The organism is Ottowia oryzae, assembly GCF_003008535.1.
Lineage (GTDB): Bacteria > Pseudomonadota > Gammaproteobacteria > Burkholderiales > Burkholderiaceae_C > Ottowia > Ottowia oryzae.
This window is the reverse complement of sequence record NZ_CP027666.1, coordinates 57,672-113,679: the sequence shown is the minus strand read 5'-3', so window position 1 is coordinate 113,679 and position 56,008 is coordinate 57,672. Positions and strand designations below refer to the sequence as shown.

52 protein-coding genes, 1 pseudogene, 1 riboswitch and 1 other annotated feature (1 of these 55 running past the window's edge) are annotated in these 56,008 nt (G+C 66.4%); of the genes and pseudogenes, 32 read left to right on the top strand and 21 right to left on the bottom strand.

Going from position 1 to position 56,008, the window contains the following annotated elements; translation table 11 throughout:
* From C6570_RS00510 to C6570_RS00480, 8 genes are all read right to left on the bottom strand, one after another.
* Positions 1-5,540 carry the 5' portion of a DNA repair ATPase gene (locus tag C6570_RS00510; protein WP_106701080.1) on the bottom strand. 97 nt of this gene lie to the left of the window's left edge, so the window shows 5,540 of its 5,637 coding nt (coding positions 1-5,540); its start codon is at positions 5,538-5,540; the stop codon falls past the left edge of the window.
* Between the two features lie 55 nt (positions 5,541-5,595).
* The gene (locus tag C6570_RS00505; protein ID WP_106701078.1) at positions 5,596-5,937 is read right to left on the bottom strand and encodes a hypothetical protein; all 342 of its coding nucleotides are present in this window, start codon (positions 5,935-5,937) and stop codon (positions 5,596-5,598) included.
* A gap of 8 nt (positions 5,938-5,945) precedes the next feature.
* Entirely contained in the window at positions 5,946-6,086 is a 141-nt protein-coding gene (locus tag C6570_RS18060) for a hypothetical protein (RefSeq protein ID WP_164675460.1), read from the bottom strand.
* Positions 6,087-6,185: 99 nt separating this feature from the next.
* On the bottom strand, positions 6,186-8,318 hold the full coding sequence (locus C6570_RS00500) for a hypothetical protein (RefSeq protein ID WP_106701076.1): 2,133 nt from the start codon (positions 8,316-8,318) through the stop codon (positions 6,186-6,188).
* Between the two features lie 93 nt (positions 8,319-8,411).
* Complete coding sequence (locus C6570_RS00495) at positions 8,412-9,041, bottom strand: ubiquinone biosynthesis protein (RefSeq protein WP_106701074.1); 630 nt, start codon at positions 9,039-9,041, stop codon at positions 8,412-8,414.
* A 48-nt stretch (positions 9,042-9,089) separates the two neighbouring features.
* On the bottom strand, positions 9,090-9,455 hold the full coding sequence (locus C6570_RS00490; protein WP_106701072.1) for a hypothetical protein: 366 nt from the start codon (positions 9,453-9,455) through the stop codon (positions 9,090-9,092).
* 29 nt (positions 9,456-9,484) lie between these two features.
* Positions 9,485-10,231 carry a PspA/IM30 family protein gene (locus tag C6570_RS00485; RefSeq protein ID WP_106701070.1) on the bottom strand — a complete coding sequence of 249 codons (747 nt, stop codon included), beginning with the start codon at positions 10,229-10,231 and terminating at the stop codon, positions 9,485-9,487.
* A gap of 31 nt (positions 10,232-10,262) precedes the next feature.
* Positions 10,263-10,679 (bottom strand): YjfI family protein, encoded by a 417-nt coding sequence (locus tag C6570_RS00480; protein WP_106701068.1) that lies wholly within the window; start codon positions 10,677-10,679, stop codon positions 10,263-10,265.
* A 190-nt stretch (positions 10,680-10,869) separates the two neighbouring features.
* Positions 10,870-10,958: riboswitch (S-adenosyl-L-homocysteine riboswitch) on the top strand.
* Between the two features lie 84 nt (positions 10,959-11,042).
* On the opposite strand from C6570_RS00480, the gene ahcY reads away from it, so the two are divergent.
* The 7 genes from ahcY to C6570_RS00445 all read left to right on the top strand — a co-directional run bounded on the left by ahcY (position 11,043) and on the right by C6570_RS00445 (position 18,345).
* Positions 11,043-12,479 carry an adenosylhomocysteinase gene (gene ahcY, locus C6570_RS00475; protein WP_106701066.1) on the top strand — a complete coding sequence of 479 codons (1,437 nt, stop codon included), beginning with the start codon at positions 11,043-11,045 and terminating at the stop codon, positions 12,477-12,479.
* Positions 12,480-12,698: 219 nt separating this feature from the next.
* Positions 12,699-13,715 (top strand): TlyA family RNA methyltransferase, encoded by a 1,017-nt coding sequence (locus C6570_RS00470; RefSeq protein ID WP_106701064.1) that lies wholly within the window; start codon positions 12,699-12,701, stop codon positions 13,713-13,715.
* A 31-nt stretch (positions 13,716-13,746) separates the two neighbouring features.
* A complete protein-coding gene (gene metF / locus C6570_RS00465; protein WP_106701062.1) occupies positions 13,747-14,577 on the top strand; it encodes a methylenetetrahydrofolate reductase [NAD(P)H] in 831 nt (276 codons plus the stop codon).
* A 609-nt stretch (positions 14,578-15,186) separates the two neighbouring features.
* Positions 15,187-15,717, top strand: coding sequence for a septal ring lytic transglycosylase RlpA family protein (locus tag C6570_RS00460; protein ID WP_245896244.1), 531 nt, complete (start codon positions 15,187-15,189; stop codon positions 15,715-15,717).
* Between the two features lie 262 nt (positions 15,718-15,979).
* Positions 15,980-16,882, top strand: a complete 903-nt coding sequence (locus tag C6570_RS00455; RefSeq protein ID WP_106701058.1) for a glutamate ABC transporter substrate-binding protein — start codon at positions 15,980-15,982, stop codon at positions 16,880-16,882.
* A 3-nt stretch (positions 16,883-16,885) separates the two neighbouring features.
* Complete coding sequence (locus C6570_RS00450; RefSeq protein WP_106701055.1) at positions 16,886-17,548, top strand: amino acid ABC transporter permease; 663 nt, start codon at positions 16,886-16,888, stop codon at positions 17,546-17,548.
* Positions 17,545-18,345 (top strand): amino acid ABC transporter permease, encoded by an 801-nt coding sequence (locus C6570_RS00445; protein WP_106701053.1) that lies wholly within the window; start codon positions 17,545-17,547, stop codon positions 18,343-18,345. Before C6570_RS00450 ends, C6570_RS00445 begins: the two co-directional genes overlap by 4 nt.
* A gap of 548 nt (positions 18,346-18,893) precedes the next feature.
* On the opposite strand, the gene C6570_RS00440 is transcribed toward C6570_RS00445, so the two are convergent.
* Positions 18,894-19,331, bottom strand: a complete 438-nt coding sequence (locus C6570_RS00440) for a hypothetical protein (protein WP_211297622.1) — start codon at positions 19,329-19,331, stop codon at positions 18,894-18,896.
* A 51-nt stretch (positions 19,332-19,382) separates the two neighbouring features.
* On the opposite strand from C6570_RS00440, the gene C6570_RS00435 reads away from it, so the two are divergent.
* Positions 19,383-20,617, top strand: a protein-coding gene (locus C6570_RS00435) for an IS3 family transposase (RefSeq protein WP_106701051.1) whose coding sequence is annotated in 2 segments (ribosomal slippage) — positions 19,383-19,671 and positions 19,671-20,617 — 1,236 coding nt in all. Because the reading frame shifts where the segments join, the coding sequence is not laid out codon by codon here.
* Positions 19,661-19,777 (top strand) — a sequence feature (AL1L pseudoknot). Its footprint overlaps the gene before it by 117 nt.
* A 52-nt stretch (positions 20,618-20,669) precedes the next feature.
* Here the strand turns inward: C6570_RS00435 and paaE are convergent.
* The 6 genes from paaE to C6570_RS00405 form a co-directional block, all read right to left on the bottom strand.
* Positions 20,670-21,776, bottom strand: a complete 1,107-nt coding sequence (gene paaE, locus C6570_RS00430) for a 1,2-phenylacetyl-CoA epoxidase subunit PaaE (RefSeq protein ID WP_106701049.1) — start codon at positions 21,774-21,776, stop codon at positions 20,670-20,672.
* Between the two features lie 257 nt (positions 21,777-22,033).
* Complete coding sequence (gene paaD / locus C6570_RS00425; protein WP_106701047.1) at positions 22,034-22,645, bottom strand: 1,2-phenylacetyl-CoA epoxidase subunit PaaD; 612 nt, start codon at positions 22,643-22,645, stop codon at positions 22,034-22,036.
* Positions 22,646-22,687: 42 nt separating this feature from the next.
* The gene (gene paaC, locus C6570_RS00420) at positions 22,688-23,575 is read right to left on the bottom strand and encodes a 1,2-phenylacetyl-CoA epoxidase subunit PaaC (RefSeq protein ID WP_106701045.1); all 888 of its coding nucleotides are present in this window, start codon (positions 23,573-23,575) and stop codon (positions 22,688-22,690) included.
* Positions 23,575-23,826 carry a 1,2-phenylacetyl-CoA epoxidase subunit PaaB gene (paaB, locus tag C6570_RS00415; protein WP_245896243.1) on the bottom strand — a complete coding sequence of 84 codons (252 nt, stop codon included), beginning with the start codon at positions 23,824-23,826 and terminating at the stop codon, positions 23,575-23,577. The genes paaC and paaB overlap by 1 nt, the downstream gene beginning before the upstream one ends.
* Positions 23,827-24,077: 251 nt before the next feature.
* Positions 24,078-25,106, bottom strand: a complete 1,029-nt coding sequence (gene paaA, locus C6570_RS00410; RefSeq protein WP_106701041.1) for a 1,2-phenylacetyl-CoA epoxidase subunit PaaA — start codon at positions 25,104-25,106, stop codon at positions 24,078-24,080.
* Between the two features lie 250 nt (positions 25,107-25,356).
* Positions 25,357-26,310 (bottom strand): 23S rRNA (adenine(2030)-N(6))-methyltransferase RlmJ, encoded by a 954-nt coding sequence (locus C6570_RS00405; protein ID WP_106701039.1) that lies wholly within the window; start codon positions 26,308-26,310, stop codon positions 25,357-25,359.
* A gap of 339 nt (positions 26,311-26,649) precedes the next feature.
* Between C6570_RS00405 and rplM the strand changes: the two genes are divergently transcribed.
* From rplM to erpA, 4 genes are all read left to right on the top strand, one after another.
* The gene (rplM, locus tag C6570_RS00400; RefSeq protein WP_106701037.1) at positions 26,650-27,078 is read left to right on the top strand and encodes a 50S ribosomal protein L13; all 429 of its coding nucleotides are present in this window, start codon (positions 26,650-26,652) and stop codon (positions 27,076-27,078) included.
* 12 nt (positions 27,079-27,090) lie between these two features.
* Positions 27,091-27,483, top strand: a complete 393-nt coding sequence (gene rpsI / locus C6570_RS00395; RefSeq protein ID WP_106701035.1) for a 30S ribosomal protein S9 — start codon at positions 27,091-27,093, stop codon at positions 27,481-27,483.
* Positions 27,484-27,604: 121 nt separating this feature from the next.
* Positions 27,605-28,111, top strand: coding sequence for a bactofilin family protein (locus tag C6570_RS00390; RefSeq protein WP_342747940.1), 507 nt, complete (start codon positions 27,605-27,607; stop codon positions 28,109-28,111).
* A gap of 57 nt (positions 28,112-28,168) precedes the next feature.
* Positions 28,169-28,546 (top strand): iron-sulfur cluster insertion protein ErpA, encoded by a 378-nt coding sequence (gene erpA, locus C6570_RS00385; RefSeq protein WP_106701031.1) that lies wholly within the window; start codon positions 28,169-28,171, stop codon positions 28,544-28,546.
* 111 nt (positions 28,547-28,657) lie between these two features.
* Here erpA and C6570_RS00380 read toward each other — a convergent pair whose 3' ends face one another.
* Complete coding sequence (locus C6570_RS00380; protein WP_106701029.1) at positions 28,658-30,061, bottom strand: M23 family metallopeptidase; 1,404 nt, start codon at positions 30,059-30,061, stop codon at positions 28,658-28,660.
* Positions 30,062-30,195: 134 nt separating this feature from the next.
* On the opposite strand from C6570_RS00380, the gene tyrS reads away from it, so the two are divergent.
* The 3 genes from tyrS to C6570_RS00365 all read left to right on the top strand — a co-directional run bounded on the left by tyrS (position 30,196) and on the right by C6570_RS00365 (position 34,032).
* Positions 30,196-31,437, top strand: a complete 1,242-nt coding sequence (gene tyrS, locus C6570_RS00375) for a tyrosine--tRNA ligase (RefSeq protein WP_106701026.1) — start codon at positions 30,196-30,198, stop codon at positions 31,435-31,437.
* Positions 31,438-31,716: 279 nt separating this feature from the next.
* A complete protein-coding gene (locus tag C6570_RS00370) occupies positions 31,717-32,628 on the top strand; it encodes an MBL fold metallo-hydrolase (protein ID WP_245896242.1) in 912 nt (303 codons plus the stop codon).
* A gap of 360 nt (positions 32,629-32,988) precedes the next feature.
* Positions 32,989-34,032 carry a cation diffusion facilitator family transporter gene (locus tag C6570_RS00365; protein WP_211297621.1) on the top strand — a complete coding sequence of 348 codons (1,044 nt, stop codon included), beginning with the start codon at positions 32,989-32,991 and terminating at the stop codon, positions 34,030-34,032.
* A gap of 18 nt (positions 34,033-34,050) precedes the next feature.
* Here C6570_RS00365 and C6570_RS00360 read toward each other — a convergent pair whose 3' ends face one another.
* Positions 34,051-34,599, bottom strand: a complete 549-nt coding sequence (locus C6570_RS00360; RefSeq protein ID WP_106701023.1) for a hypothetical protein — start codon at positions 34,597-34,599, stop codon at positions 34,051-34,053.
* Positions 34,600-34,640: 41 nt separating this feature from the next.
* Between C6570_RS00360 and dtd the strand changes: the two genes are divergently transcribed.
* Both dtd and dbpA read left to right on the top strand, forming a co-directional pair.
* Positions 34,641-35,093 (top strand): D-aminoacyl-tRNA deacylase, encoded by a 453-nt coding sequence (gene dtd / locus C6570_RS00355; protein WP_106701021.1) that lies wholly within the window; start codon positions 34,641-34,643, stop codon positions 35,091-35,093.
* Between the two features lie 152 nt (positions 35,094-35,245).
* Positions 35,246-36,646, top strand: a complete 1,401-nt coding sequence (gene dbpA, locus C6570_RS00350; RefSeq protein ID WP_106704426.1) for an ATP-dependent RNA helicase DbpA — start codon at positions 35,246-35,248, stop codon at positions 36,644-36,646.
* Positions 36,647-36,718: 72 nt separating this feature from the next.
* Here the strand turns inward: dbpA and ybeY are convergent, their stop codons facing one another.
* The 3 genes from ybeY to C6570_RS00335 form a co-directional block, all read right to left on the bottom strand.
* Entirely contained in the window at positions 36,719-37,183 is a 465-nt protein-coding gene (gene ybeY, locus C6570_RS00345; RefSeq protein ID WP_106701018.1) for an rRNA maturation RNase YbeY, read from the bottom strand.
* A gap of 123 nt (positions 37,184-37,306) precedes the next feature.
* A complete protein-coding gene (locus C6570_RS00340; protein ID WP_106701016.1) occupies positions 37,307-38,236 on the bottom strand; it encodes a hypothetical protein in 930 nt (309 codons plus the stop codon).
* A 37-nt stretch (positions 38,237-38,273) separates the two neighbouring features.
* Positions 38,274-39,233, bottom strand: a complete 960-nt coding sequence (locus C6570_RS00335; RefSeq protein WP_106704425.1) for a PhoH family protein — start codon at positions 39,231-39,233, stop codon at positions 38,274-38,276.
* A gap of 196 nt (positions 39,234-39,429) precedes the next feature.
* On the opposite strand from C6570_RS00335, the gene C6570_RS00330 reads away from it, so the two are divergent.
* From C6570_RS00330 to C6570_RS17850, 6 genes are all read left to right on the top strand, one after another.
* Positions 39,430-40,083 (top strand): LuxR C-terminal-related transcriptional regulator, encoded by a 654-nt coding sequence (locus C6570_RS00330; protein ID WP_106701013.1) that lies wholly within the window; start codon positions 39,430-39,432, stop codon positions 40,081-40,083.
* A gap of 213 nt (positions 40,084-40,296) precedes the next feature.
* Positions 40,297-40,869, top strand: a complete 573-nt coding sequence (gene ruvA / locus C6570_RS00325; RefSeq protein ID WP_106701011.1) for a Holliday junction branch migration protein RuvA — start codon at positions 40,297-40,299, stop codon at positions 40,867-40,869.
* Between the two features lie 118 nt (positions 40,870-40,987).
* Entirely contained in the window at positions 40,988-41,314 is a 327-nt protein-coding gene (locus C6570_RS00320; RefSeq protein WP_164675459.1) for an I78 family peptidase inhibitor, read from the top strand.
* Between the two features lie 110 nt (positions 41,315-41,424).
* Positions 41,425-42,936 carry a trypsin-like serine peptidase gene (locus C6570_RS00310; protein ID WP_164675458.1) on the top strand — a complete coding sequence of 504 codons (1,512 nt, stop codon included), beginning with the start codon at positions 41,425-41,427 and terminating at the stop codon, positions 42,934-42,936.
* 122 nt (positions 42,937-43,058) lie between these two features.
* Entirely contained in the window at positions 43,059-44,135 is a 1,077-nt protein-coding gene (gene ruvB / locus C6570_RS00305) for a Holliday junction branch migration DNA helicase RuvB (protein ID WP_106701003.1), read from the top strand.
* A 38-nt stretch (positions 44,136-44,173) separates the two neighbouring features.
* Entirely contained in the window at positions 44,174-44,734 is a 561-nt protein-coding gene (locus C6570_RS17850) for a hypothetical protein (RefSeq protein WP_123812166.1), read from the top strand.
* A 99-nt stretch (positions 44,735-44,833) separates the two neighbouring features.
* Here the strand turns inward: C6570_RS17850 and C6570_RS00300 are convergent, their stop codons facing one another.
* Complete coding sequence (locus tag C6570_RS00300) at positions 44,834-45,517, bottom strand: toprim domain-containing protein (protein WP_164675457.1); 684 nt, start codon at positions 45,515-45,517, stop codon at positions 44,834-44,836.
* A 216-nt stretch (positions 45,518-45,733) separates the two neighbouring features.
* Between C6570_RS00300 and aqpZ the strand changes: the two are divergent.
* The 9 genes and pseudogenes from aqpZ (at position 45,734) to hslU (ending at position 55,660) form a co-directional block, all read left to right on the top strand.
* Positions 45,734-46,425: pseudogene (gene aqpZ, locus C6570_RS00295) on the top strand (aquaporin Z).
* A 248-nt stretch (positions 46,426-46,673) separates the two neighbouring features.
* Positions 46,674-47,579 (top strand): diaminopimelate epimerase, encoded by a 906-nt coding sequence (gene dapF / locus C6570_RS00290; protein ID WP_106700999.1) that lies wholly within the window; start codon positions 46,674-46,676, stop codon positions 47,577-47,579.
* Positions 47,576-48,256, top strand: a complete 681-nt coding sequence (locus tag C6570_RS00285) for a DUF484 family protein (protein WP_106700997.1) — start codon at positions 47,576-47,578, stop codon at positions 48,254-48,256. Before dapF ends, C6570_RS00285 begins: the two co-directional genes overlap by 4 nt.
* A 142-nt stretch (positions 48,257-48,398) precedes the next feature.
* Complete coding sequence (locus C6570_RS00280) at positions 48,399-49,439, top strand: tyrosine recombinase XerC (protein WP_106700995.1); 1,041 nt, start codon at positions 48,399-48,401, stop codon at positions 49,437-49,439.
* Positions 49,440-49,676: 237 nt separating this feature from the next.
* Positions 49,677-50,756 (top strand): CobW family GTP-binding protein, encoded by a 1,080-nt coding sequence (locus C6570_RS00275; protein ID WP_106700993.1) that lies wholly within the window; start codon positions 49,677-49,679, stop codon positions 50,754-50,756.
* Positions 50,757-51,055: 299 nt separating this feature from the next.
* A complete protein-coding gene (gene dksA, locus C6570_RS00270) occupies positions 51,056-51,706 on the top strand; it encodes an RNA polymerase-binding protein DksA (protein WP_245896241.1) in 651 nt (216 codons plus the stop codon).
* Positions 51,707-51,752: 46 nt separating this feature from the next.
* Positions 51,753-53,597, top strand: coding sequence for an STAS domain-containing protein (locus C6570_RS00265; protein WP_106700989.1), 1,845 nt, complete (start codon positions 51,753-51,755; stop codon positions 53,595-53,597).
* Positions 53,598-53,691: 94 nt separating this feature from the next.
* A complete protein-coding gene (hslV, locus tag C6570_RS00260) occupies positions 53,692-54,237 on the top strand; it encodes an ATP-dependent protease subunit HslV (RefSeq protein WP_106700987.1) in 546 nt (181 codons plus the stop codon).
* 88 nt (positions 54,238-54,325) lie between these two features.
* Positions 54,326-55,660 carry an ATP-dependent protease ATPase subunit HslU gene (gene hslU, locus C6570_RS00255; RefSeq protein ID WP_106700984.1) on the top strand — a complete coding sequence of 445 codons (1,335 nt, stop codon included), beginning with the start codon at positions 54,326-54,328 and terminating at the stop codon, positions 55,658-55,660.
* The last annotated feature ends 348 nt before the right edge of the window (positions 55,661-56,008 follow it).

The window sequence follows — 56,008 nt, the reverse complement described above, 5'->3', positions numbered from 1 at the left end:
CCCAGGCGCTTTTCCACCGCGCGCACCAGGGGCATGATGAGTTGCCGGTAGGTGACTGACAACGACAGCAGCGCGTCGACCATGCGCTGCTCTTGCGCGGAATCGCTGTGTGTGTCCAGCGCCAGGGTGCTTTCGCGCAGCGCTTGCAAGGCGGCGGTGCTGGCGTCCAGGCTGGCGCGCATTTGCTGCTGCGACTGGGTGGTGCCGTGGCGCAGTTGGTCGGCCACCTCGCCCAGCGCCTGCAACGGGGCTTGCAACTGCGTCAGGGCATCCTGCTGCGCAGCCAACTGCGTGCTGCGGGCGGCATCGGCGGCGGCGATCTGGGTGGCCAGGCCCGCCAGCGGCTGGTGAAGGCCCTCCTGGAGCTGACGGGCGAGCTCGGTCACCAATGGCGCGGCGCTTTCGGCCAGAGGCTGGCGCGGCGCCAGCGCTTCCACGCCACGCGCAATGTCCAGCAAACCATTGGTCACGCGAATGCTGGGGTCGTCCGCGGCGCCGCCCAGCTTGCGCTGGCGCTGAAAGTCGGCGCGGATCTGGGCCCAGCGGTCGGCTTCTTCGGCGGTGGGGCGGCCCAGCAGCTCGGCCAGTTGCAGCAGGTTCTCTTCAGCGCCGGTGGTTAGCGTCTGCGCCTCGCCGCGGTAGTGGTCGCGCAGCAGCGCGTCCAGCTCGTCGTCGCGCATCAGCGCCGTGACCTGCGGGGCCAGCCGGCTCATGTTGCGGTAGCTGCCCTGGAGGCGAAACGGGGGCTTGTCGCGGTAACGGTCGTCCTGGGCGGCGGATTCGATGTACGCCAGGTTCACCTTGAGCAGCACGTCGCGCACCTTGAACAGGCGCTGCAGCAAGGCCTTCAGCTCGTCCAGCTCCACGGCGCTGTAGGGGTGGCTGAAGCTGCCGGTGTCGATGGCCTCGCCCTGGGCCAGGCGCACCAGCAGCTGCACGTCTTTCGGCTCGCGCGCGGCCAGCGGCTGGGTCACGGGGTTGGCGGTCAGGCTGTTTTCGATGTACGACAGGGCGAACACCGCCTCGCGGCCAGACAGCACATCGCCCAGGTTGTAGATGTCGGCGCGGTTGGCCAGCATGTCCGGAATGCGGAACACATCGCCCGACTCGGTGTAGGGGTTGCCGGACATCACCAGCGCAAAGCGCTTGCCGCGCATGTCCCAGGTGCGCGGCTGGCCCTGCCACACGCCTTCGATGCGGCGTGTGCCGTCGGCCAGCGCGATGAATTTCTGCAGGAACTCGGGGTGTGTGTGCTGGATGTCGTCCAGGTACAGCATCACGTTGCTGCCCATGGCCAGGCCCAGGTTGAGCTTTTCCAGCTCTTGCCGGGCCGCGCTGTTGGGCGCGGTGCTGGGGTCGATGCTGGTCACGCCGTGGCCCAGTGCCGGGCAGTTGATGCGCACAAACACCAGGCCCAACCGGTTGGCGATGTACTCCATCAGCGTGGTCTTGCCGTAGCCGGGGGGCGAGATCAGCAGCAGCAGGCCCATGCGGTCGGTGCGCGCGCCATCCCCCGCATTGCCCGCCGCGCCCAGTTGCTTGGCCAGGTTGTTGCCCACCAGGGGCAGGTACACCTCGTCGATCAAGCGGTTGCGCACGAAGGTGGCCAGCGGCTTGGCCTGGAACTGCTCCAGATGCAGGCGCGCTTTCTCGTGCATCAGCAGTTCATGCCGCACAGCCTGCAGGCGCCGGAATCCCGGCGCCGCGTAGCCCTCGTGGTGCCGCACGCGACGGCGGAAGTCGTTCAGGTTGAAGCGCAACTGCCCGTCATGGATGCGCGGGTGCTCGCTGCGCAGGCCGGTTACCACCGTGTCCAGCGATGCGTTGACGCGGCTGCGCGCGGTGTCAAAAGCGAGGGCGGTGGCGGCATCGTCGATCCACGCGAGCGCGCCGTCGCCACTTTCTGGGGTGAGCGCAAACGCATGCAGCCAGCCGCGCGCCAGGCGCCAGCGCTCCAGCGGCGTGGCCGCTTGCAGGTCGCGTTGCCAGGCGCTGGCCAGGCCGCCCCGGTCCAGGTGGCGCTGCAGCGCCTGCACCAGGTCTTGCCCCGTGCCGCTGATCGTCCAGGGCACGGTGGCGTCAGCAGTTTCAACCGCTGCCAGCTCGCGCACCAGATAGGCGGCGGCTTCTTGTGCCAGCGTGTTCAGCAGGGCGTCGCGTTGGGGGCGGGGCACGTCGGCGTTATCGGGTTTCAGGTCGATGCCCAAGCCACTCGCCAAATCGGGCAGCCATTCCTGCGCCAGCACAGGATCGGCCTGCAAGAAGTGGCGCAGTGCGGCGGCGGCCTCAGCCTCCAGCGTGTCGCGCGGGGCGGTTTGGACGAACACCTGCGCGATTTGCTGAGCGCTGCGTGCGCGCCGCGCCAACGACTGGCGGCTCTCATCGCGCAGACCTTCCCACCAGAACAGCTGTGCCAGCGCGCGTTCGGCCGGGCCGTACAGCAGCAGCCCGCATGCCGCTTGCATGGGCGCCAGCACGCGCACGATGGCCAGCGCGTCGTCATCGTGAATGCCGCGCTGGTAGCCCTCTTGATAGCGGCTGGCGGCAAAGCGACGCAGCGATTCCAGCAGGGCCGCAGGCGGCGGCGCGTCGGGCGCGGCGCTGCCTTGCGCGTGCTCGGTCAGCTGCACCAGCAGCTCGTTCCAGCCCGGCTCGGCCTCGCCGCGCTGCAGGGCTTGCAGCCATTCGGCGGCCAGGTATTCGGCGCGGGCCAGTTGCGGCGTTTCAGACACCAGCGCCTGAGGCCAGAAGGGGCGCAGCGCTTCGAGCTGCGTGTCTTGGGCGGGCGCCAGGTAGTCGGTGCCGGTGATCTGCCAGGCCAGGCCGTCGCCGTGGCCGACCAGCGTCAGGTCCAGCGGCTGCTTGTTGACGGTGAAGGTGTGGCTGCCCAGCTTCAGACCGCCTTCGGTGCCGGCCGACAATTCACGCTGGTCGCGCACCGCGCGCACCGCCTGGTCGCGGGCGGTCTTCAGGCGCGTGTCGATGTCGTCGGCCGCCACGGCGGCGCCCAGGCGGCGCAGCTCTTGCACCTGTTCGCGCAGCTTGGCCAGCATCGGGTCGGACGCGAAATAGCTGTGCACCTGCGCCAGGTCGGTCAGTGCGGCCACGCGCCGGCCAACGCCATCCAGAATGCGGCCCGCCGCATCGGCCAGGGCCTTGGCGCGGCGTTGCTGGCCTTCCACCAGACTCTGGCGGCGTGCCGAGAGGGCTTCGTACACCGTTTCGCGCTGGGTAGCGATGTCGGTGAGGAACTCCTCCTGCTCGGCAAAGCGGCCTTCGATGTCTTCCAGCTGCGCCAGCAGGCGCGTCAGCGCTTCGTCGCACTTCTCGGGCGTGTCGGACAGCTCCAGCGCGTTTTCCACCGCTTGCGCAAACAGCTTGAACTGCGCGCCAAACTCGGCGCGCTGCTCGGCCGCGCCCAGGTTGCGGCGCCGCGCGCGGGCATCGGCGCGCAGGCGGTTGATGTCGGCGTACAGCAGCGCGATGCGGTCCAGGATGGCGGTGCGCTGCACCGCGTCGCCGCCCGGCAGATTGCCGAGCTGCTCGCTGAGCAGGTCCAGGCCGGCGGCCTCGGCATCGAGCGCTTGCAGCTGCTCGCCGATCAGCGTGGCCGTGGCCGCCTGCGGCAGCGCGGCGGCCACGTCGGTCAGCGCTTTTTGCTGGCCGTCAAAGGCCTGGTCCTGCGCCAGAAACTGCATGGCGCGCTCGCCCACGCGCTGCTGTTCGGCCGCCAGCTGGGCGGCCATTTCGTCGATGCGGGGCAGATCCACGTAGCGCAGGTCGCGCAGCAGGTGCAGCTCGCCCTGGCGCTGGCGCAGGCGGTTCAGCGCACGCACGAAGTCTTGCGGCGTGCGCCACATCTGGCTGGCGATCTCGGTCATCAGCTCGCGCTGCTGGCCTTCGGCTTTTTGCAGGGCGCGGGCGGTGTCCTGGCGGATGCTCTCGACCTTCTCGAATTCGCCCAGTGTGGCCTGCGCCGCTTGCTCGATGCCTTGCAGGTCAGCGTCGGCGTGGCTGGCCTCGGCCGCGTCCAGCCAGAAGTAGGCGTCGCGGGCGCGCTGGCATTGGCGGATCAAGTCTTCGTAGGCGGTGCGCGTGGGCACCTGTTCGCGCACGGCACGCGCGATGCCCAGCAGGTCAGAGATACCGCGCACCAGATCGGCATTGCCAACGCGCGCGAAAAAGCCCGTGCCCGTGGGCTGGCGGCTGGCGTATTCCTCGGTCGCAAACGGCGTGCGCCACAGCTGCATGGGGTGCACGCGCGTGGCTTCACCGCGCGCCGCCTGAAAGACCAGCATGCGCCCGTCGGGGAAAGCGCTGTACCCGTCGGCCAGGATAGGCGGCGCGAGGGCTTTGTCGATCAGGTTGTAGGTGAAGATGGCGTAGCTGCCCGCGTCCAGCGTGGCCGGGCTGCCTTGCGGGGGCGGCATGGTGCCGTAGAAGATGTAGGCCACGTCCTCGCCGTTGGGCGAGCGTTTCATGCGCGTGAAGCGCAGTTGGCCGGTCAGCTCGGGCGGCAAGTCAAAGCGCTTGTGCTCGCCCGACTGCAGGTAGTAGCCGCCCGGAAAGATGATGCCGTGGTCTTCCGGCAGCTGCATGCACGAAGCACCGATGGCGTCGATGCGCACCACCTGCTGCGTGCGCTGGTTGTAGACCAGGTAGCGCGTTTGCTGCTCGCGGTACGGGCGAACCTGCAGCAGGATCATTAGGCCCAGCTTGGCGTACGCGATTTCCGCGTCGCCCAGGGCCTGGTTGGCGTCGTCGACCGGCTCGTCGTACAGCCCCAAGCCGGTATCGGTGTTGTTCTCGACCTTGACGGTCAGCGTGCCGCCGATGGTTTCGACAAACAGCGTGTCCAGCACGTTGATGTGCGGGTGCGCGCCGCCCACGTGGTTCTCGCGCGTCAGCGGCGTCCAGCTGAAGTCGTGGCTGGGCGGCGGCGCCAGGTCGCGTTCGCCGCGGTTGTCCACGTACTTCAGCGAACCGTCGTTGCCGCGCGCCCAGCGGAACACGCGGATGTCGCTGGCCGTCTGCCCGATCTGGAACGAGGCCAGCAAAAAGTCTTGCGTGGGCCGCAGCAGCTGCAGCGTGGCCTGCTTGTAATAGGTGTACAGCTCGTTGAAGTCGGCGACAAAGCGCGGGTCGTCCAGAAAGCTGCCGGCGATGGGTACCGGCACCAGCTCGTCGCCTTCCGGGGCGCCCTGCGCGCCGGCCTCTGGCGCCGCCAGCTCATAGATGGCGAACACGTCTTCCACCCGCGTCTCGCGCCGCAGGCCCATGAAGACGTTGTAGCCAAACAGCAGACGGTTGCCGCCGATATAGGCCAGATCGCGCGCCACGCAGTTGTGTTCGGTGCGCGCGCGCAGGCGCATCAGCAGCTCTTGATCGCGCTGGCCGAATTGTTCAATGCGCGCGGCGTTCAGCGTTTGCGCCTTCGTCAGCAGCGCATCGCCCTGCGCCTCCAGGCGCTTTTTCAGCAGGTCGTAGCTGCTGCTTTCGGCCACGCTGGCGTCGATGGCGGAGTCGGGCGTGGTGGTCATGGCGTTGGCTTTTAAAAAGTGGCGCCAGCGCTTGTGTATCAAGCGCTGGCAGCTATCAAATTTGATTTTTTGAAGTCTGCTTGGGGCGCAGGCCGTAGAAGAAGACCCATGCTGCAAGGAAGTACACCACCGGGTAGGCGACCACGTAGCCCAGCAGCGCTAGGTACGCCGCCGCACGGTCTTGTGCCGCCACCAGCGCGTGCACCAAGGCCAAGCCCAGCGCCACGGTGTAGCCCAGCAGCACCGCGTACGCGGCGATGGTGGCCGCGTGCAGCACCACGTGCCGCCTGCCTGGCAGCCGCAGCGTGCCGCGCGAGAGCTGGCGAGGGATATCCACCAGGCGATGGATGGCCAGGCCGAAGACCAAGGGCACCAGGAGGATGGGCAGGATGAACATGGCCGGCGCTAGCGCGTCAATGCGCCCTCGGGGGCGCGCAGCAGCGCCGGCAGCTCCTCAGCCCGCGGTTGCGTCGCCAGCCAGTGGCGAAAGGGCCGCGCTTCGTCCGCGCGCGCCGCCGTGGCGTTGCGATGCAATGGTTTGCTCATGCCACCTCGTGCTATTAAAAAAGAAGCTGCTGGCGCTTGATTGCTGTGGTCTGGCGGTACATAAATGCCAAAACCGTTGCCATCAGGCGCGTTCGGCCATCACTTGGGCGTGGTCAGGCTTTGCGTCAGTTGTTGCAGCGCCTGCTTTTGGTCTGCCGTGCCGCTTTGCATCACGCGCGCGATCAGCGCCGACACCGTCAGGCTTTGCAGCTCACCCGACGATTGCCCCGCCGCACCCAGGATCTGCTTGACGTCTTCCACCACGTCGCGCTGGCCCGCCAGCTGCTCCTTGAAGGCCACCTGCAGCGTGTCGCTCTTGTTGACGGCCGCGTCGATGCCCTTGCCCACGGACAGCGCGCGCACGAAGCTGTCGAAATAGTCGCCCTGGCCACCCACGATGTCGATGCGTGCGTTTTTCAGCGCCACGCCCAGCACCTCGGCCTGTTCCTTGGCGATCAGCTGCTGTGCCTCGATCTGCTTGAGTGTTTCGAGGTGCGCGCGCTCCAGGCGCATGCGGTATTCCTCGTGCTCGCGCGTTTCCTGGCTCATGGCCTTCATGGCTTCGAACTTCTCTTTCAGCCCGCGCGCTTCGGCGTTGAACTTCACGTCGATGTTGTGCGCCTCGGCGTCGCCCATCTTGGCCAGTGCCTCCGCGTCCACCGAGCGCACCAGCGCTTCGGCCTGGCCGACTTTTTCCTTGCCGGCCGCTTCGGCTTCCATGCGGGCGCGCAAGCCCACCGCCTCGGCCTGGGCCTGCACTTCGATGACCTGCGCTTCGGCGCGGCCCACTTTTTCCTTGCCGGTGGCTTCGGCCTCCAGCGTGGCCAGCTTGGCGCTGGCGCTGGCCACCTGCACCTTGGCCTCGGCCAGGCCGGGGGCTGCCGTCAGCGCTTCGATGCCCTCGGCGTCGCGTTTCTTCGCTTCGGCCTCGCGCTCGGCCACCTTCAGGCGCGCGTCGGCCAGCATCAGGTCTTCGGCGGCTTTGTGGCGCGCCTTGCGTTCTTGCGCTTCGGCGGCCTTCACTTCCAGGATGACTTTTTCCTCGGCCGCCGCTTCGGCGCCGATCACCAGTGCCTTGCGCGTGCGATCAGCTTCGGCCACTTCGCGCACTTCCTTGATGGCCTCTTCCTGCTCGGCCACCGTGCGTTCGACTACGATGCGCTCGCGGATCACGTCGGCAATGGCTTTCTTCTGCACTTCGACCGACTTGTCCTTCTCGATGCGCTGCAGCGTCACTTCCTTCTCGCGCGCCACCACTTCCAGCTCTTGCGCGCGCGTCACGCGTTCTTGCTCGACCACCACGGCGCGCTTGCGGTTGTTCTCGGCCACTTCCTTTTCGCGCAGCACGTTTTCGTTTTGCACGGCAATCTGCTGTTCGGCCTGCAGGCGCGCCAGCTCGGAGCGGCTGCGCTCCTCGGCCTGGATCTTGGCAGTCTCGGCTTCTTCGCGTGCCTTCACGGTGGCGACTTCACGCGCCTGGCGCGCCATGGCGTCGGCCTGCTGGCGCTCCAGCTCCAGCAGTGCCTCTCGCGTCTCCACGTCCTTCTTCTTGATCTGCATTTCTTCGTTGCGGCGCAGCTCATTGGTGGTGACGTGCTCCACCGCCGTCAGTTGCGTGATCTTCTTGATGCCCTGCGCGTCGAGGATGTTGTTGGAATCCAGGCGCGCCAGCGGTGTCTGCTCGAGGTAGTCAATGGCCGAGCTTTCAAGCACGTAGCCGGACAGGTCGTTGCCGATCTGGCTCATGATCTTGTCGCGGAACACGTCGCGCGCGTCGTACAGGTCCACGAAATCCATGGCCTTGCCCACGGTCTTCAGTGCTTCGGAGAACTTGGCCGAAAACAGGTCTTCCAGCGTGGACTGGTTGGAGGCGCGGTCGCAGCCGATGGATTGCGCCACGTGCAGCACGTCCTCTGAAGTCTGGTTCACGCGAACGAAGAACTTCACCTTGATGTCGGCGCGGATGTTGTCGGCGCAGATCAAGCCCTGGTCGCCCGAGCGGTCGATCTCGATCGTCTTGATCGAGATGTCCATCAACTCGGCCTTGTTGATGATGGGCAGCACCAGGCCGCCGGTGAAGGTCACCTTGGGCTCGCCCTTGAAGGGGTTGATGATCAGCGCGTGGCCTTGCTCGACCTTGTGATAGAAGCGCGAGAACAGGGCAAAGATGCCGAACAGCACGACGACCGAAACGCCGGCAACGACCAGGAAAGTGATGACCGAAGGAGACATGAAGCGACTCGCTAGAGAGGGTTGAACCAGGGGTGTGGGCCGCTGCCCGCGCGCACGGCGCGCGTCAACGGCGCAGCGGATACAGAGTCGTCTTCATGTTTCTCCCTCCAGTGCTTGGACCAGGTAGCGCCGCTGGGCGGCGTCGTATTCGGTGATGACGGCGCGGCTGCCGCGCGTCAAGGTATTGGGTGTGGCGGCCCACACGCGGATCAAAATGCCCGCGCCGCGCTGGGCCACCTCGGCATGGCCTTCGCGCTCGTCCACGCTGCCGGTGGTGATGACGCAAACTTGCCCCACCAGCTCGTTGTTGCTGCGCCCGTACTGCGTCACAAACAAGCCGCGCAGCGGCCGCACCAGGCGCGCCGTGACGATGATCGACAGCGCAAAGCACACGGCGAGCAGCACAAGCCCCACCACAATCTTGAGCAGCAGCGTGGGCACCCACGGCATGAGCCAGATCGACGCCAGCGTGCACATCGTCCAGCCCGTGAGCACCAGCAGCGTGACCACGATGGAGAACGGCACGCCGGTCAGGCCAAAGGCCACGACGTAGCTGGCGATGGTGCTCAGGTCGCTGGGGTCGGCCAGATCCAGGTCAATGTCGCTTTCGCCGAAATCCACCATGCCGATCACGGCGGCCACCCAGTACACCAGCACCACCGCCAGCAAGATGCTGTAGACGATGGCGGGAAAGCCCAAGATGACGGCGATGAATTCCTGCATGGCGGCTGGCTGGGTCGGGGGTTGCGAAGGTGAATGGCGGTGGTTGGGTCAGCTTTTGCGTTTCTTGGGCGCCGGGCGGGGCGGCACGAAGGCAATCAACTCTTGCGTGGCCGCCTCTTTGATGCCCAGGCGGTCGTCGGGCGACAGGCCGTAGCGTTCGGCCAGCATCGCGTAGTCCGAGGCGTCCAGCGTCACGGTCAGCCTGGGGCGCTTAGGGCGCGCCGCCACTGGCAGGCCCAGCACGCTGCGGATTTGTTGCGACGTGGACACGTTGTCGTGAAACGCCGCCACGCGAATGGCCTCCAGCACCGCTTCTTCGACATCGAAGGCCACCTGCACCGCTTCCAGCGCGCGGTCGGAGCGCTGCCAGCGCTGGGGCTTGCTGCGCGGCGGGGCCGGTGGGACGGGGCTCATGCTGGGGCGCGCTGCGGCGGCTCGGGTGTTCAGGCGGACGGCGTGTCGCCGTTGCCCGTGACGGGCGATGCGGCTGAGGCGGGCGCAGCCTGGCGGGCGCGCAGCCGCGCCATCACCGCTTGCGCGCGGCTCTTGTCGTTGTCGCCAATGCCCGCCGCAGCCAGCTCGTTGTCCAGCGCCTTGTGGCCGAACTCTTTCTCCAGCGCTTCAGCGGCGGCCATGCGGTCGGCCAGGTCCTCGTGCCGCTTCTTGATGCGCTCCAGTGACTCGCGGGCGCTGGTCAGCTTAGAGCCAGTGCTGCCGATGTTGTCCGAGATGGATTGCGTGGCGCGGTAAACGCTTTCGGTGGTCTTGGCGATGCCGATCTCGCGCTCATGTTCGCGCACGCGCCCTTCGGCCGCCTTGATCAAGTCCTTCAGGCGCGACACCTGCACCGCAAAACCGGCGTGCGACGCCGTTTGCGCTTGCAGCTCCGCCTCTAGCCCGGCCACGCGTTCGGCCACCTTCAAGGCCAGGCCGTCCTCGGTTTTCTCCAGCGCCTGCAGCGCCAGATCTTCCTGGCGGCGGATGTCGCCCTGGATGCGCTCGATCTCGCGTGCGGACTGCATCTCTTTGGCCATCACCGAGGTCAGTTCGGTCTTGGCTTCGGCGATGCTGGCCTTGGCGTCGACGATTTCCTGCTCATAGATGCGGGTGGCGTTGCTGTCCACCACGCTCTGGCCGATTTCGCGGGCGCTGCCGCGCAGCAGGGTGACGAGTTTTTTGATGACGGACATGGCGGGGCTCCAGTGGGTTCGGTTGGGGGCTTCAGCGCAGGTAATCGGCCAGCGCGTCAAGGGCGTCCAGGGCGTTGTCGCTCAGCACGGCGACTTCGTGCGCCACGTCTTCGGCGCGGGCGCCGTACGACAGGGCACCGATGAGTACGTATCGCGTGCCCACGCGGCCAAAGGCCGACAGTGGCACGGACGGGTTCAGGTCCAGCAGGGCAGAGTGCAGTTCGGCGCGGCGCTCGGGCACCACGTCGTCGTCGGTCCACAGGTAGCACAGGCAGATGGTCTGCGCGTCCGAGCAGGTGACGAAGATGGGCAGCTCCTGCCGCCCTTCGATGCTGACCTGGATCACCGGCACATCACCAGCGATGGGCTGAATCTGCACACCTACGCCGCCCATCAGCGCGGACAGCAGCGTGTCCAGGTTGCTCAGTTGGTTGAACAGGTTGTTCATGCGCGTCCTCCTTGGTGGCGGGCTCTGGGCTGCCGGGCGGGTGCGGCGGCAGGGATTTTTCTTGTGACTCCAGTGTGCAAATACTGACATGTCATGTCAAGCACTTTTGACATGTCATGTCGAAAATCCCGTTGCCCATTTGCGCTGGCTGAACGGTGGGACGGCGCGCCGGCGGGTATACTTGCGGCCATTCCCCGAGGGGCGTTGCAGCGCCGGGTGCCGCACAGGCAGCCACGGCGTGAGGCTCGGGAACGCATTTCGCAACGACGCTCACCCACTGAACAGGCGTGGTGAGTTTTCTGTCGAAGCCTCGCTTCAGTGGTTTGTTTCTTTGACCGGCCTTCATGGCCACAGGACCAACCGATGAACGCCCGCTTGAAAAACCCCGTGTCCGCCGATTCGGCCATCGCCGACATCAACCTCGCCCCGTGGGGCCGCAAGGAAATCGCCATTGCCGAGACCGAGATGCCCGGTCTGATGGCCATTCGCGACGAATTTGCCAAGAAAAAGCCGCTGAAAGGCGCCCGCATCACCGGCAGCCTGCACATGACGATCCAGACGGCCGTGCTGATCGAGACGCTGCAGGCGCTGGGCGCCGACGTGCGCTGGGCTTCTTGCAACATCTTCAGCACGCAAGACCACGCCGCCGCCGCCATTGCCGCCAGCGGCACGCCGGTGTTCGCCATCAAGGGCGAATCGCTCAAGGATTACTGGGATTACACCCACCGCATCTTTGAATTCGGCAAGAAAGGCAGCAAGGGCGAAGGCCCCAATATGATCCTGGACGACGGCGGCGACGCCACGCTGCTGATGCACCTGGGCAAGCAGGCCGAGACCAACCCCAAGGTTCTCGCCAACCCCAAGAGCGAAGAAGAAAAGGTGCTGTTTGCCGCGATCAAGGCCAAGCTCAAGGAAGACGCCACCTGGTACAGCCGCAAGAGCGCTGAGATCCTGGGCGTGACCGAAGAAACCACCACCGGCGTGCACCGCCTGAAGGAAATGTCGGCCGCCGGTTCGCTGATGTTCCGCGCCATCAACGTGAACGACAGCGTCACCAAGTCGAAGTTCGACAACCTGTACGGCTGCCGCGAATCGCTGGTGGACGGCATCAAGCGCGCTACCGACGTGATGGTGGCCGGCAAGGTCGCTGTGGTCTGCGGCTACGGCGACGTAGGCAAGGGCAGTGCGCAGGCGCTGCGCGCACTGAGCGCCCAGGTGTGGGTGACCGAGGTGGACCCGATCTGCGCGCTGCAGGCCGCCATGGAAGGCTATCGCGTGGTCACCATGGAAGACGCCGCGCCGCTGGCCGACATCTTTGTGACCTGCACCGGCAACAAGGACGTCATCACCTACAAGCACATGAAGGCCATGAAAGACCAGGCCATCGTCTGCAACATCGGTCACTTTGACAACGAGATCGACGTGGCTGGCCTGGAGGCCAAGTGCAAGTGGGAAGAGATCAAGCCTCAGGTGGACCACGTGATCTTCCCCGGTGGCAAGCGCATCATCCTGCTGGCCAAGGGCCGCCTGGTGAACCTGGGCTGCGCCACCGGCCACCCCAGCTACGTGATGAGCAGCAGCTTTGCCAACCAGACCATCGCGCAGATCGAGCTGTTCACCCGCCCCGACGCGTACGAAGTCGGCCAGGTGTATGTGTTGCCCAAGCACCTGGACGAGAAGGTCGCGCGCCTGCAACTGGCCAAGCTGAACGCCAAGCTGACTGAGCTGACGACCGAGCAGGCCAAGTACATCGGCGTGAGCAAGGCGGGGCCGTACAAGCCCGATACGTATCGGTATTGACACCCCCTGAGGCGCTGCGCGCCTTCCCCCCTCTGCTTCGCGAGGGGGACGACACCAGTCGCCGGCGCAGGTCCGGCGACGGTGTCCGTTGGTGGCGTGGCGCGCCGTGGATGGCGCGGTGGCGGTTTGCGCCAGTTGCTATTCAATTGATAGCTTCTAGCGCGGGCTGGACGGGCGCCAGAGGCTGATTTCATTCATAAGTTGAGAAGGGTTGGCGCGATGCGCGCAGACGTTTTCCTGGTCGAAGGTGGGCATGCCGCCACGCGGTCGCAGGCGCAGCGGCTGATCGCCGCGGGCGTGCAGTGGCGCCTGGCGCCTACCTTGCCCTGGCACGCGGTGGCCAAGAATGGCGACGACATTCCCGCCGGGGCCGAAGTGCAGCTGCTCGACGCGGCCGAGGCCAAGTACCTCTCGCGCGGCGGGCTGAAGCTGGAAGGCGCGTTGGCCGCCAGCGGCGTGCGCGTGGCCGGGCGGCGCTGCCTGGACGTGGGCCAAAGCACCGGCGGCTTTACCGACTGCCTGCTCCAGCACGGCGCTGTGCAGGTCATCGGCGTGGACGTCGGGCAGGCGCAGCTGCACGAGCGCTTGCGCGCCGACGCGCGCGTGGTGGCCGTCGAAGGGGTGAACGCCCGCCACCTGACGCCCGATGCGCTGCGCGAAGCCTGCGAAGACGCGCTGGGCGAGCGGGTAGAGGCCGACCCCGAAGACAACCAGACCCAGCCGCACGCGCCCTACGCCTGGATGCGCAACGGCGGCCTGATCGACGACGACTACGACGACAGCGACGACGCCAAGGAGCACGAAATCGAGGCCTTCAAGGCCGAGCGCGCCGCCAAGGCCAAGGCGCGCGCCGCAGGCCAGGTGCGCACCGTGCGCCGGCGCCGCAAAGGCACTGAAAAAATCGACATCACGCCGTCTTTTGGTTTGATCGTCGGCGATTTGTCGTTTATTTCGCTCACGCTGGTGCTGCCGGCGCTGGTGCCGCTGCTGGCGCCGGGCGGCGACTTGCTGATGCTGGTCAAGCCGCAGTTCGAGCTGGCCCCCGGCCAGATCGGCAAGGGCGGGGTGGTGCGCGATGCGGCGCTGTACCCCGTGGTCGAGCAGCGCCTGCGCCAGGCCTGCGCCGACGCCGGCCTGCAAGTGATCGAATGGTTGCCCAGCCCGATCGAGGGCGGTGACGGCAACCGCGAATTCTTCATCCACGCCCGTGCGGCGGCTGCGCCAGCGGCTGCCTGAACGTGTATTGCCTGAACCTGTTTTGCCTGACATGACCACCTCGCTCAGCCTGGAATTCTTTCCGCCCAAAACCCCCGAAGGCGCCGACAAACTGCGCGCCGTGCGGCAAAAGCTGTACGCGCTGGCGCCCGAATATTGCTCGGTGACGTTCGGCGCCGGCGGTTCCACCCAGGAAGGCACGCTGGACACGGTGCGCGAAATCGTGGGCGAGGGCTACGCCGGCGTGCCCCACCTGTCGTGCATCGGCCAGACCAAGGACACCATCCGCCAGCGCCTGGCCAGCTACCGCGACGCGGGCGTCAAGCGCATCGTGGCGCTGCGCGGCGACTTGCCCAGCGGCTACGGCCTGGGCGGCGAATTCCGCTACGCCAGCGACCTGGTCACCTTCATCCGCGAAGAGACGGGCGAGCATTTCCACCTGGCCGTGGCCGCCTACCCCGAGGTGCACCCCCAGGCCAAGTCGCCCCAGGCCGACCTGGACGCCTTCATTGCCAAGGTGCAGGCCGGGGCCAACACGGGCATCACCCAGTATTTCTTCAACGCCGACGCGTACTTCCGCTTTGTGGAAGACCTGCGCCGCCGGGGCGTCGAGACGCCCGTGGTGCCCGGCATCATGCCGATCACCAACTCGTCGCAGCTGCTGCGCTTTTCAGACGCCTGCGGCGCCGAGGTGCCGCGCTGGGTGCGTTCGCGCCTGCAAAGCTTTGGCGACGACGCCGCCGCCATCAAGGACTTTGGCGCCGACGTGGTCACCGCCCTGTGCCGTCGCCTGCTGGACGGCGGGGCGCCCAGCTTGCACTTCTATACGCTGAACCAGTCGGTCGCCACGCTGGAAGTGCTGCGGCGCCTGGGCATCGCTTGATTTGGGGCGCTTGACCGCGTCGGCTGGGCCGATTGCTGGTCGGGATTTGGCTTGGCAGCCCAAGAGGGCCTGCGCGCACCGTCTATATATATGAGGGTGCCGCGCACTAGTAAGCAGGGCCGCGAGCACGCCAAGCGCGCGGTTGGCAAGCCGCAACAGTGCCCGCCAGGCCACCGCGCAGGCGCTGGCGAATGCTCTGCCTCTGCTATTTGGTATGAAATTGATAGCTGCCAGCGCTTGTGCAGCCTGCGCTAGCGGCCAAAAACATCTCAAACTGATTGCACGCAACAGGCCGCTGACCCTGCCGCCATTCAGGCGTTCCACCGCAGGGCTGGCTTATAACCAGCGGTTGATAAGTGTGCATTCTTTCTGGCTTTTCGTGTCGAAGTGACACCTGTGTGACGAATCGACACGCTTCAAAACCGACTTAGCCCCTTAGAATCCGGCCCCATGTTACGGGACTCCTCTCCCGGTCAGCGCGTCAGCGCCCGGCCGGCCAAGGGAAGTGCAAGCCGTTTGCCAGCAAGCCGAATGATGTGGATCGGCGTCTTGTGGTTGGCAGCTGGGTCGCTTTCGGCCCAAACGGTAAGCCTGAATACTTCCACCTCGTTGTCTGAACCGTGTGCGTCCGCCAAGGCCGTGCACGACATGCGCTGCTCCAACTACACGGGTTTCAAGGCCCGCCTGGGCGGCAGCGACGGCACGCCCGCTGCCGACGCCAGCAAATCAGACGCCTCCGACACTGCCGCCTCGGCGGACGATGCCGCCAAGCCGCGCCTGTCGCTGTTTCGCAGCGGCCGCGATCTGCAGCGCGGCATGGCGTCGTGGTACGGCCCCGGCTTTCATGGACGACCCACCGCCAACGGCGAGAAGTTCGACATGTATGAGCTGACCGCCGCCCACAAAACGCTGCCCTTCGGCACGCGCGTGGTGGTGCACAACCCCCGCACCGGCAAGGAAGTGGTGGTGCGCATCAACGACCGCGGCCCCTTCGCCAAAGACCGCGTGATCGACCTCAGCAAGGCCGCCGCCAACGCCCTGGGCTTCAAGTCCCGCGGTCAGGATGCGGTGGTGCTGCGCGAAGTGCTGCCACCCGGCCGGGGTGCCGACGTGCTGGCCAGCAGCTCAGCCAGCGAATAAGCCGCGCGCGCAGGCCAGCCCCAGCGGCTGGTGGCCGGCCACTCACCTCATCTTTTTGAAACCAAGGGCGCCACCGGCGCCCTTTTTTGCCTGTGCTGCGCCGGCGTGGCCCCAATGCGGCTGCGCGGGCCGATGGCTCAGCGGCTGGATGAGCGTGCCCGGCCCCCGCCACCCTGGTTGGGCGCCCCCAACCGCACGCCAAGCCCGCCAACGGCATAACTGCTATAAATTCGTTTGCGCAACCCCCCATCGAGAGGACAGCATGTCGATCAAAACCATTTTGAAATCCACCGTGGCGGCCCTCGCCTTCGCGTCGGCCGGCCCGCTGTTCGCCCAAGGCACGGCGATCGACACCGCCGCGTTCGATGCGCTGGTGGCGCGCGGGCCCGTGGCCGATGCGGCCACCATTGCGTCCAGCACCTGGGCCACCAAGATCAAGCAGGCTGGCTCGCTGCGCCTGGGCGGCACGCAAACGTCCAACCTTTTTTCGCTGCTGAACGAGAAAGACGGCAAGATGCGCGGCTTTGACGCGGGCATCACCCAGCTGCTTACGCGCTACATCCTGGGCGACGCGGCCAAGGTGCAGTTCACCCAGGTCAGCTCGTCCACGCGCGAACAGGTGCTGATCAACAACCAGGTGGACATGGTGCTGGCCACCTATTCCATCACCCCCGCGCGGGCCGAGAAAATCTCGTTCGCAGGCCCCTACTACACGTCGCAGGCCGGGGTGCTGGTCAAAGCCAACAACAAGGCCATCCAGTCGTACAACGACTTGGCGGGCAAGAAAGTGGCCACGCAAGCCGGCTCCACCGGCCCGGCCATCCTGGCGCAGTTCGCGCCCAAGGCCGTGGTGCAAGAGTTTCAAACCCACCAGGAAGCGCTGGACGCCCTGCGCCAGGGCCGGGTAGACGCCTACGTGACCGACTACACCCTGCTGCTCAACGCCCTGAGCCTGGGCACAGGCGACGCCAAGCTGGCCGGCGCCCCCTTTGGCGCGCAAGACCCGTACGGCATTGGCCTGCCCAAAGGCTCTGACGGCGTGGCCTTCATCAACGCGTTCTTGAAGAAGATCGAAGCCGACGGCACCTGGGCCAAGCTGTGGACGGTGTCCATCGGCCAGCGCACCGGCAGCACCACTGCACCCACGCCGCCCGCCATTCCCTGATCGATGGGCGAGGTCCACAAGCTTCTGGCCGACTATGGGCCTGCCTTCGGGCAGGCCCTTTTGCTGACGTGGAAGCTCACGGCCCTGTCTTTCGTGCCCGGCTTTGCGCTGGGCGTGGTGGTGGCGGTGCTGCGCCTGCTGCCGCTACCGCCCCTGCGCGGCGCGCTGACGGCGTACGTCGAGGTGTTTCGCAACATACCCACCGTTGGGCTGCTGATCTTCATCGTCTTCGCGCTGCCTGACTTGAACGTGGTGCTGGATTACGACACCGCCGTCGTCCTGACGCTGGCGCTGGTCTGCTCGGCCTTCACGGCCGATTACCTGCGCTCGGGTATCAACACCGTGGATTCGGGGCAGATTGAAGCCGCCCTCAGCCTGGGCATGCGGCCCATCACCGTCATCACCGCCATCGTCCTGCCGCAGGCGCTGCGCACCGTGGTGCAGCCGGTGACCTCGCTGCTGATCGCGCTGATGCTGTCCACCTCGCTGGCGTCGCAAGTGCCGTTTCCGGGGCGCGAGCTGACGGCGCTGGTGTCCAAGATCGCCAACGAATCTGCCGCCGGCATCGCCGCCTTTGCCGTGGCCGCCGCCCTGTACGTGACCACCGGCCTGGTCATCGGCTGGCTGGGCGGCCTGCTGGAGCGCAGGCTGCGCATACTGCGATGAGCCGCCCGCTAGAAGACATCCTCTTTGGCGCGCCCAGCCCGCGCGCACGCGCCGCCACGCGCGCGGCCAGCGTGGCCGCCGCCGTCGTGCTGCTGGCTGTGGCTGCGGGCATCGTGGCGCGCTTTCACTCTGCGGGCCAGCTGGATGCCCGGCTGTGGTCCTTCTTCGCCTTACCCACCACCTGGGCCTTTCTGGGCAAGGGCCTGCTGGGCACCCTGGCATCTGCCGCCATGGCCGCCGCCATCGCCCTGGGGTTGGGGCTGGTGCTGATGCTGGGGCGCCTGGCCCGCCCGCGCCTTATCCGCTGGCCCAGCGTGGCCGCCATCGAATTCTTGCGCGGCACGCCCACGCTGCTGCTGATCTACGTCTGCTTTCTGGTGCTGCCCAGCGTGGGCATCAAGCTCAGCACCTACTGGATGCTGACCTTGCCCGTCGCCCTCAGCACCGCCGCCGTGGTGGCCGAGGTGTACCGCGCCGGCGTGCTGGCCGTGCCCCGCGGCCAGACCGACGCCGCCCGCAGCCTGGGCATGACGGAGATGCAGGTCTTCTTCACCATCGTCTTCCCGCAGGCCCTGCGCTACATCGTGCCCGCGCTGGTGGCGCAGCTGGTCATCGTCGTCAAAGACACCACGTTTGGCTACGTGGTGACCTATGGCGAACTGATGCAGAACGCCAAGGTGCTCATCGCCAACTACCAGTCACTTGTGCCCGTGTACCTGGTCGTGGCGGCCATCTACTGCCTGGTGAACTACGGCCTGTCGCGGGCGAGCAAGCGGTTGGGGCGGCCGGGGTGGTGAGGCCTGGGGTTGCGGCTGCGGGACGGCCCTAGGAATGACTGCGCTGCTCCCTAGCAATTTCGAGCGCCGGTGTGTTTATTGCAGACATTTGCGCGAATAAAGCTTGCGCGGCCGCTACCGGCTAGGAGCAGCCTGTAGAAGCGAATAGAAGCAGACGCTCTCAGTCGGAGTTGACAGGCAACCGGCGGGAAGCACCGAGGCTGCGAAGCAAAGGCCCGTCGCCGGGCGTCCTTGTCGAACGACATGTTAGCCATCATGCTCACCACTAGTTTCTCAGGGGTGTGGATGCCCGGAGATCGCCTCTACAACCGCAACGCCGGACTGATAAAGGACAGCTCTGTACTCATCGTACTGCCTTGCAAATAGTGTCGTAGGCAGACAACGGGATTTCCAACAACAGTGAGTAGCAAGTCAAAGGCAGCTTCCGGGCGGCGATTCTGATCGCGGCTCTGGGCCCAATCGGCCGCTCATCAGCCCCCATGCCAACCTAGGCTCGCTTTTCCTTCAGCTGGCGCGAACCGTGGTGGCTTGGTACAGCGCTTAGGAAATCAGGCTATGCGTGCGTAGGTTTTCCCGTCCAAGACTCGTTTCACTTGGTCCACGTTTTTCGCCCCGATGTGCACGTAGATTTCCTCGGGCGTGTGGTTGTTGGCGAGCTCGCGTATTGCCTTGACTTGGATCGCGGATAAGCGCCCATCCCGCCCGCAAATCTGCGCTATCGCCCAGTCGTTGTCCTTCCACTTTTCGGCGACCCATGGCGCCGGTAATCCCAAGCGGGGATGGTCATTCAGCCACTTGTGCAGAATCTTGTCGCGGTCATCGGGCAGAGGAACGACGCCTTTCGAAAGCAATCCGTTTTCGCGCAGGTAGCGCAGGCCGCTCTTTCCGCCCGGCACCATGTTGAGTCGGCGTTCGTCATCCCAATGCCCTTCCACCAGGAACTCTTCCGCCTCGTAGAGCTGCTCCAGATCGTCGGTGATAGCCATCTGAACCGCCCCGTATTTTGAGGAGGCTCCAACACTTGAGAAGATGGAGCCATGAACAAGTCACCGAAGTTCTCCCCGGAAGTGCGCGAGCGCGCCGTGCGCATGGTGCAGGAGCACCGAGCCGACTACCCGTCGCTGTGGGCAGCCATTGAATCGATTGCTCCCAAGATTGGCTGCGCGCCGCAGACCTTGAACGACTGGGTCAAGAAGGCCGATGTCGACAGCGGCCAGCGCCCCGGCACCACCACTGCAGACGCCCTGCGCATCAAGGAGCTGGAGCGTGAGGTCAAGGAATTGCGCCGGGCCAACGACATCCTGAAGACGGCCAGCGCGTTTTTCGCGCAGGCGGAGCTCGACCGCCGATTGAAGTCGTGAAGGCCTACATCGACCGCCACCGTGATGACTACGGGGTCGAGCCCATCTGCCGGGTGCTGCAGATGGCCCCGTCGTGTTACTGGCGCCACGCAGCCCGACAACGCAACCCGCAACTGCGCAGTCAACGCGCCCAGCGTGACGAGGGCTTGAAGGCCGACATCCAGCGCGTGTGGCACGCCAACTGGCAGGTCTACGGGGCCGACAAGGTCTGGCTGCAGATGAACCGCGAGGGCATCGTGGTGGCGCGCTGCACGGTCGAGCGTCTGATGCGTGCCATGGGCTTGCAAGGGGCACGCCGTGGCAGGGCGGTGCGCACCACCACGCCGGATACCTCGGCCCCGTGCCCGCTGGACCACGTCAACCGGCACTTCAAGGCCAGCCGTCCCAACGAGCTATGGGTGTCGGACTTCACCTATGTCTCCACCTGGCAGGGCTGGCTGTATGTGGCCTTTGTTGTGGACGTGTATGCCCGGCGCATCGTGGGCTGGCGAGTCAGCCGCAGCATGCAAACGGACTTCGTGCTGGATGCGCTGGAGCAGGCGCTGTATGACCGCCAGCCAGCAGCCCATGCCTTGACGCACCATTCCGACAGGGGCAGTCAATACGTCAGCATCCGCTACACCGAACGGTTGGACCAGGCGGGCATACAGCCCTCAGTGGGCAGCAGGGGAGACAGCTATGACAACGCGCTGGCCGAGACCATCAACGGTCTGTACAAGGCCGAGTTGATTCACCGCCGGGGACCTTGGAAGACCAGGGAATCCGTGGAACTGGCCACCTTGCAATGGGTGCACTGGTTCAACCATGTCCGATTGCTCACGCCGATTGGGGGCATCCCTCCGGCAGAAGCTGAGGCAAACTACTGGAGGCAACTAGCCGTCAGCGACACCTCGGCAGAGGTGTCAACTTAAACCAAGCGGCCTCCTCGAAAGTCGGGGCGGTTCACCCCTCCTCCAACCCCCATCACCTCTCGTCATAACTCACCACCAGCCGGTCGCTGGTGGGCCGGGCCTGGCAGCTCAGCACGAAGCCCTGGGCCATTTCGTCACCCTCCAGGGTGAAGTTCTTGTCCATCACCACGGCGCCGTCCAGCACTTTGGCGCGGCAGGTGCAGCACACGCCGGCTTTACAGGAATAGGGCAGATTCAGCCCGGCGGACAGGGCCACGTCCAGCACGTGCTGGTCGGTGCGCATGGCCAGCTCGTGCGATTTGCCGTCGATCAGCACCGTCAGTTGCACCTGGCCGGCGGGGGCTTCGGGGTCGGGCTGCACCACGGCGGCACGGCGGGCATCGGGCGTCAGGTTTTCCAGTGTGGGTGAGGTGAATCGCTCGCTGTAGATGCGGTCGGCGGGCACGCCGGCGCTGGTCAGGGCACCTTGCACGGCGTCGATCATGGCCTCGGGGCCGCACACAAACACTTCGTCCATGCTTTTGGCGGGCAGCAGGGTGGCGATCAGCTGCTGCACCTTGGCGACGTCGATGCGGCCTTCCAGCAGGGGTACTTCCTGCGCCTGGCGCGACAGCACGTGGATCAGCGTCAGGCGGTTTTTGTACTTGTCCTTCAGGTCTTGCAGCGCTTCGTTGAACATCACGCTGCTCATGCGGCGGTTGCCGTACACCAGGGTGAATTTGGCGCTGTCGCTTTCCTCCATGGTGCTGGCGATGATGCTCAGGATGGGTGTGATGCCCGATCCGGCGGCAAAGCCCACGCGGTGCAGCGCGCGCGGCTTGCGGATGGTGAAGCGCCCGTCTGGCGGCATCACGGCCAGGGTGTCGCCCGCCTTGAGCTGCGTGGCCGCCCAGTTGGAAAACACGCCGCCATCCATGGGGCGGATGCCCACTTCCAGCTCGCCATGGCTGCCGTAGCGGCTGCGGGTGGAGCAGATGCTGTAGTTGCGCCGCACGTCTTGCCCGTCGATGGTGCTGCGCAGGGTCAGGAACTGGCCGGGCTCAAACGCAAAGCGCTCTTGCAGCTCAGCCGGCACGGCAAAGGTGATCGCCACGGCGCCAGCGGCCTCAGGGTTGACGCGGGCGACCGTCAGGTCGTGAAAACGGGGCACGGCGGACATGGGGGCGTTTCCTCGGGGATTCGGGTTTGAGTTGTGTTCGGACGAAATGAAGCGTTCAACGCGGCAAGCCAATGCCCGCAACAGGCAGGCTGAACCGACGACGGTCGACTGAGGCACCCAGCGCAGCAGGCAGCGCTGCCAGCCCAGCGAACGCGGTGGCCGCACCTGCGGCGGCCACACGCGTTGTCCCCCCTCCCGAAGCGCGCAGCGCGAAGAGAGAGGGGGGAAGGCGCCGCAGGCGCCTCAGGGGGAGCGCCTCATATCCTTTTGAAATGGTCAAACGGCTCCATGCAATCCAGGCAGCGGTAAAGCGCCTTGCACGCGGTAGAGCCAAAGTGCGATGTTTCGGTGGTTTTGGTCGATCCGCATTGCGGGCAGGCCACTGGCGGTTCAGTGCCAAAACCGCCGCCAGCGCTGGCGCCACCTGCGCGGCCAGCTCTCATATTTGAAGCAAACCGCACCACCGATTGCCCCTCGGCCGCCAAGGCCGCCGCCGCTGCGCTGTGGGGCGGGGCGATGCCATAGGCGCGCAGTTTTTCGCGCGCCTCTGCGGTCATCCAGTCGGTGGTCCAGGCGGGGGCCAGTTGCGTCACCACGCGGGCGGCCACGCCTTCGCGCGCCAGGGCGGCGGCGATGTCGTCATGGATTTGCTCCATCGCCGGGCAGCCGCTGTAGGTGGGCGTGATGACCACTTCCACCCGCCCGTCGGCGCCCCGGCGCAGCGCGCGCAAGATGCCCATTTCGCGCAGGGTGACCACCGGAATCTCGGGGTCGGTCAGCTCGTCCAGCAGCACCCAAAGCTTGGTTTGCTCGCTTTCTGATAGCTGCTGGCGCACGTCCAGCGTGCGATGGGGGGCGATTTGGCTCATAACTTGTGCCGGGCGATGGGGGCGTTCAAGCCGCTGCCCGCGTCACCACACGGCGCCGGGGTGGGCGCGCGCCAGGCTTTGCATTTCGGCCAGCAGGTAGCCCAGGTGCTCGGTGTGCACGCCGGTCTTGCCTTGGGTGACGTAGCCGTTCCACGCGGGCGGGCGCTTCAGCGTGGCTTCGGCGATGGCGTCGTCCACCAGCGCTTGCCATTCGGCGCGCAGGCTGGCTGCGGGCACGCCGGTGGCGTTGCCGGCCACGGCCGATTCCAGTGCGCTGGGTGCCCAGAATTCGTCGGTGAAGGGCAGCAGGTAGTCCAGCGCAGCTTGCACGCGCGCGTGCGATTCGGCCGTGCCGTCGCCCAGGCGCACCAGCCAGTCGCGCGCGTGGCGCAGGTGGTAGCGCACTTCCTTGATGCTTTTGGCGGCGATGGCGGCCAGGTGCGCGTCGGCGGATTGCTGCAGCTTGTCCCACACCAGCACCATCAGCGCGCTGTAGAGGAAGTTGCGCACGATGGTCACGCCCCAGTCGCGCTCGCCGCCGGCGGCGGGCACCAGCGCCAGGCGGTGGGGCAGCTCCAGCAGGGCGTAGTTGCGAAAGTCGGGCACGTCGCGGAAGTAGGCCAGCGTGTCTTCCGTTACCGGGCCGGCGGGCCACGCGGCGCCGCGCTGGCCGCGCACGTCGGCGTTCAGGCGGTCGGCCGCGTACTGGTACAGCAGGCGCGCCTGGCCAATCAGGTCCAGGCTGTTGTTGGCCATGGCGATGTCTTCTTCGAGGATGGGCGCGTGGCCGTTCCACTCGGCGTTGCGCTGGCCCAGCACCACGGCGTTGTCGGCCAGGTGCAGCAGGTAGTCAACCGGGGCCAAGGCTTTGGCGGGCGCCAGGGCTGGCGCTGGCTCAGGAGTGGCGTGGTGCAGAGCGGTGGCTTCCATCACATGTGCCCCACTTCGTCGGGGATGTCGTAGAAGGTGGGGTGGCGGTAGACCTTGTCGCTGGCGGGCTCGAACAGCTGGTCCTTGTCGCTCGGGTCGCTGGCGGCGATCAGGTGCGAGGGCACCACCCAGATGCTCACGCCCTCTTGGCGGCGGGTGTACACGTCGCGCGCCATTTGCAGCGCGTGCTGGCTGTCGCTGGCGTGCAGGCTGCCGCAGTGCTTGTGCTCAAGCCCTTGCTTGCTGCGCACGAAGACTTCCCAGAGGGGCCAGTCGCGAAGTGCCTTCGCGCCTGGCGCTTGGCCAGCTTGGACGCCAGGCCCCTCCCCAACCCTCCCCTCACCAGGGGAGGGCTTTCCAGCTTGATCGATGTTCTGTGTGCTCATCGTGTCTCTCTCTTATGGTGCCGCGGCGGTGATGCGCCCAGGCGGTTGATTTGGGAATCAAATTGGCTGCCGGCGCTCGTCTGGCAAGCGCCGGCAGCTATGATTTTTGATGTCTATCAGGCGGCGGCCTTCAGCGCGCGCTGCGCCTGCTTGTCGGCGTGCGCCACGGCGGCGTTGCGCACCCAGGCGCCTTCGTCGTAGGCCTTGACGCGGGTGGCCAGGCGTTCGCGGTTCATGGGGCCTTTGCCGTTCACGGTTTGCCAGAACTCGTCCCAGTCGATGGCGCCGTAGTCGTAGTGGCCGCGCTCGGCGTTCCATTTCAAATCAGGGTCGGGCAAGGTCACGCCCAGCACTTCGGCCTGCGGCACGGTGGCGTCGACAAACTTCTGGCGCAGATCGTCGTTGCTGATGCGCTTGATGCCCCAGCGCATGCCTTGCACGCTGTTGGGGCTGTCGGCGTCGGGCGGGCCGAACATGGCCAGGCACTTCCACCAGGTGCGGTTGACGGCGTCTTGCACCATGTCGCGCTGCGCCTGGCTGCCTTTCATCATCACCAGCAGGGCTTCGTAGCCCTGGCGCTGGTGGAAGGATTCTTCCTTGCACACGCGCACCATGGCGCGGGCGTAGGGGCCGTAGCTGCAGCGGCACAGGGGGATCTGGTTCATGATGGCCGCGCCATCGACCAGCCAGCCGATCACGCCCACGTCGGCCCAGTTCAGCGTGGGGTAGTTGAAGATGGAGCTGTACTTGGCCTTGCCGCTGTGCAGCGCCTGCAGCATCTCGTCGCGGCTGGTGCCCAGCGTTTCGGCGGCGCTGTACAGGTACAGGCCGTGGCCGCCTTCGTCCTGCACCTTGGCGATCAGGATGGCTTTGCGCTTCAGGCTGGGCGCGCGGCTGATCCAGTTGCCCTCGGGCAGCATGCCCACGATTTCGCTGTGCGCGTGCTGGCTGATCTGGCGCACCAGCGTCTTGCGGTAGGCGTCGGGCATCCAGTCGCGCGGCTCGATGCGGCCATCGGCGTCGATGCGCTCGTCAAAAGCGGCTTGCAGCGCGGCTTCGGTCGCGTTCAGCGGGCGCGCCACGGGCTTGAGCGGCGGCGCCTTGCCGCCTTCGTCGTCCGGAACGGAAAAAGACTGGGTGTACATGCGTGGGTCTCCTGGTTCGGGGCGGTGCGCAGGCCGCTTGGGACGTCGCTTTGCACGCCATTGGGCGCACCCTTTCGCGCGCCGGGCGCGGGTGTCCAACGAGTATACGGAGTTAGCCGACCGGCCGGTCGGTTAATTGCGCGTCTGCGAATCAGGGTTTACCCGGATCGGGCCGGGTGCGTCGCTCGGCACCAGCGCTGCAGCGGCGCAGGTGGGCAGCAGGCCGCATCGCCCGCTGCCGCGTGGGGGCTTACGCCGCGCCCGCGTCCACCGACCAGGCCGCGCCGCGCCCGCGGCCTTCGCCCAGGGCGGCCAGCACCTGGGGCAGGGCCTCGTCCAGCGTGGCTTTCAGCGTGTGCGGCGGGTTGACGACAAACATGCCGCTGGCCGTCAGTCCGCCGGATTCGTCGGCCGCGGCGCCCACGTGCAAGGTAGCGTTCAGCCAGCTGCGGCCGGCTTGCTGCGCCAGCGTGCGCAGGCGGCGGGGCAGGTCGTGCGCCTCGGGCCGCGCGATGATGGGGTACCACACCAGGTACACGCCGGTGGGGAAGCGCTTGAGCGCGTCTTGAATCGCGGCCGCCACCTTGCCGTAGTCGGTCTTGATCTCATAGCTGGGGTCGATCAGCACCAGCGCGCGGCGCGATCCGCCCGGCGCGGGCGGTGGCGGCAGCAGGGCGCGCAGCCCGGCAAAGCCGTCTTCGGGCGCCACGGCCACGCGGCGGCCCGCGCCCAGCTGCTCGATGTTGCCCACCAGCGCTTGCGCGTCGCTGGGGTGCAGCTCAAACAGCTTCAGCCGGTCGTGCACGGCGGCGCGAGCGGGCTCGTCCATCAAATGCTGCAGCACGAAGGGCGAGCCGGGGTAGGTGCGCCACGGCAGCCTTTGGTTGAAGCTGGCGACCAGCGCAAGATAGTCGCGCAGGCCCTCTGCTATGTCTTTGATAGCTGCTGGCGCTGGTGCAGCCTGCGCTGCAGGGTCAAATGCCTGCGAAAAGGCGTGCGCCAGGCGCTGCACGCCCGCGTCCGCCTCGCCGGAGGTTTGCGCGTAGTCGCCGTCCAGCCGATAGACGCCCGCACCGGCGTGCGTGTCCACCATCAGCAGGGGCGCGTCCTTGCGCATCAAATAGCGCACCGTGGCGATGAGGCACAGGTGCTTGAGCACGTCGGCATGGTTGCCGGCGTGGAATCCGTGGCGGTAACTGAACATGGCGGCATGGTAGCCGGTGGCAGGGCGCGGCGGGCAGTTGGGCGCGGTGATTGCGCCTGGCTCGGCTCGCATCGGCGTGGGTTTCCGGCCGGCGTGAGGCGCCCCGGCCGGGCTCGCATGGCGCTTGCGCGCCTTCTGCCAGGTCGTGGTGCGGCAGGAAAGTTGCCGCCCGACCGGCCCCTCAGTTAGAATCGTGGGCTTTGCAGCGACACTGCGTGCCCCGCGGCAAGAGCGCAGCCACCTTCGGGTTGGCGGCGTAAACCCACCTAAGAGGCTCCCTTACAAGAGGAGCGCCGACCGTGGAAAAGGGCCCACCAAACCTTCCCAACAGGAAAACTCATGAAAACGTTCAGCGCAAAACCCGCTGACGTGACGCACGAGTGGTTTGTGATTGACGCCACCGACAAGGTGCTCGGCCGGGTAGCCAGCGAAGTTGCCCTCCGTCTGCGCGGCAAACACAAAGCCATTTATACGCCTCACGTCGATACCGGTGACTTCATCGTCATCGTCAACGCAGCCAAACTGCGCGTCACTGGCGCCAAAGAGCTCGACAAGAAGTACTACCGCCACACCGGTTACCCGGGCGGCATCCGCGAAACCAACTTCCGCGACATGCAGGCCAAGCACCCCGGCCGCGCGCTGGAGAAGGCCGTCAAGGGCATGCTGCCCAAAGGCCCGCTGGGTTACGCCATGATCAAGAAGCTCAAGGTCTACGGCGGCGCCGAGCATCCGCATACCGCCCAGCAGCCCAAAGCGCTGGAAATTTGAGGAGCCGCGTAAATGATTGGTGATTGGAACAATGGCACCGGCCGTCGCAAAACCAGCGTCGCCCGCGTGTTTCTGAAAAAAGGCTCCGGCAAGATCACGGTCAATGGCAAGCCGATCGAAGAATTCTTCGGCCGCCAGACCTCGATCATGATCAGCAAGCAGCCGCTGGTGCTGACCGAGAACGTCGAAAGCTTCGACATTCAGGTCAACGTGCACGGCGGCGGCGAATCCGGCCAGGCCGGTGCTGTGCGCCACGGTATTACCCGTGCCCTGATCGACTACGACGCGGCGCTCAAGCCGGCACTGAGCCAGGCTGGCTTCGTGACCCGCGACGCGCGTGAAGTCGAACGTAAAAAGGTCGGCCTGCACTCTGCACGCCGCGCCAAGCAGTTCAGCAAGCGCTGATCGCTCAAGCGGCCTTCGGGCTGCTTGCCAAAGCCGCGCACCCTCACGGGTGGCGCGGTTTTTTATTGGGCGCGCGCCGCGCCGCTGTCTACTTGCACCCTACCGTGGTAAAAGCAGGGACATGAACCGAGGAGTCGCAGACATGCTGGGCATCAAGAAGCCATGGTCGGTGCGCAGCACCATCGCGGCGGGCATGCAGGTTGCGGGAGACTGCAGCTTTCAGGACGGCCTGCAGATCGACGGCCATGTGCGGGGCAACGTCATCGGCGAGGGCGACCAGCCCAGCGTGCTGGTGATCGGCGAGGGTGGCAGCGTGGAAGGGGCGATCAGCGCCGACCACGTCGTCATCGGCGGCACCGTCATCGGGCCGGTGGTGGCGCGTGAGCTGCTGGAGCTGCAGGCCAAGGCGCGCGTGCAGGGCGACGTGCGCTACAAGGCGCTGGAAATGCAGCAGGGCGCAGTCATCGCGGGGCAGTTGCAGCCGCAGGTCACGCCGCCACCCGCCTCGCAGGCGTCTGCTCAGGCTGCAGAACCCGTGGCGCCGGAAGCGCGCACGGAGCGAACTGAGCGAGCCGAGCGCCCGGCCACGGAGCCGACCGAGCCCACGCTGGACTTCGATCGCCCCTGAATTCCGAGTAATTTGATATACTATTGCGCTAACTGGTCCTAGATTTCAGGAGCCGACATGAGTGCAGTTGCAGAAGCTATCCAAACCCCCAGCGCGATGCCCGACGCCATCGTGTTCACTGACAGCGCCGCCGCCAAGGTGGCCGATCTGATTGCCGAAGAAGGCAATCCCGACCTGAAGCTGCGCGTTTTCGTGCAGGGCGGGGGCTGTTCCGGTTTTCAATACGGTTTCACCTTCGATGAAATCGCCAACGACGACGACACGACCATGACCAAGAATGGCGTGTCCTTGCTGATCGACGCCATGAGCTACCAGTACCTGGTCGGCGCAGAGATCGACTACAAAGAAGACTTACAAGGCGCACAGTTCGTCATCAAGAACCCCAACGCGCAAACCACGTGCGGCTGCGGTTCGTCGTTCGCAGTGGCTGAGTGAGTTGATGGCGGCCGGCCGCTTTCGATAGCGGCGGCCATGCCAGCAAAAAGGGCGCCTCGGGCGCCCTTTTTCTTGCCTGCCTGCGCATGTGCGGGGCGCAGGCGGTCGAACTTACTCGAACGTGCTGGCAGTGATGTTGCTGGCCGATGAAAGCTGCAGCTTCATGTTGGCCGACAGCTTGGCAAACGCCGCGCGGCCGCCGGGTGACACGGGCACGCTTTCGCGCTGCTCTGCCAGGATTTCCGCCGGGTCTTGCGGCTCGTTGTTGATGCGGAACTCAAAATGCAGGTGGGGCCCGGTGGCCACGCCCGTCTGGCCGACGGCACCGATGCGCTCGCCCTGCATCACGTTGTCGCCGGTTTTCACGTCGATGCGCGACAGGTGGGCGTACACGGTGGTGTCGCGCGTGTTGCGGTGCTTGACGAAGACCACGTTGCCGTAGCCGTTCTGCACGCCGGCAAATTCAACGCGACCGTCGCCCACGGTGCGCACCGGCGTGCCGGTGGGCGCGGCGTAATCCACGCCCCGGTGTTCGCGCCGATAGCCCAGCACCGGATGGTCGCGCATGCCAAAGCCGCTGGACATGCGTGTGAACTCCATCGGTGCGGCCAGGTAGGCCTTGCGCAGGCTCTGGCCGTCGAACGAGTAATACGCGCCTTTGTTGGCGCCGGCTTCAGTGAACCAAATGGCCTGGAAAGTCTTGCCGCGGTTAACCATCTCGGCGCTGAGGATGCGGCCAGCGCGAATCGTCTCGCCATCGGCCTCCAGCGACTCATACACCACCGAGAAACGGTCGCCACGGCGCAGGCCGCGGTGGAAGTCCACGTTGGACTCAAAAATCTCGGTCAGCTGTTTGGTGACGGTGTCCGGCAGATTGGCTTCGTCGGTGGCGGCGTACAGCGTGCCGCGGATGACGCCGCTCGTCAGGCGCTGCGAGGCCACCAGTGGCGCGGTTTCCACCCGCGCGGTGAAGCCGTCGGCGGTCTTGTCGACCACCAGGCGCTTGAAGTGACTGTCGGAATCGTCCTCGATCCAGTGCGTGCGCAGGGTTTGCAGCTCAAGCCGGTCGGTCGCTTCGGCGGTGACGGTGCGCCCGGCGGTACCGCGCCCGAACAGGGCCTGGCGAACGACCGCGTCCTTGCGCAGGAAGGCGGCAGCAGCCGGATCGGCCAGCCCCAGGCGGCGCAGCAGGGTCTCGGGGGAATCGGCGGCGCGCGTTTGCTCGCTGCGGTACAGGGTGAAGCGGTGCGTGTCCAGCAGATCGGCCTGGCTTTCAAGCTGCGGGCTGGGTACCGACTCAGCCACTAGGCGAAGCGGCTCAGAAGGGGCGGTGGGGGCCAAAGACGCCACGGCGAAGGCGCCGCCGCCGCCGCCGAGCAGCACGGCTGCGATCACCGCGGTGATGCGTTTGGGGTGCCGGTGGACAAAATCGGCCAAAGCCAGGCCGGTGGAAATCAGTTCTTGCTTCACGCGCGGGGACGTTCCGGAAAACAGGTCACGACAGGGCTGGTTCATCCATCAGGATCCGGAACCACCCGGCAAAGCGCCCGGCACAGGCCAGTGGGCCGGTGAGAGCAGGGCCCCTAGAATCGGGGCTCAATCAAATGAGTATAACGGCGTAGGCGCAGGCCTACAACACAAGCAACCCCATGTCTGACGCCAAGCTGACAACCGCCCCAATCCCCGACGAAATCCAAGAAGCGCTCGCCATTTCGCTGCGCGGATGCGACGAATTGCTGCCCCAGGATGACTGGGTCAAGAAACTCACCCGTTCTGCGCAGACCGGCACCCCGCTGCGCATCAAGCTGGGGCTGGACCCGACCGCGCCGGACATCCACATCGGTCACACCGTCGTGCTGAACAAAATGCGCCAGCTGCAAGACCTGGGGCACCAGGTGATCTTCCTGATTGGCGACTTCACCACGCTGATCGGCGACCCGTCCGGGCGCGACAGCACCCGCCCGCCGCTGACGGCCGAGCAGATCCAGGTCAACGCCGAAACCTACAAGGCGCAGGCCTACAAGGTGCTGGACCCAAGCAAGACCGAGCTGCGCTACAACAGCGAGTGGTGCGACCAGCTGGGCGCGCGCGGCATGATCCAGCTGTCGGCCAAGTACACGGTGGCCCGCATGATGGAGCGCAACGACTTCCATCAGCGCTTTCACGAAGGCAACTCCATCAGCCTGCACGAATTCATCTACCCGCTGCTGCAGGGCTACGACTCGGTCGCCTTGAAGAGCGATCTGGAGCTGGGCGGCACCGACCAGAAGTTCAACCTGATGATGGGCCGCCATCTTCAGCAGGAGTACGGGCAAGAACCGCAGTGCGTGCTCACCATGCCGCTGCTCGTCGGGCTGGACGGCGTGCAGAAGATGTCCAAGTCCAAGAACAACTACATCGGCATCACCGAAGACGCCAACACCATGTTCGCCAAGGTGATGTCGATTTCGGACGCGCTGATGTGGGACTGGTACACGCTGCTGTCCTTCATGAGCCTGGCCGAGATCGCCGCGCTGAAGCTCGAAATTGAAGGCGGGCGCAACCCGCGCGACGCCAAGGTGCTGCTGGCCAAAGAAATCACCGCGCGCTTTCACAGCGGCGCGGCGGCCGAGGCGGCCGAGCAAGACTTCGTCAACCGCAGCCGCGGCGGCGTGCCCGACGACATCCCCGACGTGGCGCTGCCGCTGGGCGAGGGCGGCGCGCTGGGCATCGGCCAGGTGCTGAAACAAGCCAACCTGGCGCCATCCACCAGCGAGGCCAACCGCCTGATCGACGGCGGCGGCGTGCGCGTGGATTCGTCCGTGGTCAGCGACAAAGGCCTGAAGCTGGGCGCCGGCACCTACGTGGTGCAGGTGGGCAAGCGCAAGTTTGCGCGTGTGACCTTGGCTTGAGCGGGGCCGCCCCAACTGGGCCTGTCACCTGGGCGGCTGTCTGCGGTACCGAGTGCGCTGGGCCCCTGCATGCCTGGCAGGTTGGGAATTAAATCGCCCCCCGGCGCTCGTGGAATAAGCGCCGGCAGCTATCAAATTCATATCAATCTGGCCGCACTCATCTGCGTGCGACGGCGCGCGTCGCGGCGGCGCGCCTGGCGCTGGCGCCGCCAACGCCGCCCGGCCCCCGCCGTCACCCTGGCGACCGCGCACTGGCCGATCGCTGGCAGGATGCGCGCCATGACCGCGCCCCCCGTCCACACCATCGGCCCCGTTCGCATTCACGTTGGCAGCCAGTCGGGCAAGTACCCCGACGGCAACCAGGTGATCGTGCACGGCGCTGATACGCGCATCGCGTTCGACACGCCGCTGGTGGCCAACCGCATCGGGCTGGAATTCGACGAGGTGGACAGCGTCATCCTGGGCCACGTGCACGAAGACCACACCGCCGGGCTGCACCGCGTGCCGCGCGCTGCTGTGCAAGCGCACCACGCCGACCTGGCCGCCGCGCAATCGTGGGACGGCTTGTGCCGCCACTACGGCTACGCGCCCGAGGCGCTGGCGTCGCTGCGCAGCACCATCGAGGCCAGCCACCACTGGGTGCCGCGCCCCGACGCCACCGGCTACGCCGACGGCGCGGTGTGGGACCTGGGCGGCGGCGTGCGCGTGCGCGCGCACCACCTGCCCGGCCACACGGCGGGCCATTGCGCGCTGGTGGAAGAAAGCGAGGGCGTGGCCTTCATCGGTGATATCGACCTGACCGGTTTTGGCCCGTACTACGGCGATGCGTCGTCCAGCCTGGCGCAGTTTCGCCAGAGCCTGCGGCGTGTGCGCGACATCGACGCGCGCGCCTGGGTCACCTCGCACCATAAGGGCGTGGTGACCGAGCGGGTGGCGTTCCTGCAGGCACTGGACGCCTTTGCCGCCCGCATCGACAACCGCGAGGCGCGGCTGCTGGCTTACCTGGCCGAGCGCCCGCACACCCTGGCCGCGCTGGCCGACCGCGGCGTGTTGTACCCGCCCGGCACGGCGCTGCCCTGGGTGGGCGCCGCCGAGCGCCGCACCATCGAGCAGCATCTGGACGAGCTGGTGGCCGCCGGCGCGGTGCGGGTGGAAGAGGGCGGCGTGTACGCGCTGGCCGGGCGCGGCTGAGGCTAGGGTGATTGCGGTATCGCTGGATTCAGCGATTCAGCGATTCAGCGATTCAGCCGGCGCAGGTTCGGCCGAGGTTCTCTGGCGGTGGCGCCTCGCGTGCCGCCCCCTGAACGGCGTGATGCTTCCATCTGACGAAGGGGTGCGCCTGACAGACCGCACGGCACCGCGCCGCCATGCACCGGCCCGGGCCGCGCGTCATGCCAATGCAACTCAGGTGCGTTCAGACCGTGATCATGGGGCTATCTGCTTTCAAAAATATAGCTGCTGGCGCCCTATGAATAAGCGCTAGAGGCTGATCGGCATCCAAACGCATGGCCGCTGCACCGCTGCTGCCCGTCCCCGCGCACAATGCGGCGCATGCTCAAGCCATCACACCCCTGGATGACGCCCGCGCGCCTGATGGCCGTGTCTGTCGGCGTGGCCGTGCTCACCATCGCGCTCAAGACCTGGGCGTGGTGGATCACCGGCTCGGTCGGCCTGCTGTCCGACGCGATGGAGTCCTTCGTCAACCTGGCGGCGGCTACCTTCGGGCTGTGGATGGTGACGGTGGCCGCGCGCCCGGCCGATGCCGAGCACCCGTTCGGCCACAGCAAGGCAGAGTATTTCTCGTCGGGCTTTGAAGGCATCTTGATTCTGGGTGCGGCGGCGGCCATCGTCTGGGCCTCGCTGCCGCGCTTTTGGAACCCCCAGCCGCTGGAGCAGCTGGGCTGGGGCCTGGCGCTGTCGGTCGGCAGCTCGGGGCTGAACGGGCTGCTGGCGTGGCTCATGCTGCGCGCCTCGCGCCAGCACGGCTCGATCGCGCTGGAGGCGGACGCGCGCCATCTGCTGACCGATGTGTGGACTTCTGCAGGCGTGGTCGTCGGCCTGCTGCTGGCCAGCGTGACCGGCTGGCTGTGGCTGGACCCGCTGGTCGCCATCGGCGTTGCGCTGAACATCGTGCGTGAAGGCGCGCATTTGATCTGGCGTTCATCCCAAGGCCTGATGGACGCGGCGGCCGAGCCGGATGTGCAAGCCCAGGTCGACGCGGTGCTGGCCCGCTTTGCCCCGCCGGACGGTGCCGACGTGGCCGCTTCGCCTCCCGCCGCCGCCGCTGGCCCTGCCGTGCGCATCGACCACGTGCTGTCGCGCCGCGCCGGGCAGCGCCATTTTTTGAGCTTGCACATGCACCTGCCCGCCGACTGGCCCCTGGGCCGCGCCGCCGCGCTGCGCGCCGAGGTGGAGCAGGCGCTGCTGCAGGCGGTGCCGGGCCTGCAGGTCAGCATTCAACTGCTGCCGCTGGGGGTGGAGCCGCTGAGCGAGCTGGGTGAATTGGGTGAACCGGCTGAGTCAGGTGGCGCCCACGAAGGCGCCGCAACCGCTACGGCGGCGCCCATGGCGCTGGGCCACGCGCACCGCCACTGATAAAGAAGGGCGCCGCGCTTACTGGGCCGTGGGCTGGCTGCGCGGCTTGATGGCGGCGCATTCCGGCGTGTCCCACTTGTTGTTGCAATGGCGCCAGCCGCAGCCGTCGCGCTTGAAGGGGTTGGCCCCGGCTTCCTTCAGGCAGCGGCCCAGCGGGGTGCGGTTGTTGGCGCCAGAGCGGTCCAGCAAATCACCGCCCTGATTGGGGCAGTCGCCCTGGCCCCAGCGGCCTTCGCAGTGCTGGCGCATGCAGCGGTCGCGCGCGGCCATGTTCATGCCCGAGTTGTCCATGCAGCTCTTCAGGCTGGCGTTGCGGTCGGCATTGGGGTTGGCGCCCGAGCGGTAAGCATCGCCCCGCCACGATTTGGAGGGGGGCGGCGCGTTGGGCGCGCTCGGCTCGGGCGGGGTCGCGCGGCGCGTGGTGCCTTGCTCGGCCCGGTACTTGCGCACGGCCTCGGCCGCTTCGCGCGAATTGCTTTGCGCCTGGGCCGCAGCGGGCGCCCACAAGGCGGCTTGGGCCACGGTGAGCGCGACCAGCGCGCGCATCAGAAACTGCTTGGGGCTCATGCATACTCCTCCGCTTTATTGACTCGCGCACCTTAGCTGAAATGCAAGCCCTGATCCAGCGCGTGACCCACGCCAGCGTGAGCGTTGGTAACGAAACCATCGGCGCCATTGGCCCCGGCCTGCTGGTGCTGCTGTGCGCCGAACGCGGCGACACCGACGCCGTGGCAGACAAGCTGCTGGCCAAGCTGCTCAAGCTGCGCATCTTCAGCGACGAAGCGGGCAAGATGAACCGCAGCGTGCAAGACGTGGCCGGTGGCCTGCTGATCGTCAGCCAGTTCACCCTGGCGGCCGACACCTCGGGCGGCAACCGCCCCAGCTTCACCGGCGCCGCCGCACCCGACGAAGGCCGGCGCCTGTACGACCACTTCGTGGCCCAGGCGCGCGGCGCGCACCCACTGGTGCAAACCGGCCGCTTTGCCGCCGACATGCAGGTGGCGCTGGTCAACGACGGGCCGGTGACGATACCCATGCGCCTGTCGGCCAACGCAGCCTGATATCAAAAATGTAGCTGCTGGCGCTGTAGGGGCGAGCGCCAGAGGCTGATTTCTTTCAAAACTTGCTGGCGCGCAGCCCTGCGGCGTTGCTGCCCAAGACGGCACAGCACCCGCTGCGCCGCGCGCACAGCCCGCCCCGGGATAATCCCCCCATGAACGCCCCCACAGCCGCCAGCGCGCCCGCGCCTTTTTCGTCGCTGGCCTTGCACGCCGCCACCCTCGACAACCTGCAGCAGCTCGGCTACCTGCAGATGACACCCATCCAGGCGGCCAGTCTGCCGCTGGCGCTGCAGGGCAAGGACCTGATCGCCCAGGCCAGCACCGGCAGCGGCAAGACGGCCGCCTTTGCGCTGCCGATGATCGACCGCATCAACCCGCGCTGGTTTGGCGTGCAGGCGCTGGTGCTGTGCCCCACGCGCGAACTGGCCGACCAGGTGGCCACCGAGGTGCGCCGCCTGGCGCGCGCGGTGGACAACTTCAAGGTGGTCACCGTGTACGGCGGCGTGCCATCGCGCAACCAGATCGCCAGCCTGGAGAACGGCGCCCACGTCGTCGTTGGCACGCCGGGGCGCGTGATGGACTTGATGGAGCGCGGCGCGCTGGACATTGGCCAGCTGCAGGTGCTGGTGCTGGATGAGGCCGATCGCATGCTCGACATGGGCTTTCTGGCCGACATCGAAACCGTGGTGCGCCAATGCCCGCCCGAGCGGCAGACGCTGCTGTTTTCCGCCACCTACCCCGACGGCATCGCCAAGCTGGCGCAGCGCTTCATGCGCACGCCACAGATGGTCAAGGTGCAGGCGCAGCACAGCGCCGGCAAGATCGCCCAGCGCTGGTACGAGGTGCAGGCCAGCGACAAGGCCGCCACCGTGGGCCGCCTGCTGGCGCACTTCCGCCCCGAATCCACGCTGGTGTTCTGCAACACCAAGCAGCAGTGCCGCGAAGTGGCCGCCGCGCTGCAGGCCCAGGGCTTCAGCGCGCTGGCGCTGTTTGGCGAGCTGGAGCAGCGCGAGCGCGATGAGGTGCTGGTGCAATTTGCCAACCGCAGCGCCAGCGTGCTGGTGGCCACCGACGTGGCCGCGCGCGGGCTGGACATTGCCGATTTGCCTGCCGTCATCAACGTGGACGTCACGCCCGACCCCGAAGTGCACGTGCACCGCATCGGCCGCACCGGCCGTGGCGACGCGCAAGGCCTGGTGCTGAACCTGGTCAGCATGGACGAAATGGGCAGCGTGGGCCGCATCGAGCAGCTGCAGGGCCGCCCGTCCCAATTCTTCCCCGTGGCCGAGCTAACGCCCGCGCCCGGCGGCGACTTGGTGCCGCCGATGTGCACCATCCAGATCCAGGGCGGGCGCAAAGAAAAAATCCGCGCCGGCGACGTGATGGGCGCCATGTGCGCCGACTTCGGCTACGCGCGCGAACAGATCGGCAAGATCAGCGTCAACGAGTTTTCCACCTACGTCGCGGTGGACCGCGCCATCGCCAGCCAGGCGTGCGCCAAGCTGAACGCCGGGCGCGTCAAGGGCAAAACCGTGAAAGCGCGTTTGCTCTGAAATAAATAGCTGCCAGCGCTTTCTGTGCGGGCGTTGGCGGCTTAAAAGGCCCTCATAAAGCGCTGGCGGCAATCAATCCCGGGCATAGGGATTCGCCAAGCCCAGGCCCGCCAGGATGGCGGTTTCGCGCGCCTCCATCGCCTCGGCGTCGGCCTCGCTGGTCTCGTGGTCCCAGCCCTGCGCGTGCAGCGCGCCGTGCACCAGCAGGTGCGCGTAGTGATCGGCCAGCGGCTTGTCCAGCTCGGCCGCCTCGCGCGCGACCACCGGCGCGCACAGCACCAGATCGGCCGCCACCACCGGCGCGCCGCTGTAGTCGAAGGTCAGCACGTTCGTCGCGTAGTCCTTCTGCCGGAATTCGCGGTTCAGGCGCTGGCCCTCTTCGGCATCGACGACGCGCACAGCGATCTCGGCCATCTGCACGTCATCGCCCAGCGCCGCGCGCAACCAACGCGCAACCTTGTGGCGCGGCAGCGCCGCGCGGTGAAGGGGCGCGTCGGGAAAACGGGCGAACTGGAGGCTGAGGGAGAGTGGGACCATGGAGGGATTGTGCCGTTCGGATTGGCGTCAAGCCGGTGGGCCGGGGGCGGCCTCACGCTACACAACGCGGGCCGACGCGATCGTCCTTGCGATCGCGGTCGGCGTTGGCCGTCAATGGGAGGACTACTTCCAGTTAGCGCTAACGGATGTCGTCACCCGAAGGGCCTGCTTGTCGCCGCGCGCCAGACTCGTCTGGACCGTGATGCCGCGGTAGGGGCCCTCCGCCACCTTCCATTCTTCGGTGACCAGGCCTTCGACCAGCTTTTTCGTGTGGCAGGTCGAAAACGTGCCCGCAGGGATCGTGATGGTCTCTCGTCCGACGTAGGTGAGCTGGACGGTGACCCCGTCGGCCACCGGGTCGCGGCTGCCGTCCAAGGAGGGAGGGGCGACATGGCGGGAATTGTCCGGCGCGAAATACAAGCCCACTGAGGTGCTGTAACGCAAGACCGGGGGCCCCTTGTACGTCTGCCCGCTGCCTAGCGCGATGGGCTCAGCCAAGCCAGGCGCGTATCCCCTGTACGCGAGCTGCGGGAAGTTCCTTGAGAACTGGTACCACGTCGCGGTCAGAAGTTGGTCGACCGATCCGTCATGGACGCGAACGTAGGTGCCTGACAAGTTGGGAAGCTTCCAGGTATCAGGCGAGACGAGGGTATCGGGCGCAAACTCGCTGAGCTTGACTGTCCCTGCGGGCAAACCCCATTCAGGTGGCGGTTCCTGAACATAAGTGGTCACCACGCCTCCCGGCGCGTTGGTGAACGTCCCCGGAATAGCACCTTCGAAGAGCAGGTTGGTATCGCCAGAGGCTTCCTCGGTGACCGTCCAACTGCTGCCCACCGTGTACATGCTGGGGTTGAAGCAGTCGGCCAGGTTGGTGGGCGCGACGGGCGGGTCAACTTGACCGCCATCGTCATCGCCGCCGCCGCACGCGGCCAGGCTGGCAGCAACCGCCAAGGGGAGCAGCAGCAGATGCAGGTGTGTGCGGCGGGTAAGGGCGTTCATGTTTTTATCGGGTGACTCCGACTCCTTGAGAAAAACGGCCTGGCGCTGGTCCATGCTGCGCTGATAGCTATGAATGTAGGAGCAAAATGCGCTACGCGCGCGGCGCCTTGTCGGCATGGCGCGGTGCGGCGTCGTACGCATCCACGATGCGCGCGACCAGCGGGTGGCGCACCACGTCGGCGCTGGTGAATCGGGTGAACGCCAGCCCCTTCACGCGGCGCAGCACGCGCTCGGCGTCGATCAGGCCGCTGGTGGCGCCCTTGGGCAGGTCGATCTGGCTCACGTCGCCGGTGACGACGGCCTTGGCGCCAAAGCCGATGCGGGTGAGGAACATCTTCATCTGCTCGGGCGTGGTGTTTTGCGCCTCGTCCAGGATGACAAAGGCGTTGTTCAGCGTGCGCCCGCGCATGAAGGCCAGCGGGGCGATTTCGAGCTGGTGGCGCTCGAACGCCTTGGCCACGCGGTCAAAGCCCATCAGGTCGTACAGCGCGTCGTACAGCGGGCGCAGGTACGGGTCCACCTTTTGCGTCAGATCGCCCGGCAAAAAGCCCAGGCGCTCGCCCGCTTCCACGGCGGGGCGCGTCAGCACGATGCGCTGCACGGTCTGGCGCTCCAGCGCGTCGACGGCGCAGGCGACGGCCAGGTAGGTCTTGCCCGTGCCCGCCGGGCCGATGCCAAAGGTGATGTCGTGACTGGCGATGTTGTCGAGGTAGGCGCCCTGGTTGACGGTGCGGGCCTTCAAGTCCGCGCGGCGCGTGGCCAGTGCGGGCGCGCCATCGGCTGCTTCGCCCACCGCCGGGCCGTCGCCAGCCAGCATGAGTTGCACCGTTTCGGCGCGGATGGGGCGGTCGGCCAGCTCGTACAGCGCCTGCAGCAGCGTGATGGCTCGCTCGGCCTGTTTCTTGGGGCCGTCCACCTTGAACTGCTCGTGCCGGTGCGCAATGGCGACCTGCAGGCCGGCCTCGATCGTGCGCAGGTGTTCGTCCATCGGCCCGCAAAGGTGTTGCAGCCGCGTGTTGTTGAGGGGGATGAAGGTATGTCGAAGGATCACGCAGCCCATTGTGAAGCAAGTGCGAGCGCGGGCCCAAGCGCCGTGTTTGGCCGCGCGTCGCGTGGTGCCCGATGGGCTGAAACGACACGGTCGCGCGAATTCGAGAAGTAGTTGGCGAAGGCGCTTGGAACAATGTCACACTGTGAAAAACGTGGCGCTGCCGGGCGCGTTGGCGGCCCTAGCATGTCCGCACACCATGAAGCGCATCCTTATTGTTGAAGCCAACGCCGGGCCGCAGGGCAGCCTCTCCCAGGTCGCCGCCAGAGCGTTTCCGGCAGCGCAGGTGGTGCACACCCCCAGCGCCGCCGCGGCGGCCGGCAAGATGGATCGCCCGGTAAGCATGCTGCTGGTGGATTCGCTGCTGACCGATGGCGATGCGCCGGCCGTGATCCGCAGCTTGCGCGCGCAGCATCCGAATGCGCTGGCGGTGGTCTTCACCCGATCCGCCGACGACGAAGGCCTGTTCCCCGCCTTGCGCGAGGGCGCCTTTGGCTATTTGCTCAGAACCCAGCCGGCCGAAGACCTGGTGGCTGCCTTGCGCCAGATCGCCCAGGGTGAGCCTGCGCTGGCGCCGCCTTTTTCGCGCCGCGTGCTGCTCTATTTTTCAGGCGGCGGCTGCGTGATGCCGGCCAACTCCTCGCGCGCCAGCGACGTCGAGTTGAATGCGCGCGAAACCGAGGTGCTGCAGCGCGTGGCCAAGGGCTACACCTTGCCAGAGATCGCCGCGCAGCTGGGCCTGTCGCGCCACACGGTGGCCGACTACGTGAAGAAGATCTACCGCAAGCTGAACGTCTCCTCGCGCGCCGAAGCGGCGCTGGAAGCCGCTCGCCGTGGACTGGTGAAGCCCTGAGGCGGTGGTGTAAGCCGGTCCATCGCACTGCCTTCAGGCGCTGATGGGCACAGCCGGCAGGGCGACTGCGGTGACAATGCCCCACTTCCGATGGGCATTGAGATGCTATTGGATTAATAGCTGCTTGCGCTGTTGTGGTCAGCGCTGAAGCGGTATTTGGCTCTAAACCTGCGCCGGTTGCCTGTGCCAACGGGTGCGTGATGAAAGAACCCCGTGATCGGACGTCTTGCAGGCCTGCTGGCCGAAAAATCGCCCCCGCACATCCTTATCGATTGCCATGGCGTTGGCTACGAAGTCGATGTGCCCATGAGCACCTTCTACCAGCTGCCCCAGCTGGGCGAGAAGGTCACGCTGCTCACGCACTTCGTGGTGCGCGAGGACGCGCAAATACTCTACGGCTTCGCCACCGCGCCCGAGCGCGACGCCTTTCGCGAGCTGGTGAAGATCAGCGGCGTGGGGCCGCGCACGGCGTTGTCGGTGCTGTCGGGCATGAGCGTGACCGAGTTGGCGCAAGCCGTCACCGCGCAGGAAAGCGGGCGCCTGGTCAAGGTGCCGGGCATCGGCAAGAAGACGGCCGAGCGCCTGCTGCTGGAACTCAAGGGCAAGCTGGGCGCCGACCTGGGCGCGCCCGCCGCACCGGCCAGCGACAGCCACGTGGACATCCAGCAGGCGCTGATCGCGCTGGGCTACAACGACCGAGAGGCCACCGCCGCGCTGAAGGCGCTGCCCGCCAGCGTGGGCGTGGCCGAAGGTATTAAGTTGGCCTTGAAGGCGCTGGCCAAGTAGGTAACAAGCAGGCACAACTTGGGTGCGATGTTGACTTGGAACTGACTTAAGCCGGCAATTTCTCACGCTATGCTTGGCTCCACATTCATCGCCGCACGGCATGGCGAGAGGGAGATTCATGCGCACACCGGTATCTTTTTGGTTGGGGGGATTGGCCTCCGTGTTGACGCTGTCGGCCTGCACCGGCGGATCGCCCGCGGGCACGCCGCCACAGGCCGCCAGCAACCCGCCGCCCACCGAAGCACGCTGCGATGCCCAACCCGCGCAGTCGCTGGTGGGGCAAGTGTTTGACAGCGACACCCTGGCGCGCGTGCGCGCGGCCACCGGCGCGCAGGACGCGCGCGTGTTGCGTCCGGACTCGATGATCACCAAGGAATACAAGGTCGGCCGAGTCAACGTGGTGGTCGATGCGGCGCAGCGCATCGTGCGCATCCACTGCGGTTGATCTGTTGAGCTTTCGCCGGCCCGCCCCGAGAGATGCAAGCTCGCGGTCTGGGCAAGTCCGGGGCCTTTCCGGTCATTCACTTCGATTTCTTTAACTTGGGAGGAGCATCCATGAACAAGCACAAACTGAATCTTCTGTGGGCAGCCTGCGCTGCCACCATGGCACTGAGCGCGTGCGGCGGCGGTGACGATGACACGCCGGCCCCAGCACCCGCGCCGGCGCCTGCTCCCGCGCCGGCCCCAGGGCCAGCTCCAGCGCCGGCGCCCGGTACCGGCGGCATGTACGACATCACCAAAGTAGATGGCCGTCGCTTCACTAAATCTGCCGTGGTGACCAACGACAAGACGCTGTCTGAGCTGCCTGCGCTGAGCGCGAACACGCTGCACCTGGGCGCGTTGCCCAAGGAGCAGACTTTTTACGACTACGGCCCTGGCAAGGCGCTGAAAGTTGGCGCGGCGCGCGATTTGGCGCCCACGCAGACCGATGCAGGTACGCGCAGCACGCTGACTTGGTCGCGCAACGCGGCCGGGCAGAACGTGGGCGCGCTGCGCGTCCAGGCCGAAGGCGCCAAAGGCCTGCGCCTGGGCTTGCTGGTGTCGTCGCTGCCTGATGCGGCGATGCTCCAGGTGTCTTCCACGCAGAGCGGCCGCACGGTGTACGAAGTCACGGGCGCCGAAGTCAATGCGCGTCTGGCGGACAACGCCGCGGCAGGCGAAACCGGCAGCGCTTCGCGCACCTGGTGGACCCCCGACCTCGGCGGCGATACCGTAGCGCTGCAGATCACCCTGCCTGCTGGTGTCGACACGTCAGCGCTGGCCGTTTCCATTCCCACGCTGTCCCATATCTTCCTGGCAGCCAACACCACCTCCGACCATGTCAAGGACATTGGCGATTCCGATTCGTGCGAGCTCGACGTCACCTGCTACCAGACCGGCGCCAACGAGCGCGACGCCGTGGCACGCATGCGCTACGTCAAGGATGGCTCGAGCTATCTGTGCACGGGCACGCTGCTGAACGATGCGGCGCAGTCGAACAGGCCGTACTTCCTGTCCGCCAACCACTGCATCAATACGCAAACGGCGGCATCTACGCTGCAGACAGATTGGTTCTTCCGCTCTGCGTCATGCGGTCGCTTCCAGGTGATGGGGGCTGCCACCACGCTCAGCAACGGTGCCCGCCTGCTCTACGCCAGTGCGACCAACGACATGCTCCTGGTGCAACTGAACGATCAGCCGCCGTCGGGCGCATGGATGGCGGGCTGGGATGCCGCCCCCAACGGCGCGCAGAGCGTCTTTGACATCCACCATCCTTCGGGCGATCTGGCCAAGATCTCCGGTGGGCAAGTCACCAGCTATTCCAACTGCGTCGCCAACGCCAACTGCACGCCGACGAGCAATCCGAACGCGCCGTATCTCCAGGTGACCTGGTCGCAAGGCACCACCGAAGGCGGTAGCAGCGGCTCCGGCCTCCTGAAGTCCACAGGCCACGTGATTGGCACCTTGTTTGGTGGCAGCGCCAGCTGCAGCTACAAGCAAGGCACCGACAATTTCGGGCGCCTGAGTGTCGGTTTCAGCAATGGCATGAACCGCTGGCTGGTCGCGAAGGACCCCTCCGCTCTGTGAGCGTTAGGCGCCTGATTCATTGGGCTTGCCGAAAGGGCTTGCGTGTTGAGCGCAAGCCCTTTTTTGTGGGCTGCCATGGGGCTTACCATCGGCGCTTCAACCGACATTCATCGACGCGACCTGTGAGCATTCAGACCGACGATTTTGGTGACTTCGAAGCCGCCGGCGCGTTGACCCAGCGCGTGGTGGCCGCCAGCGCTGGCTCGCCCCGCGAAGAAGCACTCGAGCGCGCCCTGCGCCCCAAGCATCTTGAAGAGTACGTGGGGCAGACCAAGGCGCGCGAGCAGCTGGAAATCTTCATAGGCGCCGCGCGGCACCGTGGTGAGGCGCTGGATCACGTGCTGCTGTTCGGCCCGCCCGGGCTGGGCAAGACGACGCTGAGCCACATCATCGCGGCCGAGCTGGGGGTCAACCTGCGCCAGACCAGCGGCCCGGTGCTCGAAAAGCCCAAAGACCTGGCGGCGCTGCTGACCAACCTGGAGGCCAACGACGTCCTCTTCATCGACGAAATCCACCGCCTGAGCCCGGTGGTCGAGGAAATCCTCTACCCCGCGCTGGAGGATTACCAAATCGACATCATGATTGGCGAAGGCCCGGCCGCGCGCAGCATCAAGCTGGATTTGCAGCCCTTCACGCTGGTGGGCGCCACCACGCGCGCAGGCATGCTGACCAACCCGCTGCGCGACCGCTTCGGCATCGTCGCGCGGCTGGAGTTCTACACGCCCGAAGAGCTGACGCGCATCGTCACCCGCAGCGCGGGGCTGCTGAACGTCGAGGCCGATGCGCAAGGCGCCGCCGAGATCGCCCGGCGCAGCCGCGGCACGCCGCGCATCGCCAACCGCCTGCTGCGCCGCGTGCGCGACTACGCGCAGGTCAAGGGCGATGGACGTATATCAAAAAAGATAGCGCACGACGCCCTGGCCATGCTGGATGTCGACCCGGAAGGCTTTGACGTGATGGACCGCAAGCTGCTGGAGGCGGTGATCCACCGCTTTGACGGCGGCCCGGTCGGCCTAGACAACATTGCCGCCAGCATCGGCGAAGAGGCGGGCACGATCGAGGACGTGATCGAGCCGTACCTGATCCAGCAAGGCTTCTTGCAGCGCACCCCGCGCGGGCGCGTCGCCACGCTGGCTGCTTACCGACACCTGGGCGTGACCGCGCCGCAGCAGGGCGGCGCCAGCTTGTTTGATGCGTGAGCGACTGGAGTGGGCGCTACGGGCGCAAGGAGGGATCAATGAAAACAACTGCGCTGGCCTTGGCCGCTGTGGCAGCGTTCGCGTCGCTGTCTGGCTGCACGACGACGTACACGCCCCAACCGGGTGAGCCACTGGCCCGACTTCGCGTGGTGACGGTTCCGCCACCCCAGTATGCGACCGACGTCACCTGGGCCAGCTTTGTGGACGTGGTGGATATTTCTACATGTCCCAAGCCGGTCACGACATTGGTCAAGACGGGCGTGCTTTCTGCTACGAACGTCCAGCGGCTGGGAATGCCAGGTTTGCCGACCGGCGGCGGGTTGGTCACAGAGTTTGCGGTTCCCGCTGGGCGCCCGCTGGCGCTGCTGTTCTTCATGGGCGCCGGGCGCTGGAGTTGCCAGGTTCAAATGGCATGGACACCTCGGGTAGGCGCTGACTACGAGGCGCAGTACCACTTGTCTGCCGACAAGAACCGTTGTGTGATACCGCTGCGTGAACTGAAGCCCACCCGAACAGGGGTTCAACGCGTTGAAGCGGCAGGCGTGAGGAAGTGGAATTCGAGTCAACCGTGCGGCGTGGAGCCGCCCGGAGCCAAGTAGTTGCGCTTGCCGCGCTGACCGGCTTGCCGGGTTGCACGCTGCGCCGAATGGCGTCGCGTTGCAAAACGGCATTGCCCACCGCCACCGCTGGCGCCATCGTCAACGCGCCCCGCCAAACACCTCCACCACCTGCTCGACTTGCGCTGCCGTGACCGGCGCAGCACGCCGCGAGGCGGGCGCCACGCAGGTGTCGCGTAGCACCTCGGGCGGCAGGCTCGCCAGGCCGCGAAACGCCCAGTCGCGCTGCAACTGCCAGCGCTGCGGCTCAGCCAGCGCGCGGGCGCGCAGCGTGCGCGCCTGCTCGGGCGTGTAGGCCCAGACGTCCTCCACCTCGCCCGTTGCGCGGGTGACGACGCGCACGCCGCCCATCGGAGCTCTGACCATCCAGACGCGCTTTTGCGCAAGCAGGGCGGGCGCAAAGCGCTGCAAATAAAGGAGCATCAAGGCCCCGATGTGAATACCGTCCGCGTCCGGGTCGAACAGCAGCATCAGCCGTTCGAAGCGCAGGCTGGCCAACGGAAGGTGGGCGCCGTCGGTGGCGTCGGCTCCGCACAGCGCTGCTGCCAACCGCCGGTACAGCGGGTATGCGGCCACACGCGCAGCGCCAGCGCGCCAGGCGTTCAGCGGCTTGCCTTGCAGCGGCAGGACGGCCTGGGTTGGCGCATCGCGCACGGCGGCCACGGCGCCCGCAGCGGATTCGCCTTCGACCAGAAACAGCTCGCAGCCCGCGCCGTGGCGCTGGCTGTCGGCCAGGGGCATAGAGGGCGGCGTCCACGCGCTCATGGCACCCAGGCACATGGGTGGCAGCTTTGATGTGGCCCGTACGGCGTCGCCGCTTGGCGGTGTTGTGCTACACCGGGCAACACATCGCTGCGCTTGCGTGGTGGTATCGCGACACGCAGCGGGCACTCGTCGCATTCTGGCGGCGTCTCCATTGGGCGGGTGCTTTCCCGCCGTACCATGCGCGCGTCTTCATTCTGGGATGAGAGGAACTTGATCATGAATAAGTATCTGGCCGAATTGATTGGCACCTTCTGGCTGGTGCTGGGCGGCTGTGGCAGTGCGGTGCTGGCGGCCGCCTTTCCGCAGCTTGGCATCGGTTTCGCGGGCGTGGCGCTGGCCTTTGGCCTGACGGTGCTGACGATGGCGTTTGCCATCGGGCACATCTCGGCTGCCATTTGAACCCGGCGGTGACGGTGGGCCTGTGAGCCGGCGGCCGCTTTCCGGCGGTGCAGGTGGTTCCGTACATCGTCATGCAGGTGATCGGCGCGATCATCGCTGCGGCCGTGCTGTACGGCATCGCCAGCGGGCAGGCGCGCTGGCAGCCCGGTGGCTTTGCCAGCAACGGGTTTGGCGATCTGTCGCCCGGCAAGTATTCGATGATGGCCGTGCTGCTGTGCGAAGTGGTGATGACCGCCATGTTCCTCTTCGTCATCATGGGCGCCACCGATTCGCGCGCACCCGCTGGCTTTGCGCCCATCGCCATCGGCCTGTGCCTGACCTTGATCCACCTAATCAGCATCCCGGTGTCCAACACCTCGGTGAACCCTGCGCGATCGACCGGCGTGGCGCTGTTCGCGCAGACTGGCGCCCTCAGCCAACTGTGGCTGTTCTGGCTGGCGCCCCTCATCGGCGGCGCCATCGGCGGCGTGGTCTACAAGGCGCTGGCAGGCACGCCCCAGCGCGCCTGATGCGCAAGGCGCCGGCGTGCAGCGCGTGGGGCGCGTGGGGCGCGCTGGCGCCCAGGCGTTGTCACCTGACCCCGCGCGCCGGCCGAGCAGGACGGTGCGCGAAGATGCATAGGAAAAAGGCCGTTGGCGCTCTCTGGACGGGTGCTGGCAGCTACTGAAAAGTGAGTGCCCCAGGCGCTGGACAGCGTCAGCACCAGCGCCGCTGCGGATCACGACGCCCACGCCAAGGATGCGGGGATAATTCCACCATGCACATCCGCTTTACCAAGATGCAGGGCGCGGGCAACGACTTTGTCGTGCTTGACGAAACGCGCGGCCCGCTTGGGTTGACGCCAGCGCAGTACCGCTGGCTGGGCGACCGGCACTTTGGCATCGGCGCCGACCAGATCCTGACCGTGCGCCCCGCACCCACGCCCGACGTGGACTTTGAATACGTCATCCATAACGGCGCCGACGGCGGCGAAGTGCAGCACTGCGGCAATGGCGCGCGCTGCTTCGTGCGCTACGTGCGCCAGCACGGGCTGACCCACAAAAGCACCGTGCGCGTGAAGGTGAAGAACAGCATCCTGGCGCTGACCGAGGGCGCCGACGGCCGCGTGACGGTGGACATGGGTGCCCCCGTTTTCGACCTGGCGCGGGTGCCTTTCAACACCGACGGCCTGTCGCCGCTGCCAGAAGGCGCGTGGCAGGTCTGGCCGCTGCCTTTGGAAGAAAACCAGGCGCTTGCGCAGGTCAATACAGCGCAGGCAGCTATGGTTAATGTAGCGGTGCTGTCCATGGGCAACCCGCACGCCGTGCAGATCGTGGACGATGCCGAGAGCGCCCCGGTAGCGCAGCAGGGCCCGCTGATCGAGTCGCACCCCGCTTTTCCGGAGCGGGTGAACGCCGGGTTCATGCAGATCGTGAACCGCGGGCAGATCCGCCTGCGCGTGTACGAACGCGCTGCTGGCGAAACCCTGGCCTGCGGCACTGGCGCGTGCGCTGCCGTGGTCGCGGGCATTCGCCTGGGCCTGCTGGATGCGCGCGTGGACGTGTTCACCCACGGCGGCGTATTGACCATTGAATGGGCCGGCGGCGACGCCGACCCCGTGCGCATGACCGGCCCCGCCGTGACCGTGTTTGAAGGCGAAACCGAAGTACCTGACTTGAAATGACCGAGCCCGTCACCCCCATCACCGAAGCCGACATCGCCCAGTTTCTGGTGCACACCCCCGATTTCTTTGAGCGCAATGCCGATCTGCTGGCCGGCGTGCAGCTGACCAGCCCGCACGGCGGGCGCACCGTGAGCCTGCAGGAACGCCAGGCCGAGATGCTGCGCGAGAAGATCAAGGTGCTGGAGCTGCGCCTGATGGAAATGATGCGCCACGGCAACGAAAACATGCTGATCGGCGACAAGCTGCAGCGCTGGTCGCGCCAGCTGTTCCTGGTGGCGCGCCCGGTGGATTTGCCTGCCGTGTTGGTCAGCGAGATCAAGAGCCAGTTCAGCGTGCCGCAGGCGGCGCTGAAACTGTGGGACGTGGCCGAGGTGTACGCCAACGAGCCCTTCGCGCAGGGCGCCAGCGAGGACATCCGCAGCCTGGCTTCGTCGCTCACGGTGCCTTACTGCGGCGTGAACGCCGGTTTCGACGCCGTGAAATGGCTGGACGACCCGGACAACGTGGCCTCGCTGTCCCTCATCCCGCTGCGCAATGGTGCCACCAGCCCGGCCTTTGGCATGCTGGTGCTGGCCTCGCCCGACAGCCAGCGCTACCAGGCGGGCATGGCGACCGATTTTCTGGAGCGCATCGCCGAGCTGGCCAGCGCTTCGCTGTCGCGCGTGCGGGATTACTAGGATGTAACCCTGAGCGGCTGACGGCGCTTGCCCCTTCTGCTTCGCAAGGGGGACAACGCCCGTGCCCGGTGCAGGTCCGGGCATGGCGTTTTGGGCATCCAGCGCAGCACCGGCGGGCGCGAAGTGCTACGATTTACCTAGCATGTCTACCGCGCCTTCCCCTTCGCTTTCCGACGCCGATCAAGCGCTGCTGGCGCGCTACCTGGAGCACGTTCGCGTTGAAAAGCGCCTGGCCGCGCGCACGGTCACGCTGTACGGGCTCGATCTGGAAAAGCTGACCGAATTCGCGTTGCAGGCCGCCGTGCCGCTGACGGCGGTGCAAAACCACCACATCCGCCGCTGGGTGGCGCAAATGAACGCGGGCGGGCGCAGCGGGCGCGGCATTGGTTTGATCCTGTCGGGCTGGCGCGGCTTTTACGCCTGGCTGGGGCGCGAGGGGCTGATCAGCGCCAACCCCGTGCAGGACGTGCGCGCGCCCAAGCAGCCACGCCCTTTGCCCAAGGCGCTGGGCGTGGACGAGGCCATGCACCTGGCCGACCACGTCGACGATGACGACGACCCCTGGCTGGAGGCGCGCGACGCCGCCATGGTGGAGCTGCTGTACGGCGGCGGCCTGCGCGTGGGCGAGCTGGTCGGCCTGGACGTGGCGCCCAGCGACGCCGCTGCGCGCGCGGGGCGCGGCTGGATTGATGTTCAGGCGGGCGAAGTGCAGGTGCAGGGCAAGGGCGGCAAGCGCCGCGCGGTGCCCCTGGGCCGCGCCGCGGCCGAGGCGCTGGGCCGCTGGCTGGCTGTGCGCGGGCAGGTGGGCGCACTGGCAGAAGCGAACACGTCTGCTGACGCAGCCAAGGCGGCCAGGGCTGGCGATGCAGCCAAGACGGACAAGGCTGGCGATGCAGCCCTGGCGCTGTTCATCGGCCAGCGCGGCACGCGGCTGACGGCCCAATCCATCTGGCAACGCCTGCGCCGCCGCAGCCTGCGCGCGGGCCTGGCAACGCCGGTGCACCCGCACATGCTGCGCCACTCGTTCGCCAGCCACGTGCTGCAGTCCAGCGGCGACCTGCGCGCGGTGCAAGAGCTGCTGGGCCACGCCAACATCGGCACCACGCAGGTCTACACGCGGCTGGATTTTCAGCACCTGGCCAAGGCGTACGACGCGGCGCACCCCAGGGCGCGCAAGAAGTGATCGGCGGGCGCGCGGCCATCGCCGGTGCTGCACGAAGAATGGGTAAAGAAATTGGCTTCTAGCGCTGGTGCAGCGTGCGCGGCAAGCTATCAAAATAGTAGTTCCAAAGCGCTGACGGGGTGCCGCCGACGGGCTTTGCCGTAGGCCTGCAAGCCGCCCGCTCAATGGCTACACTGTGCGTTTTGCTGGTTGCCCGCACGCCGATTGGGCGCGTTGCGGGCCTAAGGTTTTCCTTCCATGTCCCTCATCCCCGTCACCATCCTCACCGGCTTCCTCGGATCCGGCAAAACCACCTTGCTCAAGCGCGTGCTGACCGAGGCGCACGGGCAGAAGATTGCCGTGATCGAGAACGAATTCGGCGAAGAGAACATCGACAACGACATTCTCGTCAGCGACCAGCAAGAGCAGATCATCCAGATGAGCAACGGCTGCATCTGCTGCACCATCCGCGAAGATTTGCGCGCCACGCTGGCCGACCTGGCCGCCAAGAAACGCAAGGGTGAGCTGGATTTTGAGCGCGTGGTGATCGAAACCACCGGCGTGGCCGACCCTGGCCCGGTGGCGCAAACCTTCTTCATGGACGACGAGATCGCCGAGGCCTATCTGCTGGACGCCGTCGTCACCCTGGTGGACGCCAAGCACGCGCCCGAGCAGCTGAACGACCGCGTGGAGGCGCAGCGCCAGGTGGGCTTTGCCGACCAGATCTTCATCAGCAAGGCCGATCTGGTGGACGCCGAGGCGCTGCACGCGCTGCAGCACCGCCTCAAACACATGAACCCGCGCGCGCCGCAGCGCGTGGTGCACTTTGGCGAGGTGCCGATCAAGGACGTGTTCGACCTGCGCGGCTTCAACCTGAGCGCCAAGCTGGACATCGACCCGGACTTCCTCAAGGAAGAGGACGAGCACGACCACGATCATGGTCACGACCACCACGACCATGATCACGAGCACCATGGCGAGCACTGCGGCCACCCGTCGCACCAGCACGACCACGCGCACGGCCACCATCACCACCACGATGACGACGTCAAAAGCTTCGTCTTTCGCAGCGACCGCGCGCTGGACCCGGCCAAGCTGGAAGACTTCCTGGGCGCCATCGTCAACATCTACGGGCCGCGCATGCTGCGCTACAAGGGCGTGCTTTGGATGCAGGGCACCGAGCGCAAGGTCATCTTTCAGGGCGTGCATCAGCTGATGGGCAGCGACCTGGGTCCTGCGTGGGCCGAGGGCGAGCCCAGGGTGTCGAAAATGGTCTTCATCGGCATCGACCTGCCCAAGGACATCTTGGTGCAGGGTCTGCAGCAGTGCCTGGTGTAGCCGCGCCGCTCAGGCGGTCGAACACACCCGTGGGTGCATGCGAAGATCCCGATATGTGCCGAAAATGCGCGGATACTGGTTGTTGTTAAGCACGGCGGTCACCCCGCTTTTGCGGACGTGGCTACAATCGCCGCCTTTGAGCAGGGCATCGGTCTGCGACGAATGCCTTGGCCACGTTGCCCAAGAAAGCCAAAAACAGGGCTTGGTGCGAATGAAAAGGGTACTGCTTCATTCGTTGGATACCGACCAGCTTGTAGCCGTCGCGCCGTCGCGCCGCGTTTGCATAGGAGACAGTTGACGTGAAATCCGCGGCTCCTAAAGGCCCTGCCACCAAGGCCACGCCCGCCAAACCCAAGGCTGCGCCCCGCGCTGCCAAGGCTGTGGCGCCCCCCGCTGTCCCCCGATCCTCTGCCGCCGCGGTCGCGCCGGCGCCGTTGAAGGTTTTACCCGTCCCTATGTCCTCTGTTGCTACGCCGCCTGTGGCCATTCCGGTCAAGAAAGACCCGAAGTTGGCCAACAACTGGAAAACCAAGAGCGTCCAGGAACTGACCGATGCCGAAGTCGTCGCCATGCCCGACAGCGAGTACATGAACGACAAGCAGTTGGCGTTCTTCCGCATGAAGCTGGTGCAGCTCAAGGACGACATCCTGACCAACGCCGGGCAGACCGCTGAAAACCTGCGCGACGACACCGTGGTGGTGCCGGACCCCGCCGACCGCGCCACCATCGAGGAAGAGCACGCACTCGAGTTGCGTACCCGCGACCGCGAGCGCAAGTTGCTCAAGAAGATCGAGCAGTCCATTGCGCGCATCGACGCGGGCGACTACGGCTATTGCGACGAGACAGGCGAGCCCATTGGCGTGCCCCGCCTGCTGGCGCGGCCCACCGCCACGCTGTCGCTGGAAGCGCAGCAGCGCCGCGAGCTGAAGCAAAAGATGTTCGGAGACTGATCCGGGACATTAACCACGGCGCGCCACAGCGCGCCCAGCTGAACGCATGAGCAAGGATTCCGAAACACGCCGCGGCCGCTTGCTGTCCAAGGTGGTCAAGTTCGTGACCAGCCCGACCACGCACTGGTCGGATCTCGATCGGCCTGAAACTTCCTCGGGCGATGCGGAATCGCGCGTGGCGCTCAAGGAAATGATTGTCCGCAAGCGCCGGAACGACTTCGTGCGCAATCGCGAATTCGACATGCTGCGCAAGCTGCGCCGACGCGGCCAGGGCGATGGCACGCGCGACGTGCCGCCCGGCGTGCCGTCGTTCTACCCCAGCAGCCAACCCGCGAATACCGGCGAACGCGCGCGCACGCTCAAGAAGATCGACGAGATCGAAGCGCAGATGTCCACCGCCTGGTTCAAGAACAAGGCGGGGCAGGCGCAGGCCGGCGGCGCAGCCGACGCAGCAGGGAATGCCGACGCGCAGCGCGTACAGCCATTGCCGACACGGCCAGCCCATTTGACTGCCTCGGGCGACGGCACCGCACCAACCTTGCACGCACCCTACGGCGAGCCAGCGGCCAACCCGCAGATGCGGGCCTTCGCGCCCACCGTCACCCTGAGCGAAGAGATGGAGCTGCGGCCCCAGGTCAGCGCGCCCGCACCCATGCTGGATCTGAGCCCGGCAATCACGCCGGTGGCACGAGCCACGCCAGCGGACGCGGACACCGGTGCGAATACGCGCTCTGGCGTGGTGCTCTTTGGCGGCCACACCGATTTCAACGTCGAAGTGATGGTCGAGGCCAAGCAGGATCCGGTCATCGAAGAGGTGGCCATCCGTTTTGCCAATGGCGACGTGGTGGGCGCCGAGGCCGGCTTGCTGGAGCTGCTGCGTGACGGCGGCAGCCGCCAACACGACATCGACACCTGGCTGACCTTGTTCGACCTGTACCGCGCCAGCCACCAGCAGGACAAGTTCGACGACGCCGGCATCGATTTCGCCGACCAGTTTGGCCGCTCAGCGCCGCAGTGGGCGCTGGTGACCGAAAGCGCGCCGACGCCGCTGGCCTCTGCGCTGGGTGCTTCCACCGCGCCTGCGCCGATCGTGTCTGGCCTGTTCCATTGGACGGGGCCGTCCAGCATTGGCATCCAGTCCATCGCCGCCTTGAACGCCAGCCTGGCACGCAATGCGCCGCCCTGGCGCATCGACTGGCGCCACGTCAAGGGCATCGAGCCGGCTGCGCTGCCCGCGCTGACCGAGGTGCTCAAGCGCCTGGGCGACACGCCCGGTGGCGTCAAGTTCCTGGGCGAGGACCGTCTGTTGGAGTTGCTGGCAGAGCGCTCTCCCACCGACGACCGCAGTGCCGACCCGCAATGGTGGGATGCCCGCCTGGCGCTGTTGCGCGTGATGGACGAGATGGACGAATTCGAGCTGGTGGCGCTGAACTACTGCGTCACCTACGAGGTTTCGCCTCCGGCCTGGGAGTCGCCGGCCGGCAACTTCCAGCGGATGACGGAAGAGGGCCAGACGGTGCCCCCGACCGATTTCGGGCAACCGCCGACGCCAGCAGATTCTCAACTGGGGGCGCCGCCGCGTGTGTCGGGCGCACCTCACGTGGACGATGCCGGCGTGCTTCGCGGGGACTTGCGCGGCGAACTGATCGGCACTGCTGATGCCGCGCTTTTGCCTTATGCGGATCACCGCGGTGCATCGCGCTATGAGCTCAACTGCCGCAAGCTATTGCGCGTGGACTTTGGCGCGGCGGGCGACTTGCTGAACTGGTCCATGCAGCAAAAGGCCGAAGGCCGCCCGGTGACGTTCAAGCAGGTCAATCGGCTGGTGGCGGCTTTCTTTGGCGTGATCGGCATTCAAGACACGGCCCGCGTGCTGCTGCGCAGCGACTGAGGGCTGGTGTCGGCCCAGGCGGCGCCTGGGCCAGTTGATCGTCTTGCCGCGGCCCGCCTCTTGCGCGGCGCTCACTCGCCCCCATTTGCACCGCATGGAACCCTTTCACGGCACAACAATCATCAGCGTGCGGCGCCAAACGCCCGAGGGCTGGCAGGTGGCGATCGGCGGCGATGGCCAGGTGACGCTGGGCAATATCGTCATCAAGGGCTCGGCCCGCAAGGTGCGCAAACTCTTTCACGGCAAGGTGCTGGCGGGGTTCGCCGGTGCCACGGCCGATGCGTTCACGCTGTTTGAACGCTTCGAGGCCAAGCTGGAGAAGCACCAAGGCCACTTGAGCCGCGCCGCCATCGAGCTCACCAAAGACTGGCGCACCGACCGCGTGCTGCGCCGCCTGGAAGCCATGCTGGCGGTGGCCGACCGCGACACCTCGCTCATCATCACCGGCAATGGCGACGTGCTGGAGCCTGAGCACGGCCTGGTGGCCATCGGTTCGGGCGGCGCGTACGCCCAGTCGGCCGCCAAGGCGCTGCTCGACCACACCGAGCTGCCGGCCGATCAGATCGTCAAGAAGTCGCTGGAAATCGCCGGCGAGCTGTGCATCTACACCAACATGAGCCACACGATCGAGACGCTCTGATGCGCTCGGTGGACGCTGTTTGCTCCGATTAACATAGCTGCTGGCGCCCTGTAGGCGGGCGCTGGAGCCTGATTTGGCTTATAAAACCATGTCTTTCATGACGCCGCAGGAAATCGTCTCCGAGCTTGACCGCCACATCGTGGGCCAAAACGACGCCAAGCGCGCCGTGGCCATCGCCCTGCGCAACCGCTGGCGCCGCCAGCAGGTCGACGAAAAGCTGCGGCCCGAGATCACGCCCAAGAACATCCTGATGATCGGCCCCACCGGCGTGGGCAAGACCGAGATTGCCCGCCGCCTGGCCAAGCTGGCCAACGCGCCCTTCATCAAGGTGGAGGCGACCAAGTTCACCGAGGTGGGCTACGTGGGCAAGGATGTGGATTCGATCATCCGCGACCTGGCCGAGATGGCGGTCAAGCAGCAGCGCGAGCAGGCCATGAAGCAGCACCGCACGCGTGCCGAAGATTTGGCCGAAGACCGCGTGCTGGACGTGCTGCTGCCACCCGCGCGCAACGCCGACGGTAGCAACGCGGCCAGCGGCGACAGTGCCGCGCGCCAGGGCTTTCGCAAGAAGCTGCGCGAGGGCGAGCTGAACGACAAAGAGATCGAGCTGGAGCTGGCTCAGCCCGCGCCCACCATGGAAATCATGAGCCCGCCCGGCATGGAAGACATGGCTGAACAACTCAAGGGCATGCTGGGCAACATGGGGGCAGGGCGCCGGAAGATGCGCCGCGTGAAGATCGCCGAGGCCATGAAGCTGCTGACCGACGAAGAGGCGGGCAAGCTGGTCAACGAAGACGAGATTCGCGTGCAGGCGCTGCACAACCTGGAGCAGAACGGCATCGTCTTCATCGACGAGATCGACAAGGTGGCCTCGCGCAGCCTGGAAGGCGGCAGCACCGCCGAGGTGTCGCGCCAGGGTGTGCAGCGCGACCTTTTGCCTCTGGTCGAGGGCACTTCGGTGACCACCAAGTACGGCATCGTGCGCACCGATCACATCCTGTTCATCGCCTCCGGCGCGTTTCATCTGTCGCGGCCCAGCGATTTGATTCCTGAGCTGCAAGGGCGCCTCCCCATCCGCGTGGAGCTTTCATCGCTGTCCGTGCAGGATTTCGAAGCGATCCTGACGCAGACCGATGCCTCGCTGGTGCGCCAATACCAGGCGCTGATGGCCACCGAGGGTGTCACCCTGGACTTTGCCGCCGACGGCATCGCCCGGCTGGCCGAGATCGCCTTCGCGGTCAACGAATCGACCGAGAACATCGGCGCCCGGCGGCTGTCCACGATCATGGAGCGGCTGCTGGAGGAGCTGAGCTTCGGCGCCACCCGCCACGAAGGCGAGACCGTGCGCATCGACGCCGCCTATGTGAACGAGCGGCTGTCGGCGTTGAGCCAGGACGAAGATCTGTCCCGCTACATCCTTTGATGGCAAAAACGGGCGCGCGAGGATGTGCCCGCTACCGCTTGAGCGGGCTGGCTGCCGCAGCCCGGAAGGCACGCGCATAAGGCACGCGGCCTAGTTCGGCTTTGCATGAGCGATCCACGTCAGGCGAAGGACACGGGCTTGGCGCACACCGACGCGCGCCCAGCGGGCGTCAGTGCGGCCAGCACTTTTCCCGGCCCGAGCAGCGTCGCCGGAAATATTGCGCAATTCCCTCAAGTCGGTTAGTGCAAGCGTCACTTTGACTTTGCTCGCTAAGTCCCTAATTTAAAACGAATTTTGTTTTGAAGGCTGGTCGAAAACCCAGCTAAGGTCTTGATTTCATTGAAATAA

Coding starts and splice junctions, on each gene's coding strand:
- paaA (WP_106701041.1), bottom strand. CDS start 25,106: ATGTACACCCAGTCTTTTTCCGTTCCGGACGACGAAGGCGGCAAGGCG.
- hslU (WP_106700984.1), top strand. CDS start 54,326: ATGTCTTTCATGACGCCGCAGGAAATCGTCTCCGAGCTTGACCGCCAC.
- C6570_RS00485 (WP_106701070.1), bottom strand. CDS start 10,231: ATGTCCGTCATCAAAAAACTCGTCACCCTGCTGCGCGGCAGCGCCCGC.
- erpA (WP_106701031.1), top strand. CDS start 28,169: ATGAGTGCAGTTGCAGAAGCTATCCAAACCCCCAGCGCGATGCCCGAC.
- rpsI (WP_106701035.1), top strand. CDS start 27,091: ATGATTGGTGATTGGAACAATGGCACCGGCCGTCGCAAAACCAGCGTC.
- C6570_RS00505 (WP_106701078.1), bottom strand. CDS start 5,937: ATGTTCATCCTGCCCATCCTCCTGGTGCCCTTGGTCTTCGGCCTGGCC.
- dbpA (WP_106704426.1), top strand. CDS start 35,246: ATGAACGCCCCCACAGCCGCCAGCGCGCCCGCGCCTTTTTCGTCGCTG.
- C6570_RS00450 (WP_106701055.1), top strand. CDS start 16,886: ATGGGCGAGGTCCACAAGCTTCTGGCCGACTATGGGCCTGCCTTCGGG.
- C6570_RS00275 (WP_106700993.1), top strand. CDS start 49,677: ATGTCCCTCATCCCCGTCACCATCCTCACCGGCTTCCTCGGATCCGGC.
- C6570_RS00340 (WP_106701016.1), bottom strand. CDS start 38,236: ATGGACCAGCGCCAGGCCGTTTTTCTCAAGGAGTCGGAGTCACCCGAT.
- C6570_RS17850 (WP_123812166.1), top strand. CDS start 44,174: ATGAAAACAACTGCGCTGGCCTTGGCCGCTGTGGCAGCGTTCGCGTCG.
- C6570_RS00380 (WP_106701029.1), bottom strand. CDS start 30,061: ATGAACCAGCCCTGTCGTGACCTGTTTTCCGGAACGTCCCCGCGCGTG.
- metF (WP_106701062.1), top strand. CDS start 13,747: ATGACCACCTCGCTCAGCCTGGAATTCTTTCCGCCCAAAACCCCCGAA.
- C6570_RS00285 (WP_106700997.1), top strand. CDS start 47,576: ATGACCGAGCCCGTCACCCCCATCACCGAAGCCGACATCGCCCAGTTT.
- C6570_RS18060 (WP_164675460.1), bottom strand. CDS start 6,086: ATGAGCAAACCATTGCATCGCAACGCCACGGCGGCGCGCGCGGACGAA.
- rplM (WP_106701037.1), top strand. CDS start 26,650: ATGAAAACGTTCAGCGCAAAACCCGCTGACGTGACGCACGAGTGGTTT.
- C6570_RS00470 (WP_106701064.1), top strand. CDS start 12,699: ATGCGCGCAGACGTTTTCCTGGTCGAAGGTGGGCATGCCGCCACGCGG.
- C6570_RS00445 (WP_106701053.1), top strand. CDS start 17,545: ATGAGCCGCCCGCTAGAAGACATCCTCTTTGGCGCGCCCAGCCCGCGC.
- paaD (WP_106701047.1), bottom strand. CDS start 22,645: ATGAGCCAAATCGCCCCCCATCGCACGCTGGACGTGCGCCAGCAGCTA.
- ahcY (WP_106701066.1), top strand. CDS start 11,043: ATGAACGCCCGCTTGAAAAACCCCGTGTCCGCCGATTCGGCCATCGCC.
- paaC (WP_106701045.1), bottom strand. CDS start 23,575: ATGGAAGCCACCGCTCTGCACCACGCCACTCCTGAGCCAGCGCCAGCC.
- C6570_RS00405 (WP_106701039.1), bottom strand. CDS start 26,310: ATGTTCAGTTACCGCCACGGATTCCACGCCGGCAACCATGCCGACGTG.
- C6570_RS00280 (WP_106700995.1), top strand. CDS start 48,399: ATGTCTACCGCGCCTTCCCCTTCGCTTTCCGACGCCGATCAAGCGCTG.
- C6570_RS00490 (WP_106701072.1), bottom strand. CDS start 9,455: ATGAGCCCCGTCCCACCGGCCCCGCCGCGCAGCAAGCCCCAGCGCTGG.
- tyrS (WP_106701026.1), top strand. CDS start 30,196: ATGTCTGACGCCAAGCTGACAACCGCCCCAATCCCCGACGAAATCCAA.
- C6570_RS00500 (WP_106701076.1), bottom strand. CDS start 8,318: ATGTCTCCTTCGGTCATCACTTTCCTGGTCGTTGCCGGCGTTTCGGTC.
- dtd (WP_106701021.1), top strand. CDS start 34,641: ATGCAAGCCCTGATCCAGCGCGTGACCCACGCCAGCGTGAGCGTTGGT.
- C6570_RS00320 (WP_164675459.1), top strand. CDS start 40,988: ATGCGCACACCGGTATCTTTTTGGTTGGGGGGATTGGCCTCCGTGTTG.
- paaE (WP_106701049.1), bottom strand. CDS start 21,776: ATGTCCGCCGTGCCCCGTTTTCACGACCTGACGGTCGCCCGCGTCAAC.
- C6570_RS00495 (WP_106701074.1), bottom strand. CDS start 9,041: ATGCAGGAATTCATCGCCGTCATCTTGGGCTTTCCCGCCATCGTCTAC.
- dapF (WP_106700999.1), top strand. CDS start 46,674: ATGCACATCCGCTTTACCAAGATGCAGGGCGCGGGCAACGACTTTGTC.
- C6570_RS00360 (WP_106701023.1), bottom strand. CDS start 34,599: ATGAGCCCCAAGCAGTTTCTGATGCGCGCGCTGGTCGCGCTCACCGTG.
- C6570_RS00365 (WP_211297621.1), top strand. CDS start 32,989: ATGCTCAAGCCATCACACCCCTGGATGACGCCCGCGCGCCTGATGGCC.
- C6570_RS00300 (WP_164675457.1), bottom strand. CDS start 45,517: ATGAGCGCGTGGACGCCGCCCTCTATGCCCCTGGCCGACAGCCAGCGC.
- C6570_RS00455 (WP_106701058.1), top strand. CDS start 15,980: ATGTCGATCAAAACCATTTTGAAATCCACCGTGGCGGCCCTCGCCTTC.
- ybeY (WP_106701018.1), bottom strand. CDS start 37,183: ATGGTCCCACTCTCCCTCAGCCTCCAGTTCGCCCGTTTTCCCGACGCG.
- C6570_RS00265 (WP_106700989.1), top strand. CDS start 51,753: ATGAGCAAGGATTCCGAAACACGCCGCGGCCGCTTGCTGTCCAAGGTG.
- C6570_RS00440 (WP_211297622.1), bottom strand. CDS start 19,331: ATGGCTATCACCGACGATCTGGAGCAGCTCTACGAGGCGGAAGAGTTC.
- C6570_RS00480 (WP_106701068.1), bottom strand. CDS start 10,679: ATGAACAACCTGTTCAACCAACTGAGCAACCTGGACACGCTGCTGTCC.
- hslV (WP_106700987.1), top strand. CDS start 53,692: ATGGAACCCTTTCACGGCACAACAATCATCAGCGTGCGGCGCCAAACG.
- C6570_RS00330 (WP_106701013.1), top strand. CDS start 39,430: ATGAAGCGCATCCTTATTGTTGAAGCCAACGCCGGGCCGCAGGGCAGC.
- C6570_RS00390 (WP_342747940.1), top strand. CDS start 27,605: ATGAACCGAGGAGTCGCAGACATGCTGGGCATCAAGAAGCCATGGTCG.
- C6570_RS00370 (WP_245896242.1), top strand. CDS start 31,717: ATGACCGCGCCCCCCGTCCACACCATCGGCCCCGTTCGCATTCACGTT.
- C6570_RS00310 (WP_164675458.1), top strand. CDS start 41,425: ATGAACAAGCACAAACTGAATCTTCTGTGGGCAGCCTGCGCTGCCACC.